Here is a 52,304-nt window from a genome sequence, read left to right as displayed (position 1 = left end):
GCGTGCTGGAGTTCCTGGGCCGCGCGGACCAGCAGGTGAAGGTGCGCGGCTTCCGCGTCGAACTGGCGGAGGTGGAGGCCGCGCTGCGCTCGGGTCCGGGCGTGCGCGAGGCGGTGGCCGTGGTGCGCGAGGACGCGCCCGGAGACAAGCGCCTGGTGGGCTACGTCGTCGCGCCCGAGGGCGACCTGTCCGTCCTGCGCGCGCACCTGCAGCGGCGGCTGCCCGAGTACATGGTGCCCTCCGCGCTCGTCCCGCTGGAGGCGCTGCCGCTCACCGCCAACGCCAAGGTGGACCGCAAGGCCCTGCCCGCGCCGGGAGACGCCCCCGCGTCGCACGCCTTCGTCGCCCCGCGCACGCCCACCGAGGCGCGCATGGCCGCGCTGCTCGCGGAGGTGCTGGGCGTGCCCCGGCTGGGCGCGACGGACGACTTCTTCGAGCAGGGCGGACACTCGCTGCTGGCCACCCGCGCGCTCGCGCGGATCCGCGCGGCGTTCGGCGTCGCGCTGCCCGTGCGCGTGCTCTTCGAGGCCTCCACGGTGGAGCGGCTTTCGCGGCAGGTGGACGCGGCGACGGGCGCCGGGACGGGCCCGGCGCTGGACCCCATCGAGCGGGTCCGCCGCGACGTGCCGCTGCCCCTGTCGTTCGCCCAGGAGCGGCTGTGGTTCATCGACCAGCTCCAGCCCAACACCGCCGCCTACAACATCCCCGCCGTGCTGCGGATGGACGGCGCGCTGGACGTGGAGGCGCTGCGCCAGGCCTTCGAGGCGCTGGTGCGCCGCCATGAGTCGCTGCGCACCACCTTCCACGACGCGGCGGAAGGCGTGCGGCAGGTCATCCACCCGGCCGCGCCCATGGACCTGCCCCTCGTGGACCTCTCGGCCCTGGACGCCGGGGAGGCCCAGGCCCGGGCCCTGGCCCTGGCGCGGCAGGAGGCGCTGCGCCCCTTCGACCTCACCCGCGGACCGCTCTTGCGCGTGGGGCTGCTGCGGCTGTCGGACACGCGGCACCTGCTGCTGATGACGATGCACCACATCGTCTCCGACGGCGGCTCCATGGTCGTCCTCGTGCGCGAGCTGGCGGCGTCGTACCGCGCCCTGCGCACCGGCCAGCCGCCGCCGCTCCCCGAGCCCGTGTTGCAGTACGCCGACTACGCGCACTGGCAGCGCCAGGGGCCCCAGGCCCGGGCCTGGGAGGCGCAGTGGGAGTACTGGCGCCAGCAGCTTGCGGGCGCGCCGGCCGCGCTGGAGCTGCCCACCGACTTCCCCCGCCCCGCCGCCCCGTCCACCCTGGGCGCGTCGCACCCGGTGCGCCTGTCGCGCGACCTCAGCGCGGAGCTGGAGGCCCTGTGCCTGCGCGAGGGCGCCACCCCGTTCATGGCCCTGATGGCGGCCTTCCAGTGGGTGCTGGGCCGGCACGCGGGCCAGGACGACGTCGTCGTCGGCACGCCCGTGTCGGGACGCGAGCGCACGGAGTGGGAGGAGCTCATCGGGCTGTTCGTCAACACGCTGGCCGTGCGCACGCGCCTGCGCGGCGAGGACAGCTTCCGCGCGCTGCTGGCGCAGGTGCGCGAGACGACGCTGGGGGCGCTGGCCCACCCGTCCGTCCCCTTCGAGCAACTGGTGGAGCGGCTGGGGCTGGCGCGCGACTTCAGCCGGCCGCCGCTCGTGCAGGTGATGTTCGCGCTCCAGGAGGCGGCCTCCGGCGCGCTGGAGGCCCCCGGGCTGACGCTCGCGCCCGTGGAGCAGGAGAGCCAGACGGCGAAGCTGGACCTGGTGCTGGCGCTCACGCGCACGGACGCGGGCTTCCAGGGCACGCTCGAGTACAGCACCGACCTGTTCACCCCGGAGACGGCCGCGCGGATGGTGGCGCACCTGGAGGTCCTGCTGGCGGCGGCCGTCCTGCGCCCGGAGGCGCGCCTGGACGACCTGCCCTGGCTGACGCCCGGCGAGCAGCGGCAGCTCACCCGGGGGTGGAACGACACCGACGCGCCCTTCCCGCGCGAGCGCTGCCTGCATGAGCTGTTCATCGCCCAGGCCCAGGCGACGCCGGACGCCATCGCCGCGGAGCTGGGCGCCGAGCGCATCACCTACCGCGAGCTGCACCTGCGCTCCAACCGCCTCGCGTGGCGGCTGCGCGCCCTGGGCGTGCGCCCCGAGCAGACGGTGGCGCTGTGCCTGGACCGCGACTTCGAGCTGCTGGTCGCCATGCTCGGCATCCTCAAGGCGGGCGGCGCCTACGTCCCCATCGACGCGGAGTACCCGGCGGACCGCGCGGCGTTCATCCTGCGCAACTCGGGCGCCGCGCTGCTCGTCACCCAGCGCTCGCTGGCCGGGGCCCTGGAGGCGACGGGCGCGCGCCTGCTGTGCCTGGACGACGCGGCGGAGGACGGGGGCCGCGAGGACACGCCCCCGTCCGGCGTGAGCCCGGAGCACCTGGCGTACATCATCCACACGTCCGGCTCCACGGGCCGGCCCAAGGGCGTGGCCGTGCGGCACGGGCCCGCGGTCAACCTGCTGCACTGGGTGAACACCACGTTCGGGGTGGGCCCCACGGAGCGGCTGCTCTTCGTCACGTCGCCCTGCTTCGACCTGTCCGTCTACGACGTCTTCGGCGTGCTCGCGGTGGGAGGCACGCTGGTCATCGCCACGAAGGCGGACCTCCGCGAGCCGGAGCGGCTGGCGGCGCTGCTGCGCGAGCAGCGCATCACCTTCTGGGACAGCGCCCCCGCCGCGCTCCAGCAGCTCGTGGCGCACTTCGGCGCGGGCGGCCCGCACCTGCGGCGCGTCTTCCTGTCTGGCGACTGGATCCCCCTCCCCCTGCCGGACGCGGTGCGCACCGCCTTCCCGCACGCGGAGGTCATCAGCCTGGGCGGCGCCACCGAGGCGACCATCTGGTCCAACTTCTTCCGCGTGGGCGCGCGGGATCCGTCGTGGACGTCCATCCCCTACGGCCGGCCCATCTCCAACGCGCGCTACTACGTGCTCGACGCGCGCCTGCGGCCCCTGCCGGTGGGCGTGGCGGGGGACCTGTTCATCGGCGGCGAGTGCCTGGCGGACGGCTACGCGCACGCGCCCATGCTCACCGCGGACCGCTTCCTGCCGGACCCCTTCCACCCCCGGCCGGGCCTGCGCATGTACCGCACCGGCGACCGGGCCCGCTTCTTCCCGGACGGCAACCTCGAGTTCCTGGGCCGCGCCGACTTCCAGGTGAAGGTGCGCGGCTTCCGCGTGGAGCTGGGCGAGATTGAAACCGTCCTCGCCAGCCACCCCGCGGTGCGCGAGGTGGTGGTGGACGCCCGGGGCCCGGCGCGCGGGGACCGCAAGCTGGTGGCGTACCTGGTGACGCACGCCGGGCAGACGCTCCCGGGCGTGTCCGAGCTGCGCCGGCTCGCCGCGCTCAAGCTGCCGGAGTACATGGTGCCGTCGGCCTTCGTGTCGCTGGAGGCCATCCCCCTGACGTCCAATGGCAAGGTGGACCGCAAGGCCCTGCCGGAGCCGGACGGCGTCCGGCCCGCGCTGGAGCGGGAGTTCGTCGAGCCGCGCACGCCGCTGGAGGAGACCATCACCGCGCTGTGGGCGCGGGTGCTGGGGCTCAAGCGGGTGGGCGTGAACGACCACTTCTTCGAGCTGGGCGGGCACTCGCTGCTGGCCACCCAGGTGGTGTCGCGGCTGCGCGAGTCGCTGGGGGCGGAGCTGTCCCTGCGCGAGTTCTTCGCCTCGCCCACCCCGGCGGAGCTGGCGGCGCGGCTCGAGCAGCGTCAGACGCTGGGAGGGCCCTCCCGGCCGGCGCTCGTCGCCCGGCCGAGGGACGCGCGGCGCTTCCCCCTGTCGTTCGCCCAGCAGCGGCTGTGGTTCCTGGACCAGTTGGAGCCGGACGCCGCGGTGCAGAACATCGCCACGGCGGTGTGGCTGGAGGGGACGCTGGACGTGGGCCTGCTGGAGCAGAGCCTCCAGGCCCTGGTGCGGCGCCACGAGGCGCTGCGCACCACCTTCCGCGCCAGCGAGGAGGGCCCCGTGCAGGTGCTGGCGGAGGACGCCCCGTGGGTGCTCGCGCGCGTGGACCTGGGCGCCGCGGCCGTGGAGGGCCGCGAGGCCGAGGCGCTCCGCCTCGCCGGTGAGGAGCAGCGCAAGCCGTTCAACCTGGCGCGCGGCCCGCTGATGCGCGCGACGCTGATCGCCGTGGCGCCCGAGCGGCACCTGCTGCTCCTGACGATGCACCACATCGTCTCCGACGGCTGGTCGCTGGGCGTGGTGGTGCGCGAGTTCGCCGCGACCTTCGACGCGCTGGCGCGGGGCGTGGCCCCCGCCCTGCCCCCGCTGCCCGTGCAGTACGTGGACTGGGCGCTGTGGCAGCGCGACTGGCTCCAGGGCGAGGCCCTGGAGGCGCAGCTCGGCTACTGGCGCGAGCGGCTCGCGGGGGCACCGGGCCGGCTGGAGCTGCCCACGGACCGCCCGCTGCCGGCGCGGCAGACGTTCGGCGCCGCGAGCGTGCCGGTGCGGCTGCCGGCCGGGGTCTCCTCGGCGCTCAAGGCGCTCGCCATCGCCGAGGGCGCCACGCCCTTCATGGTGCTGATGGCGGCCTGGCAGACGCTGCTGCACCGGTACTCCGGGCAGGACGACGTGCTGGTGGGGACGCCGGTGGCGGGCCGCCATCCGGTGGAGACCGAGGCGCTGGTGGGCTGCTTCGTCAACACGCTGGTGCTGCGGGCCCGGATGACCGGGACCCTGCGCTTCCGCGAGCTGCTGGCCCAGGTGAAGGAGACCACGCTGGGGGCGTTCGCGCACCAGGACCTGCCCTTCGAGCGGGTGGTGACGGCGCTCCAGCCCGAGCGCGGCCTGAGCCACCCGCCGCTGGCCCAGGTGACGTTCACCCTGCACAACACGCCGATGCCGTCGCTGTCCGTGCCGGGGCTCGTGCTGCGCTCCGTGCAGCCCCAGCCGCACGGCTCGCCCTTCTTCCTGTCGCTGCACCTGGAGGAGCAGGCGGACGGCTTCGCGGGCACGCTCGTCTACAACACGGACCTGTACGACGCGGCCACGCTGACCCGGATGGCGGCCCACCTGGCCACGCTCGCCGGGGGCATCGCGCGCGACGCGGACCACCCCGTGGGGACGCTGCCGCTCATGGACGAGGCGGAGCGCGCGCGCCTGCTGTCCGCGTGGAGCGGCGTCCGGGTGGACTACCCGCGCGAGGCCTCCATCCACGCGAGATTCCGCGAGCAGGCCGCGCGCACGCCCGGCGCGGTGGCGCTCGTGCAGGACACCCGGACGCTCACGTACCGGGAGCTGGAGGAGCGCTCGAACCAGCTCGCGCACCACCTGCTCGCGCTGGGCGTCAAGCCCGGCGCGTCGGTGGGCGTGTGCCTGGAGCGCTCGTTCGAATTGGTGGTGGCGCTCCTGGGCGTGCTCAAGGCCGGCGCGGCCTACGTCCCGCTGGACGCGGGCGTGCCCACGCCGCGACTGCTGGCGGTGCTGGGCCAGGCGCGCGTCGCGGTGCTGCTGACGCAAGCGTCGCTGGCGGACGACCTGCCGGAGACGGGCGCGCTGCTGGTGGTGCTGGAGGAGGAGGCGCGGCGGCTGGAGCGCCAGCCTGTTTCCGCGCCCCCGCCCACGCCGGGCGGCGACGCGCTCGCCTACGTGATGTTCACGTCGGGCAGCACGGGACGTCCCAAGGGCGTGTGCGTGCCCCACCGGGGCGTGGTGCGGCTGGTGGAGTCCCAGGACTTCGCGCGCTTCGGCCCGGAGCGCGTGTGGCTCCAGGCCGCGCCGGTGGCGTTCGACGCCTCGACGCTGGAGCTGTGGGGCGCGCTGCTGCACGGGGCGCGGCTGGTGCTCGCCCCGGCGCGGGCCCTGTCGCTGGAGGAGCTGTCCGCGCTGCTTCGCGAGCACGCGGTGGACTCGCTGTGGCTGACCGCGGCGCTGTTCGACCTGATGGCGCAGCACCCGTCCGGTGCGCTCGCGGGCGTGGACCAGGTGCTGGCGGGCGGTGACGTGCTGCCCGCGCGCCGGGTGGAGGAGCACCTGTCGCGGGTGTCCCGCCAGGCGGTGCTCATCAACGGCTACGGCCCCACGGAGAACACCACCTTCTCGCTCACGCACGCGCTGCGGCCCGGGGACCGGGTGGGCGCGGCGGTGCCGGTGGGCCGGCCGCTGCGCAACTCCACCGCGTATGTCCTGGACGCCGCGGGACGCCCGGCGCCGGTGGGCGTGCCCGGCGAGCTGTACGTGGGCGGTGACGGACTCGCCTGGGGCTACCTGGATCAGCCGGGGCTGACGGCGGAGCGCTTCGTGCCGGATCCGTTCAGCCCCACGCCGGGAGGACGCCTCTACCGCACGGGAGACCGGGCGAAGTGGAGCGCGGACGGGACGGTGGCGTTCCTGGGCCGCACCGACTTCCAGGTGAAGGTGCGTGGCTTCCGCATCGAGCCGGGCGAGGTGGAAGCGGCCGTGCTGGACGCGCCCGGCGTGGCCGAGGCGGTCGTGGTGGCCCGCGAGGACGTGCCCGGCGACAAGCGGCTGGTGGCCTACGTCACGGGCGAGGGCGTGGACGCGGAGGCGGTCCGCTCTCGCGTCCAGGAGCGGCTGCCGGACTACATGGTGCCGTCCGCGGTGGTGGTGCTGGAGGCCCTGCCGCTGTCGTCCAACGGCAAGGTGGACCGCCAGGCGCTGCCGGCGCCAGAAGCCTCCGCGCCCCGCGCGCAGGCCACCTTCCGCGCGCCGACCGACGCCACGGAGCAGGCCCTGTGCGCCCTCTTCGCGGACGTGCTGCACGTGGAGCAGGTGGGCCTGGACGACGACTTCTTCGAACTGGGCGGGCACTCGCTGCTGGCCACCCAGGTGGTGTCGCGGCTGCGCGCGCGGCTGGGCGTGGAGCTCCCCCTGGCGGAGCTGTTCGACGCCCCCACCCCGGGCCTGCTCGCCGGGCGCCTGGAGCGCCTGCCGCGCGCGGCCGCGCCCGCGCTGGAGCCCGTGAAGCGCGACGCGCCCCTGCCCCTGTCGTTCGCCCAGCAGCGGCTGTGGTTCCTCGACCAGCTCCAGCCGGGAGGCTCGACCTACAACGTGCCCGGCGCGGTGCACCTGGAGGGCGAGCTCGACCGCGAGGCCCTGCACGGCGCGCTGCGGGCGCTGGCCGGACGCCATGAGGCGCTGCGCACCACCTTCCCCCGCCAGGGGGACGCGCCGGTGCAGCACGTCCACCCGGAGCTGCTCGGGGCGCTGGAGTTCGTGGACCTGGAGGCCCTGGCGCCCGAGGCCCGCGACGCGGAGGCCCGCCGCCGGATGGAGGCGGAGGCCCGCCGTCCGTTCGACCTGGCGGAGGGGCCGCTCTTGCGCGCGACGCTGCTCGCGCTGGCGCCCCGGCGGCACGTGCTGCTGCTGACGCTGCACCACATCATCACCGACGGCTGGTCGCTGGCCCTCCTCGTGCGGGACCTGGGCGAGCTGTACGGCGCCCTGCGCGAGGGCCGGGAGCCCGCGCTGCCGCCGCTGCCGGTGCAGTACGCGGACTTCGCCGTGTGGCAGCGCCGCTGGCTCCAGGGCGAGCCGCTGCGGCGGGAGCTGGACTTCTGGCGCGGCGAGCTGGCGGACGCGCCCGCGGCCCTGGAGCTGCCGACGGACCGTCCGCGTCCGCCGGTGCAGACCTTCCACGGGGCCTCGGTCCGGGTGACGCTGTCGCGAGACGTGGGCCGGGCGGTGAGCCGGCTGGCCCAGGCGCACCAGGCCACCGACTTCATGGTGCTGATGGCGGCGTGGCAGGTGCTGCTGGCGCGGCACTCCGGGCAGGACGACGTGAGCGTCGGCTCGCCCATCGCGGGCCGCACCCGCGCGGAGACCGAAGGCCTGGTGGGCTTCTTCGTCAACACGCTGGTGCTGCGCGCGCGCATCGACCCGCGGGCGTCCTTCCAGGAGCTGCTGACGCGGGTGCGCGGCACGACGCTCGCGGCCTACGCCCACCAGGACGTGCCCTTCGAGCGTCTGGTGGAGGAGCTGCGTCCGCAGCGGGACCTCAGCCGCTCCCCGCTGTTCCAGGTGATGTTCGCGCTGCAGAACGCGCCCGCCGCCGTGCTCACCCTGCCCGGCCTGACGCTCCGCCTGGAGTCCGTGGAGGACGACAGCGCGAAGTTCGACCTGGGCCTCGGCCTGGAGCCGCGCGAGGACGGCTTCGCGGGCACGCTCGTCTACAACACCGACCTCTTCGACGCGGCGACGGCGGAGCGCCTGGCCCGTCACTTCGAGGCGCTGGTGGCGGCGGTGGCGGCGGACGCCACGCGGCCCGTGGGCGCGCTGGAGCTGATGGACGCCGCCGAGCGCGCGAGCGTGCTGGTGGACTGGAACCGCACGGGCCCGGCGCCCGGGCGTGACGGGGCGCTGCACCACCTGGTGGAGGACCAGGTGGCGCGCACGCCGGACGCCACCGCGCTGGTGGTGGGCACCCAGCGCTTCACGTACCGGCAGCTCGATGAGCGGGCCAACCAGCTCGCGCACCACCTGCGCGGGCTGGGCGTGGGCCCGGAGGTCCCGGTGGCGGTGTGCCTGGAGCGCTCGTTCGAATTGGTGGTGGCGCTCCTGGGCGTGCTCAAGGCCGGCGGGGCCTACGTGCCGCAGGATCCCCACTACCCGGTGGAGCGGCTGACCGCGATGCAGCAGGACTCGCGCGCGCCGGTGCGGGTGAGCCGGCGCGAGTGGGTGGAGCGGCTGGGGAGCGCTCCGGCCGGCGTGCGGGACGTGCTGCTGGACGGCTTCGGGGCCATCGGCTCCGCGCCCCGGCACCCGCCGGAGCGGCGGGGCGCGACGGCCACGCTGGCGTACGTGCTCTACACGTCCGGCAGCACCGGCCGGCCCAAGGGCGTGGCGATGACCCACGGCAGCGCGGTGGCCTTCGTGCGCTGGGCGCTGGACACGTTCAGCCGGGAGGAGCTGGCCGGCGTGCTGGCGGCGACCTCGGTGTCCTTCGACCTGTCCGTCTTCGAGCTGTTCGTCCCGCTCGCGGGCGGCGGCTGCGTGTACCTGGCGGACAACGCGCTGGCCCTGGCCACGCTGCCGGCGGCGCACGAGGTGACGCTCGTCAACACGGTGCCCTCCGCGATGACGGAGCTGCTGCGCCTGCGAGCGCTGCCCGCGGGGGTCCGCACGGTGAACCTGGCCGGAGAGCCGCTGCCGGCGGCGCTGGTCCGGGCGCTCTACGCCACCGGGACGGTGCGCGACGTCAACAACCTGTACGGCCCCACGGAGGACACGACGTATTCGACCTGGGCGCGGGTGCCGGAGACCCTGCTCCAGACGCCCTCCATCGGCCGTCCGCTGGCGGGCACCCAGGCCTATGTGCTGGACGCCCTCGGCGCCCCCGCGCCCGTGGGCGTCCCGGGAGAGCTGTACCTGGGCGGCGTCGGCCTGGCGCGCGGCTACCTGGGCCGGCCGGACCTGACGGCGGAGCGCTTCGTGCCGGATCCGTTCTCCTCGGAGCCCGGGGCCCGCATGTACCGCACGGGAGACCGGGTGCGCTGGAAGGCCGGCGCGACGCTGGACTACCAGGGCCGCATCGACTTCCAGGTGAAGCTGCGCGGCTTCCGCATCGAGCTGGGCGAGGTGGAGGAGGCCCTCCGCGCCCGGCCAGGGGTGCGCGAGGCCGTGGCCGTCGTGCGCGAGGACGTGCCCGGAGACCGGAGGCTCGTCGCGTACGTGTCGCTGGACACCGCCACGGCCGCGGACGAGTCCGCGCTGCGGGAAGGCCTGCGACAGCGGCTGCCGGGGTTCATGATGCCCGCGGCCATCGTCCTGCTCCCCGCCCTGCCGCTCACACCCAACGGCAAGGTGGACCGCAAGGCGCTGCCCGCGCCGGAGGGGCACCGGACCCGCGACGACGTCGTGGCACCCGCCACCCCCACCGAGGAGCGGCTGGCGGCCCTCGTCTCCGAGGTCCTGCGCGTTCCCGGCGTGGGAGCGCTGGAGGACTTCTTCGCGCTGGGAGGGCACTCGCTGCTGGCCACCCAGGTGGTCAGCCGCATCCGCGCCGCCTTCGGCGTGGAGCTGCCCCTGCGCTCGCTCTTCGAGTCCCCCACCGTCCGCGCCCTCGCCTCCCGCATCGACTCCGCCTCCGTCGCCTCCAGCCTGCCCCCGCTTCTGCCCGCCCCCCGCGACGCGGCCCTGCCCCTCTCCTTCGCCCAGCAGCGGCTGTGGTTCCTCGACCAGCTTCAGCCCGGCTCCCCCGCCTACAACATCCCCGTCGCCCTCCAGGCCCACGGCCCCCTGGACTCCGACGCCCTGCGCCGCGCCTTCGAGTCCCTCGTGCACCGCCACGAGTCCCTGCGCACCACCTTCCTCCCCCTCGACGGCGCCCCCGTCCAGCGCATCCACCCCCCAGCGCCCTTCTCGCTGGGCTTCAGCGACCTGTCCGCCCTCGCCTCCCCCGACGCCGAGGCGCGCGCCCTCGCCTCACGCGAGGCCCTGCGCCCCTTCGATTTGGCCCACGGGCCGCTCCTGCGCGCGCACCTGCTGCGGCTGGGCGCCTCGCGCCACGTGCTGCTGCTGACGCTGCACCACATCATCTCCGACGGCTGGTCCACCGGCGTGCTGGTGCGCGAAATGGCCGCCCTCTACCAGGCCCACCTCGCCGGCACTCCCGTCTCCCTGCCGCCGCTGCCCATCCAGCCCGCCGACCACGCCCTCTGGCAGCGCTCCTGGCTGCGTGACGCCCTGCTGGAGCAGCAGGTCGCCTGGTGGCGCCGCCACCTCGACGGCGCACCCGCGCACCTCGAGCTGCCCCACGACGCGCCTCGCACCCGGGCGTCGTCTCCGATGGGCGGCCGGGTCCCCGTGCGCCTGTCCCGCGAGCTGAGCCAGGGCATCGACACGCTGGCGCGACAGACGGGGGCCACGCCGTTCATGGTCCTGCTGAGCGCGTACCAGCTCCTGCTCTCCCGCTACACGGGACAGGACGACCTGCTGGTGGGCACGCCCATCGCGGGGCGGCGCTTCTCCGAGCTGGAGGGCCTCATCGGCTTCTTCGTCAACACGCTCGTGATGCGCGCCCGGCCGGGCGCCGTGTCGTCGTTCCGCGCCCTGGTGGCCCAGGTGCGCGAGAGCACGCTGAGCGCGTTCGAGCACCAGGACGTCCCCTTCGAGAAGCTCGTCGAGGAGCTCCAGCCCGAGCGCGGCCTGGATCGCACGCCGCTGTTCCAGGCCTTCTTCGCGCTCCAGAACACGCCGGTGCCGTCCCTCGGCCTGCCCGGCTTGACGCTCCAGCCGCTCGCGGACGCCGCCGAGGCGCCCACCCGCTTCGAGCTCTCCCTCCACATGGAGGAGACGCCAGAGGGCTTCCACGGCGTGCTCCAGTACGGCGCCTCGCGCCTCGCCGCGTCCACGGCCGTCCGGCTCGCGCGGCACCTCGAGGTGCTGGCGCAAGCGGTCGTCTCCGGGCCGGATCAGCCGCTCGCCGGGATCTCGATGCTGACCGCCGCCGAGCGCCAGCAGGTGCTCCGCGACTGGAACGACACCGGCCGGGAGGCGCCGCGCGAAGACACGCTCCCGCGCCTCTTCGAGCAGCAGGTGGGGCGCACGCCCGACGCGCCCGCGGTGCGCTTCGGCGACGACGTGCTGTCCTTCGCCCAGCTCGATGTCCGGTCCAACCAGCTCGCCCACGCGCTGCGAGCCCGGGGCGTGGGGCCCGACGTCCGCGTCGCGCTCTGCTTCGAGCGCTCGGTGGACATGGTGGTCGCGCTGATGGGGGTGCTCAAGGCAGGCGGCGCCTACGTGCCGTTGGATCCGGCCTGGCCGGAGCGGCGCCGGGCCTTCGCCATCCAGGACAGCGCGGCGCGCGTCGTCCTCACCCAGGGCCCACTCGCGGCCTCGCTGAAGTCCGCGGACGTCGAGACGCTCTGCCTCGACGTGGCCCGCGCGAGCCTCGACCAGGAGCCGGTCCAGGCCCCCGAGCCGCGGAACGCGCCCGAGCACCTGGCCTACGTCATCTACACGTCGGGCTCCACGGGCACGCCCAAGGGCGTCATGGTGCAGCACCGCTCGGTGCTCAACCTGCACGCGGCCCTGAAGCGGACGGTCTACGCGGGACGTCCGTCCGGACTGAGCGTCAGCGTCAACGCGCCGCTCGCCTTCGACGGCTCCGTCAAGCAGCTCATCCAGGTGCTGGACGGACACTGTCTCTGCATCGTGCCGGACGCCCTCCGGCAGGACGCCGAGGCGATGGTGGCGTGGGTGCGCCAGCAGGCGGTGGACGTGCTGGACTGCACGCCGTCGCTGCTGCGGCTCATGCTGCGAGCGGGGCTGCTGGAAGGAGCGCGCGCGCCGGCCGTGCTGGTCCCCGGAGGCGAGGCGCTGGACGAGGCCACCTGGGAGACGCTGGCCGCGGCGCCAGGGACGCGCACCTTCAACGTCTACGGCCCCACCGAGTGCACCGTGGATGCCACCGCCTTCGCCGTGCGTCCGGGCACCCGGCCCACGCTGGGAGGCCCCCTGCTCAACGTGCGCACCTACGTGCTGGACGCGGGCCTGCGTCCGCTGCCGGTGGGGGTCGCGGGTGAGCTGTTCATCGCCGGCGCGGGCCTCGCACGGGGCTACCTGGGCCAGCCCGCCCTCACCGCCGAGCGCTTCGTGCCGGACCCCTTCGCGGCCACGCCCGGCGAGCGCCTCTACCGCACCGGAGACAAGTCGCGCTGGAGCGAGGACGGCACGCTGGAGTACCTGGGCCGCATCGATTTCCAGGTGAAGCTGCGCGGCTTCCGCATCGAGCTGGGCGAAATCGAAGCCCAGCTGCGCCAGCACCCCGGCCTCGCCCAGGCGCTCGTCCTGGTGCGCGAGGACGTGCCCGGCAACGCGAGGCTCGTCGCCTACGTGGTGCCGCGAGCCGCCACCGCCCCCCAGGCCGAGGCGCTGCGCGACTTCCTGCACCCGCGGCTGCCCGAGTACATGGTGCCCGCCGCCTTCGTGGCCCTGCCCGAGCTGCCCCTGACGCCCAACGGCAAGGTGGACCGCAAGGCGCTGCCCGCGCCCCAGGCCGGAGCGCAGGCCCACGAGCCGCCCCGCCCGGGCGCGGAGACGAAGCTGGCCGCCCTCTGGGCCGACGTGCTCCAGGTGCCCCGGGTGGGAGCGCTGGAGGACTTCTTCGCGCTGGGAGGGCACTCGCTGCTGGCCACCCAGGTGGTCAGCCGCATCCGCGCCGCCTTCGGCGTGGAGCTGCCCCTGCGCTCGCTCTTCGAGTCCCCCACCGTCCGCGCCCTCGCCTCCCGCATCGACTCCGCCTCCGTCGCCTCCAGCCTGCCCCCGCTTCTGCCCGCCCCCCGCGACGCGGCCCTGCCCCTCTCCTTCGCCCAGCAGCGGCTGTGGTTCCTCGACCAGCTTCAGCCCGGCTCCCCCGCCTACAACATCCCCGTCGCCCTCCAGGCCCACGGCCCCCTGGACTCCGACGCCCTGCGCCGCGCCTTCGAGTCCCTCGTGCACCGCCACGAGTCCCTGCGCACCACCTTCCTCCCCCTCGACGGCGCCCCCGTCCAGCGCATCCACCCCCCAGCGCCCTTCTCGCTGGGCTTCAGCGACCTGTCCGCCCTCGCCTCCCCCGACGCCGAGGCGCGCGCCCTCGCCTCACGCGAGGCCCTGCGCCCCTTCGATTTGGCCCACGGGCCGCTCCTGCGCGCGCACCTGCTGCGGCTGGGCGCCTCACGCCACGTGCTGCTGCTGACGCTGCACCACATCATCTCCGACGGCTGGTCCACCGGCGTGCTGGTGCGCGAAATGGCCGCCCTCTACCAGGCCCACCTCGCCGGCACTCCCGTCTCCCTGCCGCCGCTGCCCATCCAGCCCGCCGACCACGCCCTCTGGCAGCGCTCCTGGCTTCGCGACGCCCTGCTGGAGCAGCAGGTCGCCTGGTGGCGCCGCCACCTCGACGGCGCCCCCGCGCACCTCGAGCTGCCCGAGGACCTGCCAAGGCCTCCCACGCCCTCCACGCGCGGCGCGGTGGTGCACTTCCCGCTCTCGCCTTCGCTGGGCCAGACGCTGGAGACCTTCACGAAGCAGGAGGGCGCCACGCTCTTCATGGGCCTGCTCGCGGCGACCTCCGCGCTCCTGTCCCGTGAGAGCGGACAGGAGGACCTCGTGGTGGGCACGCCCATCGCGGGGCGGCGCTTCTCCGAGCTGGAGGGCCTCATCGGCTTCTTCGTCAACACGCTCGCCCTGCGCACCCGGGTGGAGGAAGGCGACTCGTTCCGGCGGCTGCTGGCACGCGTGCGGGAGACCACCCTCCAGGCCCAGGCGCACCAGGACGTCCCCTTCGAGAAGCTCGTCGAGGAGCTTCACCCGCGCCGCGACCTGAGCCGCACGCCGCTGTTCCAGGCGATGCTCGTCTTCCAGAACGCACCGCCCGCGGCGCCCGCGTCGAGCGAGCTCTCCTTCGAGCCGCTTCCGCCCGAAGCGGTCACCGCGAAGTTCGACGTCACCTTCGCCTTCGAGTCCACGCCGCGAGGCCTGAGCGGCTCCATCACCTACAGCACCGACCTCTTCCAGGAGGCCACCGTCCGCCGCTTCGCGACGCACTTCCAGCGGCTGCTGGAGGGCGCGATGCACCAGCCGGACGCGCCGCTGCACACCCTGCCGCTGCTGAGCGACGGGGAGCGGCAGCGGCTGCTGCGCGACGGCGCCGACGGCGAGCCCCTCGCGCGCGAGCCCGCCCTGCACCAGCGCATCGAGGCCCAGGCGCGCCGGACGCCGGACGCCGTGGCGCTCATCGTCGGCGCCCGGAGGTGGAGCTACGCCTGGCTCGACGCCCGCGCCAACCAGCTCGCCCACGCGCTGCGGGCCCGGGGCGTGGGCCCCGAGACGCGGGTCGCGGTGCTGCTGCCGCGCACCGAGGACCTGGTGGTGACGCTGCTGGCCGTCCTCAAGGCGGGCGGCGCGTACGTGCCGTTGGATCCGGCCTACCCGAGGCAGCGGCTGGACGGCATGCTCGCGGACTGTGGCGCGGCGTGGCTCGTGTCCCAGCCGTCGCTGCTGGACACGCTGGGCCTGGACGCCACGCGGACGCCGCCCGTGCTCCACCTGGACGCCGCCGGGGATGAGCTCAAGGCGCTCGCCACCACGTCGCCGGGCCTCGCGCAGGACCCCGACTCGCTCGCCTACGTCATCTACACGTCGGGCTCCACGGGCACGCCCAAGGGCGTCGCGCTCAGCCACGCGAGCGCGGCCGCCTTCCTGGACTGGGCCTGTCGCGCCTTCAGCCCCGCGCAGCTCGCGGGCACGCTGGCCGCCACGTCGGTCTGCTTCGACCTGTCCATCTTCGAGCTCTTCGCCCCGTTGTGTTGCGGCGGCGCGGTGCTGCTGGCGGACACGGTGCTGTCGCTGCCCACGCTGCCCGCGGCCTCCGAGGTGACGCTCGTCAACACGGTGCCCTCCGCCCTGGCGGAGCTGCTGCGCGCCAGCGCGTTGCCGGCCTCCGTGCGCACCGTCAACCTCGCCGGGGAGCCGCTGCCCGGAAGCCTCGCGAGGGCCCTGCACGCCACCGGCACCGTCGAGCGGGTCTTCAACCTCTACGGCCCCACGGAGGACACCACCTACTCCACCGTCCTCGAAGTGCTCGACACGCCCGAGGAGCCGACCCTCGGCCGCCCCCTGCCCGGGACGAGGGCCTACATCCTCGACGCGCGGGGCCAGTTGCAGCCCCAGGGCGTCCCCGGCGAGCTGTTCCTCGCGGGGGCGGGGCTGGCGCGCGGCTACCTGGGGCGCCCGGCCCTGACGGCGGAGCGCTTCGTGCCGGATCCGTTCAGCACGCGCCCCGGCGCCCGCATGTACCGCACGGGAGACCGCGTCCGCCTGCGTCCGGACGGCACGCTGGAGTACCTGGGCCGCATCGACTTCCAGGTGAAGCTGCGCGGCTTCCGCATCGAGCTGGGAGAGGTCGAGGCCGCGCTCCAGCGTCACCCCGACGTGGAGCAGGCGCTGGCGATGGTGCGCGAGGACGTGCCGGGCCACCGGATGCTCGTGGCCTACCTCGTGGCGAAGCCGGGCGCGAAGCCCGAGCCGTCGGGCCTGCGCGCCTTCCTGCGCGGCCTGCTGCCCGAATACATGGTCCCCCAGGCGCTCCAGGTCCTGGAGTCCTTCCCGCTGACGCCCAACGGCAAGCGGGACCGCAAGGCCCTGCCCCCGCTGGAACACGCGGCGCGCCCGGCCCGCTTCGTGGCCCCGCGCGACGCGCTGGAGCTGGAGCTCGCCCGCGCCTGGGAGGACGTGCTGCACGTGCGGCCGCTCGGCGTGACGGACGACTTCTTCGAGCTGGGCGGCCACTCGCTGCTGGCCGTGCGCCTCATGGCGCGGCTGCGCGAACAGCTGCGACGCGAGCTGCCCCTGGCCACGCTGTTCCAGGCGCCCACGGTGGAGAAGCTGGCCCACGTGCTGCGCCAGGAGCCGAGGCCCTTCTCGCCCCTGGTCCCCATCCAGGAGTCGGGGACGCGCCGGCCCTTCTTCTGCGTCCACCCGGTGGGAGGCAACGTGCTCGCCTACGCGGAGCTGGCCCGGAGGCTCGGGCCGGATCAGCCCTTCTACGGCCTGCAGGCACGCGGACTGGACGGCACCCAGCCGCCGCTGGAGAGCATCGAGGCGATGGCGGCGTACTACCTGGACGCCCTCCAGACCGTCCAGCCGCGGGGGCCCTACCGGCTGGGAGGCTGGTCCATGGGAGGCCTTGTCGCCTACGAGATGGCGCGTCAGCTCCAGGCCCGGGGTGAGACGGTCGAGGTGCTGGCCCTCATCGACCCGAGTCCGGCCCGGGCGGCGGCGCAAGCCCCGGAGGCGGAGGACCCGGGACAGCTCGCCCTGCACTTCGCCGTGGACTACGCGGGGCTCCTGAACCTGGAGGACTGGGCGCCCGACCCCGAGCAGGTGGGCACCGACGCGGACGCGACGCTGAAGGCGCTGCTGGCCCGGGGCAAGGCGTCCGGGCTGCTGGCACCCGAGACCAGCACGGAGCAGGTGCGGACGCTCTTCGACGTCTTCACGCACAACCTGCGAGCGCTGCGCCGCTACGAGCCCGGCCCCTTCACGGGCCCCCTCGTCATCCTGCGAGCGATGGAGCGTCCGTCCACCGACCCCGTGGACCGGAACTGGAAGGCCTATGTGCCGCAGGCCCGGGTACAGGAGGTGGAGGGCAACCACCACAGCCTGCTGCGCGCACCCGATGTCCAGCAGGTGGCCCAGCACCTGGGTTCACTGCTGGCGCCCTGACCGCCGCGTTGTATGGGATCAAGGACGGCGACAGCGGATTGAGCCGTGCCGCGTCTGGATTGCACAAGACGCGGCAGCTGGCCCGGCAGTCTCTACTTCGCGGCCTGCTTGAGGGCGTCTTCCACGTAGCGGATGCCCTTGGCGGTGATGGCCTTGCCCTTCTTGCTGTCCTGGGCGTAGCCGGCGTGCAGGCGCAGGGCCTTGGCGGCGTTCGGGGCGGCGTACGTCACGCCCAGCCCGCTCCAGAAGCGCGACGTCGTTCCGGACGTCACCTCCACGTCCAGCGCCTTCGCCAGGTAGAGCGGGATCAGCGAGCGCAGCAACTGGTCCTTCTCCTTGCCGGCGGAGACCAGGTCCTTCTGGCGCGCGTGGCCTCGCAGCGCGGCTTCCAGCACCGACACCGCGTCCTCGCTCGCGGCGCCGGACGCGGCCGACTTCTTCGCGGCGGGGGCCTTCTTCGCCGCGCTCTTCTTCTTCGCGGGCGCCGCCTTCTTCGCGGCCGGGGCCTTCTTGGCGGCCGCGCTCTTCTTGCCCGCGGCCTTCTTCGCCTTCGGCGCCGTCTTGCGGCGGGCCGCCTGCGCCAGCTCCATGCGGCCCTCGAAGGGGATCTCCACCACCGTCGCGTCCACCTGGCGCTCCGGCATCGCGTTGCGCAGGGACTCGATCACCTCATGCACCGACGCGCGCGGGGGCTCCGAGTGCACCGGGCGGGAGACACGGGTCGCGGCGGGCTCGCTCACGGGCGGCTTCCCCTGCGCGTAGTACCGCACCCAATCGCTTGCCTCCTCCACCACTTCCGTCAGGCCCACGCGATCGAGCAGCGACCCCAACCACCGAAGACTGTTGCGCACTGAGAACCCTCCCGTTCTGATCCACGCTACTACACTCCGGACGGACGCAACCTATATCGCCAGCAATACGGGTTGTTCCATGCCCCCCCGGGTCTTGCCGCCACCCTATCAGCGGATCCCGGGAACAGACGTGCAGATGTAGCGAGTTGTTCCTCCGCTTCACTGCCGCACGGACACCACGCTGCGAGTCTTCACGTTCGTCACCTTCCCCGAGCGCTCCAGCATCCCCTCTCCCACGAGGAACAGCGCGCCGTGGATCTCCTGCCTGCACCGCGCATACACCTCCGAGGGCACCACCAGGTTCGCGATCCCCGTCTCGTCCTCCAGCGAGATGAAGCAGATCCCCTTCGCCGTGGGCGGCATCTGCCGGCAGATCATCATCCCTCCCACCTTCACCCGCCGCCCCGCCGACACCCGCTTCAGCCCCTCCGCCGTCACCGCCCCCATCCGCTTCAGCGTGGGCCGCAACAGCTCCAGCGGGTGCTTCTCCAGCGACAGCCCCACCGTGTCGTAGTCCGCCACCACGCGCTCCTGGACGCCCATGGGCGGCAGTTCCACCGACGTGCCGTCCATGGGCATGCCGAAGAACAGGTCGTCCGCGTCCAGCGGCCCCAGCGCCTGGATCTCCCACAGCGCCTGCCTCCGCGCCCCGCACAGCGACGCCAGCGCCCCTGACAGCGCCAGCCGCGTCAGCTCATGCCGGGGGATGCGCGCCCGCCGCGCCAGGTCTCCCACGCTCGTGTAGTCCCCCCGCCTCGCGGCCTCCACCGCCCGGCCCGCGGACTCGCCCAGCCCCCGCACCATCCGCAGGCCCAGCCGGATGGCCCCGTCCTCCAACGTGCAGTCCCAGCTCGAGCGGCGCACGTCCACCGGCCGCACCTCCACGCCGTGCCGCTGCACGTCCGCCACCAGCGTGTGCGGCGCGTAGAAGCCCATGGGCTGTGAGTTGAGCAGCGCCGCGGTGAAGGCCGCCGGGTAGTGGCACTTCAGCCAGCTGGACGCATAGGCAATCAACGCGAAGCTCGCGGAGTGGCTCTCCGGGAAGCCGTAGTGCGCGAACCCCCGGAAGTGGTCGAACCACTCCTCCGCCTGCTGCCGCGAGTAGCCGCGCGCCTCGCAGCCCTCCACGAAGCGGCCCCGGTACGGGAGGATGCGCGCCTCCGCCTGCTTGTGGCTCAGCGCCCGCCGCAGGCCGTCCGCCTCCCCCGCGCTGAAGCCCGCCGCCACCATCGCGAGCCGCATCGCCTGCTCCTGGAAGAGCGGCACGCCCAGCGTCTTCTGGAGGATGCCGCGCACGTCCTCGCTGGGGTACGTCACCGGCTCCTGGCCGTGCCGCCGGCGCAGGTAGGGGTGCACCATGTTGCCCACGATGGGGCCCGGCCGGATGAGGGCGATCTGCACCACCAGGTCGTAGAACTCGCGGGGCCGCAGCCGGGGCAGCATGTTCATCTGCGCGCGGCTCTCAATCTGGAACACGCCCACCGTGTCCGCCTCGCACAGCATGTCGTAGACCTTCGGGTCCTCCGGCGGCACCGTGGCCAATGACAGCTCGCGGCCGGAGTGCTTGTGGATCAACGCGAAGCACCGCGACAGCGCCGTCAACATGCCCAGCGCCAGCAGGTCCACCTTCAGCAGCCCCACCGCGTTGATGTCGTCCTTCTCCCACTGGATGACCGTGCGCCCGGGCATCGACGCGTTCTCCACCGGCACCAGGTCCACCAGCGGCTCGCGCGTCATCACGAAGCCGCCCACGTGGATGGACAGGTGCCGGGGCACGCCCTCCAGCTCCCTGGCCACCGACAGCGTCCGCAGCACGCGCCCGTCCGTCGGGGACAGCCCCGCCTCCAGGAGCACGTCCGGCGTCACCTGGAAGCCGTGCGCCGAGGCGACGCGCGACAGCCGGTCCACCTGATCCAACGACAGCCCCAGCGCCTTGCCCGCCTCGCGCAGCGCGAGCCGCCCCCGGTAGCAAATCACTTCGCACACCATGCCCGCGTGGCGCCGGCCGTGCTTCTCGTAGACGTACTGGAGGACCTCCTCGCGCCGCTCGTGCTCGAAGTCCACGTCGATGTCCGGCGGCTCCTTGCGCTCCATGCTGAGGAAGCGCTCGAACAAGAGCCCCATGCGCACCGGATCAATGGCGGTGATGCCCAGCGCGTAGCAGACCGCCGAGTTCGCCGCGCTGCCCCGCCCCTGGCACAGGATGCCGCGCCCCCGCGCGAACATCACGATGTCCCAGAGCGACAGGAAGTACCCCGCGAAGTCCAGCGCCGCGATGAGCCGCAGCTCGTGGTCGATCTGCTTCGTCACCGCCGGCGGCACGCCTCCCGGATAGCGCGTGCGCAGCCCCGCCTCCGTGAGCACCCGCAGGTGTTGATCCGCCGTGCGCCCCTCCGGCAGGTCCTCCTCCGGGAAGCGGTAGTGCAGCGCCTCCAGGGTGGCATCGCAGCGCGACGCCAGCTCCACCGTGCGCGCGAGCGCCTCCGGACGGTCCGCGAACAGCCGCGCCATGTCCGCGGGGGACTTCAGCGTCCGCTCCGCGTTGGGGAACAGCCGCGTGCCCGCCTGATCCACCGTCACCCCGTGGCGGATGGACGTGAGCACGTCCTGCAAAGGCTGCCGGTCGCGGTGGTGCGTGTGCACGTCGTTGTGCACCACCAGCGGCACGCCCAGCGCGCGGGCCAGGGCCTCCGCTCGCGCCTCCCGGACCGCGTCTCCCGCCGACAGCGAGCGGCTCAGGCCCACGTGGAAGCCCCCCGGGAACGCCTCCGCCAGCGGCGCCACCGCCTCCAGCGACGCGGGGCCCGGCAACAGCGCGAGCAGCCCCGACGCGTGCTCGGCCACCTTGCGCCAGGGCAGGCCCGCCTCGCCCTTGGGGTGCGTCATCCGGCCGTGGGACACCAGCCGGCACAGGTTCGCGTAGCCCTCCGCGTTCCGCGCGTACACGACCACCGGGGGGCCGTCCTCCAGGGTCAGCTCCGCGCCCAGGAGCAGCTTCACGCCGTGCTCCTTCGCCGCGAGGTGCGCCTTCACGACACCGTAGAGCCCGTCCCGGTCCGTCAGCGCCAGCGCGGACAGCCCCAGCCGCGCCGCGGTGGCCACCAGCTCCTCCGGGTGGGAGGCGCCGTGCAGGAAGGAGAAGTGGGACCGGCACACCAGCTCGGCGTAGCTCACGCCTGATCAGGATACTGAGCGGACGTTCAGGCGCTAGATTGGATCGACGTTCAGCAGGAGGGCGACTTCATGGGTTGGGCCAGACGGCGGGCTGAAGACAGACGTCCGTCACCATCCAGGTTTGATTTGTCATTCGAGCGCTGCGCTGCGTCAGTATATCCCGCTCTATCGGATATTTATGTTCCTCCTGGTTGTGAGCTGTTTTTAAGCCATTCACGACCCAAACGGCGATTGGCTTTCGTATGATTTCCTGCTGGACGCCGCTCAACCCATACAGACAGGAGTTCCACCATGAAGCTCTCCAAGACCCTTCTCGCCGGTGCCGTTGGTCTCTTCCTCCCGCTGGCCGCGGTGGCCGCGCCCAACCCCTGTGACTTCGCGTGCCGGCCTACCGGCTCCTGCGACTGGCTCTGCACCGACGGCGGCGTCAGGACCACCTGCGGTGAGTACGGCGTCTGCACGGGCGCGCTCCCCGCCGCGCCCTCCGAGCCGCAGGCGTCCGCGCAGCAGCCCGCGCAGACCGACGATGCGTCGGAGGCCGTCTGCCGCGCCCCCGTCGAGCAGGCCCAGGGCTGAGCCATCGCGGTCCCTCATTCCTGGAGCGGTGTCTTCACCGACTCCAGGAATGAGGTTTTGATCTGTCATTGGGTTCCGGGAGAACATGCGCTCGGCGGTCCCTGTGTCCGGACCGCCTTTGAGCCGCAGTGGTGCCACTCCCACCCGAGATACGCCATGAACCTGCTCCGCCGCTCCCTGCTCCTGGTCCCCGCCCTCCTCCTCGCGCCGCTGTCCGCCAGCGCCGGGGCTCCCGCCTTCCCCTACTGTGACGCGAAGTGCACGTTCGGGACGACGTGCAACACCCCGTGCTGGGACTTCGACCGGACCATCATCACCTGCGGAGAGGCCGGCCTCTGCGACGGCATGGTGGCGCCGCCGTCCCAGCCGCAGTCCTCCGTGCAGCCCGAGTCCACCCAGGTCGAGACCGATGACGCGGAGCTCGTCTGCCACGCCCCCGTCGAGCAGGCCCAGGGCTGATCACCCATCGCGGTCACTCATTCCCAGCAGTGCCACTTCAACCCGAGGTCCATCATGAACCTGCTCCGCCGCTCCCTGCTCCTGGCCCCCGCCCTCCTCCTCGCGCCGATGACCGCCAGCGCGCGTCCGCCGGACTGCACCAACGCCTGGTGTGAAACGCAGCAGTGCGCCACCCTCTGTCTGGAGGCCGGCCACATCATCACCTGCGGTGACTACGGCGTCTGCGTGGGCGCCTCGCCGGTCGCTCCGTCCGAGCCGCAGGCCTCCGTGCAGTCCTCGCAGGCCGAGGAGGACGCTTCCGAGGCCGTCTGCCGCGAGCCCGAGGCCCGGGGCTAGCCCACCGCCAGCACCTCTTCCTGGAGCGAGGTGCGCTCCACCTCCTCCAGGAAGTCTCCCAGCGCGACGTTCACCGCCTGGGGTTGTTCCAGGATGCACATGTGCCCGCCGCAGGGCAGCCGTTTGAGCCGCGCGCCCCGGATGCGCTGGTGCAGCCGCTCCGCCACCTCCGGCACCGTCACCGCGTCCTCGTCCCCCACCAGCACCAGCGTGGGCGTCACGATGCGGTGCAGCTCTCCCTCCACGCTGCGGCGGTGGATGACCCCCTGCATCGCGCGCCACACCGCGCGCGGGTTCGCCACCAACTGCTGGCGCAACAACGCCCGCTCCGCGGTCCGGTCCGGATCCCGCATGAACGTGCGCCCGAAGTAGAGCGACATGATCCGGTCCACCACCGGCCGCAAGCCCAGCCAGTGCGTGAGCGCCGTCAAGAGCCGGTAGCGCGCCAGCGTCAGCGGCAGCTCCGCCGCGGCGGACGAATCCAGGAGCGACAGCGAGCGCAGGAGCTCCGGGTGCCGCGCGGCGACCCTCAGGCCCACGAAGCCCCCCATGGACTGGCCCACGAAGTGGACCGGCGCCAGGCCCAGCGCCTGGATGACCGCCACCGCGTCCTCGTACACCGTGCGCAGGCCGATGACCGAGTCACCAGGCGGGGCCTCGCTCAGCCCCTGGCCCCGGTGGTCGTACACAATGCAACGGTAGTGGCCCCGCAGGGCCTCCACCTGCCTGTGGAACAGGCGGGAGTCCCAGAGCAGCCCGTGGCTGAAGAGGACCGGCTCTCCACTCCCCCCGGTGTCCTCGTAGTACAGTCGAGCCCCACGGATGGACAGGTATGGCATCGGCTTTTCCCCTGGCTCTGGCCCTCTTAAGGCCTTGCCCGGAACCCTCCCTCCTTCCGGATTGATTCCTGAGGCCGGCCGACCGGTTTGACAGGCGGCTGAAGCGGCTGCCAAACAAGGACCCCATGGACCCCACCGCCTGGCAGCTCTGGCTGATTGCCGCGATCGTCCTGGGGGCGATGGAGATCAAGCTCTCCGGCTTCGTGACGCTCTGGTTCGCCGTGGGCGCGCTGATGGCGTCCCTGATGGCCGGGGCCGGCCTGGGCATCAACAGCCAGCTCCTCGTCTTCACCCTGGTGTCCGCCGCCCTGTTCGGCGCGTCCCGCACCCTCTTCAAGAACGTTTTCATGCGGGACGCCGTGCACTTGAAGACGGGCGCGGAGGCGATGCTGGGCCAGGAGGCCGTGGTGATGGAGGCGCTGGTGGACGGGCACGGGGGCACCGTGCGCATCAACGGCGAGCTGTGGATGGCGCGCTCCCTGTCCGGGCCCCTGCCCGAGGGCGAGCGCGTCACCGTGGAGCAGATCGAAGGCCTCAAGTTGTGGGTGCGACGCCCGTCGGCGTCCCACGAAGTCGCGCTGCGACCGGCGCGGCAGAAGAAGGAGAACGTAGGATGGGACTGACCATTGTTCTGCTGTTCCTGGCCGCCGCCGTCGTGTTCGCGATGGTCACCGGGGTGCGCATCGTCCCCCAGGCCAAGGTGATGGTCGTGGAGCGCCTGGGGAAGTTCCACCGCGTGGCCTCCAGCGGCCTCAACATCCTCATCCCCTTCATGGACAGCCCGCGCGCCATGGAGATGCGCGCCGGCAACCGCTTCACGCGCAACACGCTGGTGGACCTGCGCGAGCAGGTCATGGGCTTCGAGACCGTCCAGGTCATCACCCATGACAACGTCAACATGGAGGTCGGCTCGGTCATCTACTACCAGATCGTCGACCCCAGCCGCGCGCTCTACCAGGTGGAGAACCTGGCGCTCGCCATCGAGCAGCTCACCATGACGAACCTGCGCAACGTCATGGGCGGCCTCACGCTGGATCAGACGCTCACCAGCCGCGAGACGGTCAACACCAAGCTGCGCATGGTGCTGGACGAGGCCACGGAGAAGTGGGGCGTGAAGGTGACGCGCGTGGAGCTGCGCGAGATCGAACCGCCCCAGGCCATCAAGTCCGCCATGGCCAAGCAGATGACCGCCGAGCGCGAGCGCCGCGCGGAGGTCACCAAGGCCGAGGGCGACAAGGCCGCCGCCATCCTCCAGGCGGAAGGCGAGAAGATCTCCCGCATCCTGCGCGCGGAGGCCGAGCGCGACGCGGAGATCGCCCGCGCGGAGGGCCACAAGCGCGCCGTCATGCTGGAGGCCGAGGGCAAGGCCGAGGCCACCCGCCTCACCTTCGAGGCCATCCACACCGGCCGCGCCACGCCGGAGGTGCTCGCGCTGCGCTACCTGGAGACCCTCCAGGAGCTGGGCAAGGGCGACAACAAGATGTTCGTCCCCTACGAGGCCACCACCGCGCTGGGCTCCATCGCCATGCTGAAGGAGGTCTTCGCCAACGAGGCCCCGGCCGCCGCCGCGCCGGAAGCGCCCCGGCTCCCCGCCCGCGCGCCGTCCGCCGCCGCGATGAGCGCCCAGGCCCTGGCCCGCAACGCCGCCGCGAACGCCACCCTCCCGGCCACCCGCCGGGTGCAGCCGCCGCCGTCGGACGAGTAGCCGGCGCCCCTTCGGGGGAATCGTTGTCAGGGCACCGGCGTTGTCCCGTCGGTGCCCGTGTCACGGCCGCCCACCGGGCCTTGCTTCCGCCCGGGCCGCGCCGCATGCTCCACCTGAAGCACCGGCAGTCCACGCGGGGAGATGTCAGAGGTCTTCCCCTGAACGAGGTTCGCTGACCCTTGAAGCTGTACGCCTGAAACCCCGGTCCCTGGCTGTACCCCGCCGCCGCGCGTCCTGATGGGCGTGTGCGCTGGCTTCCGGTTTCAGGAGTCGCTTCAACATGCCCTCGTCCTCCTCTTCCGTGCGCGCGCACGACGTCTGCTTTTCGTTCACCGATGCCATCCCCGTCCTCACCGACGTGGAGTTCCACCTCGCCCCGGGCTGGACGGGCCTCGTCGGCCCCAACGGCGCCGGCAAGTCCACCCTGCTGCGCCTCTTGTCCGGCGAGCTGACGCCCACGTCCGGGCAGCTCCAGTTCGAGCCGGACTCGCCCCTGGTGTGCCTGTGTCCGCAGGGCGTGGAGGTGCTCACGCCCGACATCACCGCGTTCGCGGACGCCTGGGACGCGCTGGCGCGCAGGCTCCAGGGACAACTGGGCCTGGACGTCACCGCGCTGGAGCGCTGGCCCACGCTGTCTCCAGGGGAGCGCAAGCGCTGGCAGGTGGGCGCGGCGCTCGCCCGCGAGCCGGACGTGCTGCTGCTGGATGAACCCACCAACCACCTGGACGCGGAGGCGCGCTCGTGGCTGGTGGCCGCGCTGCGCCGCTTCCGGGGCGTGGGCGTCGTCGTGTCCCACGACCGTGAGCTGCTGGAGACGCTCACCCACGCCACGCTGCGCGTGCACGGCGGCGAGGCGCACCTGTACCCGGGCGCCTACTCCGCCGCGAAGGGCCACTGGGAGGCGGAGCGCGAGTCCGAGGTCGCCGCCCACCAGCAGTCCAAGGCGGAGCGCGACCGCGCCGCGCAGCTCCTGGACAGGGCCCGGCGCGAGCACCAGGGCGCCACCCTGTCGCGCAGCACCAGCCGGCGGATGCGCAACAAGTACGACAGCGACGCGCGCGGCCTGGGCCCATCCACGCTGGCCAGTTGGGCCGAGTCCCGGCTGGGCCACCAGGTCACCGTGAAGCGCCGCGAGCTGGAGCGCGCCGAGGCACAGGTGGGCACCTTCACCGTGGACAAGACGGTGGGCCGCTCCGTGTTCGTGGACTACGTGCGCTCCCCCAACCCGTTCCTCTTCACGTTCGACACGCCGGGCCTGAAGGCCGGCGACGTGGAGGTGCTGGGCCCCACGCGCCTGGACGTGGGCCGCGAGGCGCGCATCCGCATCGAGGGCCCCAACGGCGCCGGCAAGACGACGCTCCTGAAGGCCCTGCTGGAGCAGTCACGCGTGCCCCGCGACAAGCTCCTGTACCTGCCGCAGGACCTGGGCGAGGAGGAGACGCGCGCCATGCTGACCGCGGTGCGCGAGCTGCCTCCGGAGGAGCGCGGCCGGGTGATGTCCCTGGTGGCCGCGCTGGGCGTGGATCCACACCGGCTGCTCGCGTCCGGACAGCCGTCGCCGGGCGAGGCGCGCAAGCTGGCCATCGCGCGCGGCCTGGGCCAGCACGCCTGGGCCCTGGTGCTGGACGAGCCCACCAACCACCTGGACCTGCCGTCCATCGAGCGGCTGGAGGCGGCGCTCAGCGAATACCCCGGCGCGCTGCTGCTCGTCACCCACGACGCGCCCTTCGCCCGCGCGTGCACCACCACGCGGTGGCTCGTGGCGAACGGACGCGTGGAGGTGGAGTGAGCCACCGGGCCGCCGGGGCGGACTGAAGACAGAGTCTGCTGGGAGGCGGCTGATACATGTTTTCAAGGCCAGGGCTGCACTCCTAGAAGACAGGTGCGGGCCCGGTGGCTGTCACACCGGGCCTGTATCGTCTCCTACGCATCCCACCCCAGGAGTCCGTATGTCTCGGCGTACGCCGCCATGGCGGCATTCGTGTCTCTTCATCACGGGCGCGCTCGCGCTCACCGGTTGCACGGACGGTTCCGTGCAGGAGGAAGCGCCCGCGCTCCAGCAGCAGGCCAGCGCGCTCGTGCCCGGGCCGGACCTGCGCATCACGGAGCTGCGGGCCCCGGACAGCGCGACGCCCGGTCAGCCCATCACCGTCACCGCGAAGGTCTGCAACGTCGGTGACCAGAACATCTACGGCAACTCGCTGCTCCAGGTGTACCTGTCCACCACCCCCACGCAGCAGGTGCCCTCGGGCGCGGTGCCGCCCCCCACCGCCCAGCTCACCCAGGGCCAGACGGACGTGAGCGCGGTGTACGCGGGCCAGTGCGTCACCCGCTCGCTGACCTTCCCCGTCAGCCCGCCGGCGGGCTTCCCGGGCAACGCCGCCTACTACCTGGGCGCCATCGTGGACACGCAGAAGACGGTGTCGGAGTCGGACGAGACCAACAACGGCTTCGTCCGCGGCCTGATGGGCGTGGGCTACCAGCCGGACCTGGTCGTCACCCGGGTGGACGCGCCGGCCAGCCTGACGCCGGGTCAGCCCTTCACCGCGTCCGCGACGGTCTGCAACGTGGGCACGGAGACCACCTCCGGGAGCGCCGTGGAGGTGTACCTGTCCACGGTGAACGGATTGACGATGCCGGCGTCCTCCGGCCCGCCGCCCACCACGCAGTCCGTGGTCGCGGCGGTGCCCCTGGGCACCCTGGCCGCGGGCCAGTGCCGCGCGATTCCGTTCTCCGGCTCCGCCTATCCGCCGCCCGCCGCGATGCCCAACCAGCCGCTGTACCTGGGCGCCATCGCGGATGCGTGGAAGAACACGGCGGAGCTGCGCGAGGACAACAACGCGTTCGTGCAGGGCCTGGTGGGCGTGGGCAACGCCCCGGACCTGACCGTCCGCTCCGTGACGGGCCCCGCGAGCGTGCGCCAGGGCGACCCCTTCACCGCGACCGTGACCGTCTGCAACACGGGCACCGCGTCCGCGAACCCGGCGGACATCAACGTGGTCCTCTCGTCGGTGCCATCGCTGGCGGCCCCGGCCCCGGCGCCCCGGCCCACCACGGAGGCGCCGGTGGCGACCTTCAGCGCACCGCCGCTGGCCGTGGGCCAGTGCGCCACCCGCACGGCGCAGGGCTTCGCCAACCGCCCGCCCTCGAGCCCCTATGACGCGCCCCTGTACCTGGGCGCCATCGTGGACCTGCCTCGCACCGTGCAGGAGCTGCGCGAGGACAACAACACCCGCGCGGACACGCTGATGGGCGTGGGCGTGCGGCCCGACCTCACCGTCGTCTCGGTGAGCGTCCCCGCCAACGCGCAGCCCGGCCAGCCCGTCACGGCGACCGCGAAGGTGTGCAACGTGGGCACGGTCCGGTCCCCCGACGTGCCCCTGGAGGTCTACGTCACGAATGAGCCGTCGCTGAGCGTCGTGGCCGGCCCTCCGCCCATGTCCCGCCTGCCGCTGGGTTCCCTCGGCGTGCCGGCGCTGGAGCCGCGGGAGTGCGTGACGCGCCTGGTGAGTGGCTACGCCAACGTCCCGGCCGGCACGGTCATGCCGAACCCGGAGCTGTACGTGGGCGCCATCGTGGACCCGATGGCGTCGCTCCAGGAGCTGCGCGAGGACAACAACGTGTCGCCCCTGGCCCGCATCGGCCTGGGATACGGCCCGGACCTCGTCGTGCGCACGCTGACGGCCCCCGCGAGCATCCAGCCCGGCGGCTCGCTGTGGACGGACGTGAACATCTGCAACGACGGCACCCAGTCCGCGCCGCCCTCCACGGTGGGCCTCTTCCTGTCCACCACGCCCACGGCGGTGCCGCCCACCCAGGGCCCCCCGCCGCCGTCCCAGATGCAGGTGGGCACGGTGGAGGTGGGGTCGCTGCCCGCGGGTGCGTGCGTGCTGTACCCGAAGACGGTGTATGCCGCCGTCCCGCCCGAGGCCAGGCCGGCGCAGCCGCTGTACCTGGTGGCCCTGGCGGACGTGAACCAGCAGCAGGTGGAGCTGCGCGAGGACAACAACCTGCGCGTCGCCGAGGGCCCCGTCAGCGTGGGCAATGGCCCGGACCTGGTGGTGAAGGACGTCAGCGGCCCGTCGAGCGCCACCCCCGGCAGCCCCATCACCCTGAACGTGACGGTCTGCAACGTGGGGACCGCCTCGGCCGGGCCCTCGCAGGTGATGGGCGTCCTGACGCCGGAAGAGACGCTGTCCTCGCAGTTCCCGCCCGTCGCGCCCTCCGAGGCCCCGGTCGGGATGGTGAGCCTGCCGCCGCTCCCCACGGGCCAGTGCATGACGGTGCCCGTGAGCGGCTCCACGTACCCGCCGCCCTACGCGGACCCCGCCAGCCCCCTCTTCCTGGGGGCCCGCGTGGACGCCTCCAACCAGGTGGTGGAGCTGCGCGAGGACAACAACACCCGCGTGACGTCGAAGCTCGTCACGGGCAGCGGCCCGGACCTGGTCATCCGCTCCGTGACGGCGCCCGCGGCCCTGCCGCAGAACGCCTCCTTCACCGCGCAGGTGCAGGTCTGCAACGAGGGCAACGTGGCGATGTACGGCTCCGTGCCGCTGGACCTGTTCATCTCCACGGAGACGTCCCTCTTCACCCCCGCGCAGGGCCAGTTCCCGTACACGCAGGTCCAGGTCCCGGTGCGCGGCGCCATGGTGCCCGCGCTGTCCGTGGGCCAGTGCGTCACGCTGTCGCTCGAGGGGGCCGTGATCCGTCCTTCCGCGGCCACGACCGGACAGCCCCTCTACGTGGGGGCCCTCGTCGACGCGCCGAACTCGCTGATGGAGCTGCGTGAGGACAACAACGCGCTGACGCGGGCCAGCCCCATCAGCCAGGCGCAGTAGGCCTCCCGCCAGGGAATTCCCAATTCCTTGGTATGGAATTGCCGGCCGGGGGTGCACCCACACCCCGGCCGGCGTTTGTCTTTCAGGGGCAGGGCTTCGTCGCGAGTGGTTTGAATTTCACCGGCTTCGCGCCGTTGAGGGATTCCTCTGGAGGTCCCCGCGACGTTGAACCGGGCCCGGCGGCCAGCGCGCGTGGGGATGCTGAATCCCACAATCCCATCAGGAGAATCACATGCCACGGCTCACGCCGTCATGGAGACACGCGTGTCTGCTCATCGCGGGCACGCTCGTCGTTACCGGCTGCGGAAGTGAAGGCGCGTCGTCCGACGCGGCCGTCATCCGGAGTCAGGGGCACGCGCTGGAGCAGGGCGCGGATCTGATCATCACCGAGCTGCGCGCACCCGACGCCGCCCGCCCCGGGGAGCCGTTCTCCGTCACCGCGACGGTCTGCAACACGGGCTCGGAGCGCGCGTATCCCCAGCAGGGGCCCAACCTCCTGCAGGTGTACCTGTCCACCACCGCCACGCAGCAGGTGCCCGCGCCCGGCGCGCCTCCCCTGCCGCAGCAGAGGACCGTGGGCGAAATCGATGTGGGGCTGGTGGAGGCCCAGCAGTGCGTCACGCGGACGCTCACCGCGTACCCGGAGCCGCCTCCCGGGGCCCTGGTTCCCGGCGCCTTCCACCTGGGCGCCAGCATCGACACCCGGCAGTCGGTGGCGGAGCTGAACGAGGCGAACAACGGCTTCGTCCGCGGCCTGATGGGCGTGGGCCAGGCGCCCGACCTCGTGGTCACCGGGGTGAAGACGCCGCCCGGCGTGCGGCAGGACGCGTCCTTCATCGCGGACGTGCGCGTCTGCAACACGGGGACGGCCTCGTCGCCTCCGACGCAGGCGGCGGTCGTCATCTCCTCGCAGGCCACCCTGGACGCGCCAGCGCCCGGGACGCCGCCCTCCACGCAGGCGCGGGTGGGCGAGGCCCAGGTGCCGGCGCTCGATGCGGGCCGCTGCGTCCTGGTCCGCACGCAGGCCACCGCCCAGCTGCCCTCCGTGTCCCTCCCGCCCGGACAGCCGCTGTACGTGGGCGCCATCGTGGACCCCGCCCCGTCCATCGCGGAGCTGCGCGAGGACAACAACACGCACGTCGCGGGATGGCTGGGCGTGGGTGACGGCCCCGACCTCGTCGTCACCGACGTGACGGGCCCCGCCACCTTCCCGCAGGGCCCCTCGGTGCCCGTGTCCGTGACGGTGTGCAACGTGGGCTCGGCCCGGGCGCCGGAGGTGCGCGCGGACGTGCTCCTGTCCACCCGGTCCTCGCTGACGCCGCTGCCTCAGTCACCGGACCTGGCGACCGAGGTCCCCCTCGCCCACTTCGACGCGACAGCGCTCGAGGCCGGACGGTGCGTCACGCTGTCCGCGCAGGGCCATGCGTACGCGCCCTCCTCCTGGCAGCCGAACACGCCGCTTCACCTGGGCGCGCGCGTGGAGCAGCCGCGCTTCGTCCCGGAGCTGCGGACGGACAACAACACCTTCGTGAAGGGACAGGTGGGCCTGGGCAATGGCGCCGACCTGGTGGTCCGGTCGCTGAAGGCGCCGGCCAACGTCGCGCCGGGGGTGCGCTTCTCCGCGGAGGCGACGGTCTGCAACGTGGGCACCGCGTCCCAGAGCGGCACCGCCCGCATGCAGCTGACCCTCGCCACGGAGCGCGCGGTGGTGTTCCCGGCGCAGCCCGCGCCGTCCAACTCGCGCACCCAGCTCACCGTGGCGGACGTGGACGTGCCGTTCCTCTCCGCCGGCCAGTGCAAGGCGGTGACGGTGGACGCCTTCGCCAATCAACCCCAGGAGGCGCAGCCGCGCCAGCCGCTGTACCTGGGCGCGATCATCGACTCGAACCGGAACGTCGCGGAGCTGCGTGAGGACAACAACACCTTCACGCAGGGCCTGATGGGCCTGGGCTTCGACGCGGACCTCGTCGTCACCGACGTGAAGGCGCCCGCGAACCTGCGCGACGGCCACGCCTTCACCGCGAGCTACACCGTCTGCAACATGGGCCTCAGCCCCGCGTCCTCGCACGCGGTGGCGCTGTACCTCTCCGTGGACGCGGCGCCGCCCACGCTGAACCCCGCGCAGCCCGACAGCGCCCTTCCCGGGTACGCGCTCCAGGGCCGGGCCATCACGAACACGACGCTGACGCCGGGCCAGTGCTCCACGCGGAGCGCGACGTTCAACGCCCTGCGCCCGATGGAGCTGGGGCCCCTGCCCCTGTCCTCCACGCTGAACCTGAGCGCGGTGGTGGACTACCCTTCGGACCTGCGCGTGGACAACAACGGCCTCGCCGTGGGCGCCGTGGGCCTGGGCAACGGGCCGGACCTCGTCATCACCGAGCTCCAGGCGCCCGCCAGCGTGCGGTCCGGAGCGTCGTTCACCAGCGACGTGCGCGTCTGCAACGTGGGCACGCAGCCGACCGGCGCGTCCTCGCAGGTGGCCGTCTACCTGGGCATGGGCAACACCCTGCCGGCGCCCACCGCGCAGGGCGGCGCGCCGTCGTCCGATGGCACGCTGTCGCTCGTGGGAACCGTGAGCGTGCCGGCGCTGGCCGAGGGGGCCTGCCTCACGCAGGGCCTCACCGCGACGGCGGTCCCGCCGACGCAGGCCACGGCGCAGCAGCCGCTGTTCCTGGGCGCCATCGTCGACTCGATGGTGACCCTGCCGGAGCTGCGTGAGGACAACAACACGTTCGTCGCGGGCCTGATGGGTGTGGGCCGGGCCCCGGACCTGGTGGTCACCTCGCTGACCTTCCCGGACACCGTCGCGCCCATCGTGCCGTTCACCGCCACCGCGCGCCTCTGCAACGCGGGCACCGAAGCCTCGTACATGCTCCCGGTGGTGTTCGTCGTGTCCCCGGAGGCGGACTGGACGCTGCCACCGCAGGGCTCGCCGGGGGCCCCGTTCCCCGCGCAGAACCAGTACCTGGCGGGCCAGTTGGACGCGCCGCCGCTGCAGGCCGGCCAGTGCCAGGACCTGCCGGTGACGTTGCGCGCGGACCGCCCCTGGAGCGTGGCCCCGGACGCGTTGCTGTACCTGAGCGCCGTCGTGGATCCGAACCAGGGTCAGCTGGACCTGCGCCGGGACAACAACGTCTCCCCGGGACGCCGGCTGGGCATTGGCACCGGGCCGGACCTGATCATCACGTCGGTGACGGGGCCCGCGAGCGCGCAGCCCGGTCCGCTGGAGCTGGGCGTCACCGTCTGCAACCTGGGCAGCCAGTCCGTGACGAGCGGGCCTCTGGTGAACGCGTACCTGCTGACGCAGCCCACGCTGTCGCCGCCGCCCCCGAACATGCCCATCCCGCCAGAGAACCTGCTGGGAGAGGTGGCCCTTCCGTCCCTGGCGGCGCATGACTGCGTCACGTTGACGGTGAACGCGTTCATCTCCGGCGCGGGCGTCGGACCCGCGGGCACCCAGACGTTCTACCTGGGCGCTGGCGTGGACCGGCACCAGCAGCTGACGGAGGTGCGCGAGGACAACAACACGCTCGTCGGTCCGCGCATCGGCGTGGGTCAGGCCCCGGACCTCGTCATCACCGCCGTGGGCGGGCCGGCCCAGGTGCAGCCGTGGGCGCAGCTGCAGGTGCCCGTCACCCTCTGCAACCAGGGCACGGTGCCCGCGCTGTCCCATGGAGTGGAGCTGCTGCTCTCCACGCAGGCCACGCTGCCGGAGTCCGCCATCCAGGGGGACCCCGTCTCGTCGCCCACCCTGTCGCGGCTGGCCACGCTGCAGGTCCCGAACCTGGACGTGGCGGAGTGCACCACGGTGGAAGGCACCGTCACCGCCACCCCGCCGCCGGGGGCGCAGCCGGGAGCGCCCCTCTACCTGGGGGCGGTCGCGCTGCTGAACGCCCCGGAGCTGCGCAAGGACAACAACGCCTTCCTGCGTTTGTAGGCAGCACGCCGTCGCCGCAACGACTTGCATCCGGAGTCCGCCGGCCGGGCTGCCCGCGCAGCCCGGCCGGCGATTGCCTTTTCCCGGCCCCTGATTCCGGCACGATTGCGCAGGTCTGCCTTTCGTCTCCGGAAGGCCTTGCTTAAAGCTTCTCCCTGCGCCGGACGGCCCCGCCGGCGCCTCGTAGACCACCCATACCCCCAAGGAGAACACATGCCACGGCTATCGCCGTCATGGACACACGCGTGTCTGCTCATCGCAGGCACGCTCGTCAGCACCGGCTGCGGAAGCGAGGGCGCGTCGTCGAACGCGAACCCCGTCCGCGGCCAAGGTCATTCACTGGACCACGGCTCGGACCTGGTCATCACCGAGCTGCGCGCTCCCGACAGCGTTCGCGATGGAGACCCCTTCACCGTCACCGTGAAGGTCTGCAACCAGGGCTCCGCGGCCGCCTATCCCCAGGGCGGCGGAACGATCGTGCAGGTGTACCTGTCCACGACCTCCACCCAGCAGGTGCCCGGCCCCAACCCTCCGCCCCCGACCCAGAGCATCGTGGGCGAGGTGGACGTGGGCCCGCTGGAGCCACTCCAGTGCATCACGCGCCCCGTGAACGCCTACGCACTGCCTCCTCCGGGGCAGCCCGGCACCGCCTTCTATCTGGGCGCCAGCATCGACACCTGGCAGTCGGTGACGGAGCTGGATGAGACCAACAACGGCTTCGTCCTCGGCCTGATGGGCGTGGGCCGCGGCCCGGACCTCGTGGTTTCCGAAGTGCGGACGCCCGCGAGCGTCCGGCCCGGCGCGGGCTTCCTCGCCGACGTGCGCGTCTGCAACGTGGGCACGATGCCCTCGTCCTCCACCGAGGCGAAGATCTACCTTTCCACGCTGGACACCCTGAGCCTTCCCACGCCGGGTTCGCCGGCGGCGACCCAGGTGCCGGTGGGGACCGTCCCCGTGCCGGTGCTGGAGGCGAGCGGGTGCCTCACGGTCCGGACGCAGGTCTTCGCCGAGCCTCCCCCCGCGGCCACCCAGCCCGAGCAGCCGCTGTACGTGGGCGCCATCGTCGACCCGGATCAGCAGCGCCCCGAGCTGCGCGAGGACAACAACACACGCGTCGCGGGCCGACTGGGTGTGGGCCTCGGCCCGGACCTCGTGGTCACCGACCTGACGGGGCCCACGAACGTCTCTCCGGGGAGGCCGTTCTCCGGCTCCGTGAAGGTGTGCAACGTGGGCACGGACCAGGCCATGGATGTGCGCGCGGAGGTGCTGCTGTCCACGGAGGCCGTGCTGTCCTCCTCGCAGGCGCCCGGCGCCCAGACGGAGTCCTTCGTCGCCCAGGTACAGGCGCCGGGGCTGGATGCCGGACGGTGCGTCACGCTGCCGGTGTCCGGCATCTCGTACCCGCCCCCGGCCTTCCAGCCGGGTGCGCCGCTGTACCTGGGCGCGCGTGTGGACGGGATGCAGTCCGTCCCGGAGCTGCGTGAGGACAACAACACCTTCACGAAGGGCACCGTGGGCGAGGGCCATGGCCCCGACCTGGTGGTGCGTTCGGTGAAGGGCCCCGGCAACCTTCCGGATTCCCCTTCGTTCTTCCTGGAGGCGCAGGTTTGCAACGTGGGCACGCAGAGCCTGTCTGGCTCCGCCTACCTGGAGTTCTACCTCGCCACGGAAGCCGCGGTGACGCTCCCGCCGTCGTCCGGGCCCTATCCCATGCAGACCCAGGTTCCGCTGGGCGGGGAGAACGTGTCCTATCTCCCCGCCGGCCAGTGCCAGACGGTGGCGGTGAACGCCTATCGCATCCTGCCCTCGGGGGCACAGCCGGGGCAGCCCCTGTACCTGGGCGCGGCCATCGACCCGTTCCGCATGGTCCCGGAGCTGAACGAGGACAACAACACGTTCATCCAGGGGCTGGTGGGCACGGGCCCGGAAGCGGACCTGGTGATCACGGACGTGCGCGCGCCCGCGAACCTCGTCGAAGGCCAGTCCTTCACCGCGACCTATAAGGTCTGCAACCGCGGCAACACGCTCGCGCACGACTACGGGGTCTCGCTGTTCCTCTCCACGGAGACGGAGCCTCCCGTGTCGCGGCCGCCGCCGGCGCCGCCCGTGTTCGCGGACCTCCAGCGGGCCTATGCCTTCCTGGGGCGCGCCCAGCCCTACGCGACGCTCGCGGCCGGGCAGTGCACGACCGAGCGCTCCACGTTCACCGCCATGCGCCCCATTGACGCGATGCCCTCGCCGTTCGAGCGGCCCCTGCACCTGAGCGCGGTCGTGGACGCGCAGGGACCCGAGCCGCGCACGGACAACAACGGCTTCGCCGCGGGCATCGTCGGCCTGGGCATCGGGCCGGACCTCGTCATCACCGAGCTGCAGGGGCCCGCCAGCGTGCGGCCCTGGGGCTCCTTCACCAGCACCGTGAAGGTCTGCAACGTGGGCACGGGGACGATGAACAGCGGCGCGTACGTGGATGTCTACGTGAGCGTGGACGACACCCTGCCGGCGCCGGACCCGCTGGCGCCTCCGGGCCCATTGCCGATGGGCAGCCATCGGATCGTGGGGAGCGCGCTCGTGCCGGCGCTGAGCGCGGGCGCCTGCGCCACGCGGCAGATCGTCGGGTCGGCGGAGTTGCCGCCCTACGCGATTCCGTTCCGTCCGCTGTACCTGGGGGCCGTCGTCTCCCAGGGCCCGGCGCCGCAGGAGCTGCGCAGGGACAACAACACGCGCGTGGCGGGCCCCTTGAGCGTGGGCAACGGGCCGGACCTGGTGGTCACCTCGGTGGAGGCCCCCGGCACCGTCGCGCCGTATGAGCCGTTCGCCGCCACCGTGCGCGTCTGCAACGTGGGCACCGACTCCGTGAACTCCACCGAGGTGGCGCTCGTCGTGTCCTCGGAAGAGACCTGGGCCCTGCCTCCGCAGGGCTCGCCGGCGCCGTTCCCCGGCCCCGACCAGTTCCTGGCGGGGTTCGTGAACGTCGCGCCGCTCCAGGCCGGGCAGTGCGTGAGCTCCATGGGGATGATGTCCGCGGGCCAACCCCCGGGGGGCGCCTCACCGGGGCAGCCCGTGTTCCTGAGCGCCGTCGTGGATCCGTTCCAGAACCAGCCGGAGCTGCGCGAGGACAACAACGTCTTCGTGAAGGGCCGGCTGGGCGTGGGGTGGGATGCCGACCTGGTCATCACCGCGCTGACGCCGCCCGCCAGCATCCAGCCGGGCCAGTCCTTCACCACCACCCTCACCGTCTGCAACCAGGGCTCCCAGCCCTCGTCCAATCAGGCGCTGGTGACACTGCACCTGTTGACCGTCCCCGAGCTGTCCCTGCCGGCGCCGGGCGCGCCCCCGCCGCCCCAGGATGAGTTCCTGGGCGAGTTCTTCATCCCCCAGCTGGCCGCGCACACCTGCAGCACCACGCCGGTGACAGGCCACTTCTACGGAGCCTGGTGGCAGGAGCGCACGTATTACGTGGGGGCCACCCTGGACCGGAACGGGAGCACCCCGGAGGTGCGCAAGGACAACAACACCTTCATCGGGCCGCGCGTCGGCGTGGGGTCCGCGCCGGACCTCGTCATCACCGCCGTGGGCGGGCCGGAGAACATCGCGCCCCATGACCAGGCGCCGGTCTCCGTCACGGTCTGCAACCAGGGCACGCAGCCCTCCTTCGCGCAGAGAGTGGAGCTCTTCTTCACCACGGAGCCCACACCTCCGGAGCCGCCCCTCCCCGGGATGCCCATGGATCCGGCCTCCGGCGTGTCCCTGGTGGGAACGGTGGACATTCCCCCCCTGCCCGAGAACGCGTGCATCACGCGGGAAGACACCCTCCACGCCAGTCCACCGGCGTCAGGGCCGGAAGTGCCTCTCTTCCTGGCAGCCATCGTGCGCGCCCCCTCTCCCTTCGACGAGCTGCGCACGGACAACAACGCCTTCATGCGGGGCCGCATCGGCGTGGGGTACGCGCCGGACCTGGTCGTCACGGAGGTCACCGCTCCGTTCGCCGTGCGCGGGGGGGAGATGTTCCTCACCACCGTGACGGTCTGCAACCAGGGCACGCAGTCCTCGTGGGGGAACAGCCAGGTGGAGGTCCTCCTCTCCACCCAGCCCACCCTGGCGTTCCCGGACGAGATGCCGTCCTCCGCCACCCAGGTGAGCCTGGGCCAGTTGGACGTGGACAATCTGGATGCGGGGCAGTGCACGACGCGCCAGCTCTTCGCCTCCGCGTACACGCTGCCCGGCTACCAGTCCTCCGGGCTGTTCTACCTGGGCGCGCTGGTGGACTCGCAGCGGTTCGTGACGGAGCTGCGCGAGGACAACAACGCCTTCGTCGAGGGCTTCCTCGCGGTGCTGCCGTAGCCACACCTCGCAGCACGTAGGACGCGCGGGCGTCGGCCGGGGCCATCACGCGCTCCGGGCGGCGCCCGCCGCCGTTTCCTGCACGGCTCAGCGGGCGTCGGTGCGGATCCACTCGCGGTACCACGCCACCAGCCGGGCCACGCCCGCGTCCACGGACACGCGCGGCCGGAAGCCCGTCTCCGCCTCCAGGCGTGACGTGTCCGCCCACGTGGAGGCCATCTCCGCGGGCTGCGCGGGCACGGACGTCACGCGGGCCTTCGCGCCCCAGTGCTGCTCCAGCAGGTCCACGAAGTCGCCCAATGCCACGGGCTCGCCGTGCCCCACGTTGAGCAGCCGGTGCGGCGGACTTCCGGACGGCGGCCGGTCCAGCACGCGCAGCACTGCCTCCGCCACGTCGTCCACGAAGGTGAAGTCGCGCCGCATGCGCCCGTCGCCGTGCAGCCGCAAGGGTTCGCCCTTCGCCAGCGCGCGCAGGAACAGGAGCGGCGCCATGTCCGGACGTCCCCAGGGTCCGTACACCGTGAAGAAGCGCAGGCCGCTGGCGGGCAGCCGGTGCAGGTGGCTGTACGCGTGCGCCATCAGCTCGTTGGCGCGCTTGGTGGCGCCGTAGAGGTTGAGCGGCTGATCCACGGGCGCGTCCTCGCGGAACGGCACCGGCGTGGCCGCGCCGTACACGGAGCTGGAGGACGCGTAGACCAGGTGCGCGACCTTCGCCTCGCGGCAGGCCTCCAGCACGCGCACGAAGCCCGTCACGTTGGTGTCCGCGTACGCCGGGGCCTCCGCGTCCGGGGCCCGCACGCCCACGCGCGCGGCCAGGTGCACCACGCCCTCCGGACGCGCGGCCGTGAACGCCTCGCCCAGCCGGGCCGCGTCGGTGATGTCCCCTTGCAGGAAGCGGAAGCCGCGCGCGCCGGACAGCCGCTGGAGGCGGGAGCGCCGCAGCGCCACGTCCCCGGGGACCGCGTCCAGCGCGTCCAGGCCCACCACCGTGTCACCCCGGGCGAGGAGCCGCTCGCAGACATGGGCGCCGATGAAGCCCGCCGCGCCCGTCACCAGGACCCGCATGCCCCCCTCTTCCCGCGCGAAAGGAAGGCGGCCGTCACGGCACCACCTTCACCGCGTCGATGACGGCCCGGCGAAGGAACGAGTTCCAGTCCGTCGCGGACTGGTAGGCGCTCACCACGGGCTGCGAGCGGAACGTGTCCGTCCAGATGACCTGTCCGTTGGGGTCCACCATGCCCAGCCGCAGCACCACGTCCACCCGGCCCAGCACCGTCGCGCCGGACACGTCCAGCCAGTCCAGGATGACCACCACCGCGGCCTCGGCCTTGTTCTGCTGGACGAAGGACGACACCTCGTCCGTGAGCGGCACCGGGGCCGCGGACTGGCGCGTGGCCACGACCTCGAAGCCCCGCGAGAGCAGCTCCGCTTCCGTCTGGCGGGCCAGCACCGTGCGCGGGTTGCTCTCACCGATGATGTCCTGGCGGAACGTGCCCGTGGGCAGCACGTCCACGCGCGAGCCCGACACCACCACCACCTTGCGGATGGCTCCCTCCGGACGCACCTGCCGTGCGGCGCAGGCCGGAAGGACGAGGGACACGAGGAGGAGCGGGAGGAGTCGTGCGGGGCGCATGCCGTCACGCTAGGCCACAAGCGGCGGGGCCTCCACCCCGACCGCACGCGCCCGCCCGTCAATCGAACAACCCCTGCAGGTAGAAGCCCCCGTCCCGCCCGTCCCGGTACACCCAGGCGGGCCCCAGCCCCTCGAAGTGCACGCGGTAGTAGTCCCGCTGGTACGGGGTGTCCGTCCACCACTCACCACCCAGCCGCTCCGGCCCCGCCATGGCCGTCACCCGGTGCCGCCGGCCCCCCAGGCGCGCCGCGAGCATCTCCCCGGACGGCGCCACCTCCGCGTCCAGCCGGGCCGGCTGGGCCAGCAGCCGCGACGGCCGCTCCCGGGCCGCCCCCGTCTCACGCCAGACGGTGATGGGGGCCGCGGGCTCCTCCGGCACCAGGGCGGACGGTGCGGGAGAGCCTGGGGAGGACAGCAGGCCGCGCCGCGTCTCCGGAGGGTGGAAGGCCCGGGCCGAGTGCGCGGACTCCGGACGGTGCACGGCCTCCAGCGACGCGGCGAACAGCGCCTCCTCGCCCAGCGTCGTCGCCAGCCGCGACAGCACGGCCTCCAGGGCCGCGTCCCCCTCCGGCGCATCCCCCAGCGCGAGCTGCTGGCCCTGGTCCTCGTCGTGCGCGTCCACCCGCACGGCGACCTCCGCCACCGGCCGCTCCAGCCGCAGCTCCCCCAGCCGGTGCCGCGCCAGGTCCAGCAGCAGCTTCGCGCGCGCCGTGGGCCGCGCCAGCAACAGCGGCACCTGGGCCTCGCCGGTGGGATCCAGGCGCAGCACGAAGGTGAGCCGCACCGCCGCGCGCTGGCGTCCGGAGAGCCGCGCGCCCAGCCGGTCCAACAGCGTCTTGAGCGCGAACTGCACGGGCTCGAAGGTGTCCGCGGGCGCGTCCAGCACCACCCGGTCCTCCAGCGCCTCCTCCAGCGGCTCCGGCGTGAAGGGCGTGTCGTCCACGCCCCGGCACCGCGCGTGGATCCGGGCCGCGCCCGCGCCTCCGCGCGCCGTCACCGCTCCGGCCGGCAGCGCCGCCACCTCCCCCAGCGTGGACAGCCCCAGCACGGAGAAGGCCCGCGCCGCGGCGTCCTCCAGCGCGCCCAGCGGCAGGGGCGCCAGCGCGCGGGCCCCCTGCCCCTCCGGCACCACCTCCACCCGCCGGGAGCCATGCCGCGCCAGCACCCGCGAGGTGAACGCCTCCGACGCCATCGTCACGTGCGCGCGGTAGCCCTGCTCGGCGCAGACCTCCAGCACGCGCGCGCCCAGCTCCGCTTCGCCCCCCACCAGGTGCGCGGCGCTCGCGTCGAACCACAGCCCCTCCGGCGCGTCGCGCTGGAAGCCCGGGCACAGGCCGAGCAGCGACTCGCCCAGCGCGGCCAGCGCCTGGGCCTCGTCCTTCGGCCGGTACGGGAAGTGCCGCAGCCCGGGCTCCAGCGCCGTGGCCGCCGTCAGCGTCATCCCCGGCCGCACGCCGGCCTTCAGCGCGCGCGTGGAGGCGAAGGCCACCCGGCGCTGGCCGCGCACCTCCTCCACCAGCACCAGCGGCTGGCCCGCGAGCGCGGGCGATTCAATGACCTTGCGCTGCACCGGGAAGCGCATGACGTGCAGGTAGCCCCTCCGCATGGCCTGCCTTCCTCAGCGACCTTCCGGCGACAGCGCATCACCCATGGAGGGCATGGGCGCGTCACGGCCGGGCCGCTGGCCCAGGATGCCCAGGCCGTTGCGCACGCGGTCGCTCGCGTCGCGGTAGAAGCCCGGCCCCGCGTCCCCTGCCTGATCCACGTCGGTGTCCAGCAGCGGCGCCCCGGCGTCCAACCCCACCTCCGGGTAGAGCTCCCGCCAGGGGCGCACGACGCGCGTCCCCACGCCACCGCCCCGGCTGCGCTCCAGCTCCACGGACCAGCCCTGGACGCCCCGGGCCTCCAGCCGCAGCCGCGCGAGCCCGTCCGCGGGCGCCTCCGGCGACGTCAAGAGCAGCACCAGCGTCCCGCCCCGCGACGCCGCGTCCACCAGCTTGCGCGCCTCCGTCAGCGCCAGCCGCTCCGGACGCCCCGCGGCGCCCACGCCATGCGAGAGGTCCAGCACCACCGCCGTGAAGGCGCCGCTGCGCGCGAGCTGCACGGCGGACCACACCCGCTGCGCGAAGGCCCGGGGCCGCACGACGAGCAGCCGCTTCAGGTCCACGCCCAGCGCCGCCGCGGCAGGAGGATAGAGCTCCTTCGGACCGTCCACCCACGCGCACAGGCGCAGCTCCCGGTGCGCGGACGCCACCGCGCGCAGCGCCAGGCTGGTGCGCCCCGACGCGGCCTCGCCGCACAGCTCCACGGAGGTGCCCAGCGGCAGGCCTCCCTGCGGCAGCAGCGCGTCCACCGCGTCCACGCCCGTGCGCAGCACCGACAGCGCGCGCCGGGGCGCCGCCTGCAACTGGCGGATCCGTTCGCGCAGCTCCTCCACCACCCCCAACCCCGCCGTCCGCTCCACCGCCGCGCTCATGCCGCCTCCAGGTCCGCGCCCCCTCCACCGGTGCGCGCATGAGGCCAGTATCCGAAGCCGTCTGACACCCCAGCAGGCGGCATTCCGAGCGCGTGAGACCTGTCGCGTCGGGTGCTCCACTCGATGGGAGGGGTCGGATCCGCGCGCGTCACTTCACGTGGCACCGGACATGACAGGTCACGCTCCGCGCCAAAGAAGAAGGGCCCCGCGTCCTTCGCGGAGCCCTTCGGGGTACGGCGCGCGGATCAGCTCCGGGCTACCCGGCGCACAGCACCTTCACCTCCACCTTCGTGTCGCCCACGCGCCGCAGGCACGGGCCCAGGAAGAAGAGGCGCGCGGAGCGATTCTCTCCGGAGGGCTCGTAGCGGAAGTCGCCGTTGGCCGCGGTGCACGTCTGCACGGAGCCGTCCGCCCGCGTGACGTACACCACCGCGAGGCGCGGATCCGGCAGGTTCACCACGTCCACGCTCTGCGCCACCGTGGCCAGCGCCGCGATGTCGAGCAGCGTCTGCTGGTAGCTCGGCTTGCAGATGGAATCCAGGTTCGCCCGGGTCGCGTCGAACGCCTTCGCCATGTCGCTCTGCCGGTAGCCGGGCCCGTAGGACGTCGGGCAGTCGACGTTGCGCACGTAGGTCGTGCTCCCCACCAGCTCCGTCGTCAGCTCCGCGCGCTTGTCCGACAGCGCCACCGGCCCGATGGTCGCCCACAGCACCTCGCGCGACGCGCCCGTGCCGTCATGCAGCCCCTGGAAGGCCTGGTAGTACTCCGCCACCGGGGTCAGCTTGTCCCCCTGCACGGTGCAGGAGTCCACGGACGTGTCCAGCCCCAGCGTCACCGGCGGCGGACGCTGCGTGGAGCTGCAGTCCTCCTCGTCGGACACCACCACCACCAGCAGGCGGGCGCCGTCCCGGAGGAAGCCCGCGTTGCCACCCTCCGACGTGGGCCGGGTGGCCAGGGGCGAGGCGACCGCCAGCCGCACCGCTTCGAACGGGGTCTCCTGCCCGCTGCCCGCCGTGCCCTGGTTCACCAGGCGCTGGAACTTGTCCAGGAGCAGCGGATCCGTGCCCTCGATGAAGCGCTCGTCGGTGGGCTTGCCGGCGTCGTCCTTCACCGGCTGGAGCCGGCCCTCCTGATCCGGGAAGGAGCGGATGGTGTCCGCACCGTTCGCCAGCAACAGCCGCTGGTACACGGAGGTCGTGATGACCCCCACGCGGAAGTCCTGGGCCACGCCGCTGCCCTCCTTCAGCGCGGCGAGGAACGCGGGCAGCTCCGTCGCGATGCCCTGCTGCTCCTCCTCCATGGATCCGGAGTTGTCGATGACGAAGAGGATGTCCGTCTTCTGGGGCGCCAGCACCGGCGGGGTGGCCTCGCAGGCGTCGGGCACCGTCGAGCCCGCGTCGTCCACGGGAGAGTGGCATCCGAGCGCCAGGAGCGCGGACAGCGACAGCAGGTGGGCGCAGGTGTGGAGCTTCACATCGGCCTCCAGTGCGGGGGCGCGCGCTCGCGCACCGCATCAAGCGTGAGAGGGGGCGAGCATGCCCCACCCCTTCGCCGGACGCGAGACTTCTGGGCCGTTAATAGAGGAGCGTCGTACAGCCGACGAGGCACGGAAATAACGCACATCGCGTTTGCCATGTCCCGTTTGGTTGTTACGTTGGTTCATCCGCCGCAGAAAACAACCGGATGGTTCACCGGCCCGGCCGCTTGCTGACCGGGTTCAAGCAAGGAAGAGGCCGAACTCCCATGTCTGACGAGAAGAAGAAGGGCACCGCGGCCAGCGCCATGCCCACCGCGATGGCCCCTCCGGGGCTCATCAACAAGGAAGACATCCCGCAGGTGCTGCCCATCCTGCCGCTGCGCAACAGTGTGTTCTTCCCCGGCGGTGTGCTGCCCCTGGCCGTCGGCCGCCAGAAGACCATCGCGCTGATCAAGGACGCCGTCCGTGACGACCAGGTCATCGGCGTCGTGACGCAGCGCCGCGCCGAGGAAGAGGATCCGGGCGCGTCCGACCTGTACACGATGGGCACCGTCGCCCGCATCGTGAAACTCCTGAAGATGGGCGAGGACAACTACTCGCTCGTGGTCCAGGGCCTCGCGCGCTTCCGCGTGATGGAGCTGGTGCAGGAGGCCCCGTACCTCAAGGCCCGCGTCGACGCGGTGGAGGACAAGACCTCCTCCGAGAACGTCGAAGTGGAGGCCCTGGGCATCAACCTGAAGAAGCTGGCGCGCGAGGTCATCGAGCTGATGCCCGAGCTGCCGGCCGCCGCCACGGAGCTGGTGGAGAGCATCACGCATCCGGGCCACCTGGCGGACCTCATCGCCGCCAACGTGGACGTGCCCATCGAGGAGAAGCAGGCCGTGCTGGAGACGGTCGACCTCAAGGCGCGCATGAAGCTCGTCCTGGAGCTGCTCAACCGCAAGCGCGAGATCCTCAAGCTCTCCAACAAGATCGACTCCGCCGTGAAGGGCGAGATGTCGAAGACCCAGCGCGAGTACTACCTGCGCCAGCAGCTCAAGGCGATCAAGGAAGAGCTCGGCGAGATGGGCGAGGAAGAGGAAGAGCTCGACGAGCTCCAGGAGCGCCTGAAGAAGGCAGCCCTGCCCCCCGAGGTGGAGAAGGTCGCCCAGAAGGAGCTCAACCGCCTCAAGACGATCCCGGCGGCCTCCAGCGAGTACACCGTCGCGCGCACCTACCTGGACTGGATCGCGGACCTGCCGTGGTCGAAGGTGTCCGAGGACAACCTCGACATCGAGAACGCGCGCCAGCAGCTGGACAAGGATCACTTCGGCATCAAGAAGGTGAAGAAGCGCATCCTGGAGTACCTGGCCGTCCGCAAGCTCAAGAACGACATGCGCGGGCCCATCCTGTGCCTCGTCGGTCCCCCGGGCGTCGGCAAGACGTCGCTGGGCCAGAGCGTGGCCAAGGCCACCGGCCGCAAGTTCGTGCGCCTCAGCTTGGGCGGCGTGCGTGACGAGGCGGAAATCCGTGGCCACCGCCGCACGTACGTGGGCGCGCTGCCGGGCCGCTTCATCCAGAGCATGAAGAAGGCCGGGACGAAGAACCCGGTCATGATGCTGGACGAAATCGACAAGCTGGGCGCGGACTTCCGCGGCGACCCGAGCGCGGCGCTGCTGGAGGTGCTGGACCCGGAGCAGAACAGCACGTTCAGCGACCACTACCTGGACGTGGCGTTCGACCTGTCGAAGGTCATGTTCGTCGCCACGGCGAACCAGCTCGACCCCATCCCCGGTCCCTTGCGCGACCGCATGGAGATCATCGAGCTGACGGGCTACACGTTCGAGGAGAAGCAGGCCATCGCCCGCATCCACCTCGTGCCGAAGCAGCTCAAGGAGCACGGCCTCAACGGGGACCACATCGAGGTGCAGGACGAGGCGCTGCTCATCCTGACCACGTCGTACACCCGCGAGGCGGGCGTGCGTAACCTGGAGCGCCGCATCGCGGACATCTGCCGCGCGGTGGCGGTGGAAGTGGCCGGCGGCAAGCTGGAGAAGCAGGTCATCGGCGCGGAGCGCGTGAAGGAGATCCTCGGGCCCGAGACGTTCTACTCGGAGGTCGCGGAGCGCACGGAGGTTCCCGGTGTCGCGACGGGCCTCGCGTGGACCGCGGCGGGTGGCGACCTGCTCTTCATCGAAGCGACCAAGATGGCGGGCAAGGGCGGCATGACGCTCACCGGCCAGCTGGGCGACGTGATGAAGGAGTCCGCCACGGCGGCGCTGAGCTACCTGCGCAGCAAGGCGGAGTCGCTCGGCATCAACCCGAACTTCCTCGAGAAGACGGACATCCACCTGCACTTCCCCGCGGGCTCCATCCCCAAGGATGGTCCTTCGGCCGGCGTCACCATCCTGACCGCGCTCACCAGCCTGCTGACGGGCATCCGGGTGCGGCACGACACGGCGATGACGGGCGAGGCCACGCTGCGCGGCCTGGTGCTGCCGGTGGGCGGCATCAAGGAGAAGGTCCTGGCGGCGCACCGCGCGGGCATCAAGCGCGTCATCCTGCCGGAGCGTTGCCGCAAGGACCTCATCGACGTGCCGGATCAGGCGAAGAACGAGCTGGAGTTCATCTTCGCCACGCACATGGACGACGTGCTCAAGGCGGCGATGGAGACCTCTCCCTTCAAGGAGGGCGTGGTTCCGGCCACCACCACGACGGACACGCCTCCGGCGGAAGTCCGGGCGTAACGAAGTCCAGCGCTTGAAGTGACGCGGGCAGGTTCCTTCACGGGAACCTGCCCGTCGTCTTTGCGGGCCCCCTGCCCTGCTTCAATGCGGGTGCAGCACCAGCGGCAGCGTGGCGGGCCCGCGCACCACCAGCGTGCGGTGCCACGTCATGGGCTCCGGGCCGGCCTGCAGGTGGCCCACGGCGTCCAGCAGCGCCTCCAGGGCCAGGCGTCCCTCCATGCGCGCCAGCTGCGCGCCCAGGCAGAAGTGGATGCCGTGGCCGAAGGGCAGGTTCTGCGGGCCGGGGCGGGACAGGTTGAAGCGGTCGCCGTCCGGGAAGTGCGCCTCGTCGTGCGCGGCGGAGCCCAGCAGCACCAGCACCGGCGCGCCCTTGGGCAGGCTCACCCCGCCCAGCTCCACCTCTTCCGTGGTGAGGCGCGGCGCGGCCTGGGCGGGCGGCTCGTAGCGCAGGACCTCCTCGATGAAGCCCGGGATGCGCGAGCGGTCCGCGCGCAGCTGCGTCCAGATCTCCGGGTGGTCGCGCAGCACGACGAGCGACGCACCCAGCAGGTGCACCACCGTCTCGATGCCGCCCACCAGGAGGAGCGCCATGAACGCGATGAGCTCGTCCTTGGACAGGGCCTCGCCGTCCACGCGGGCCTGTTGCAGCTCGCTGACCAGGTCCGTGCCGGGCGCGCGGGCGCGGGCCTCCAGCACCTCGCCGAAGTACTGGCGCAGCTCCGCCACCGCGTCGCGGGCCCGCTGCTTGCGGTCCTCCTCGTCCGGCTTGACCGTGGTGACGCCGCCGGTAATCAGGTCCGCCCACTGCTTCAGCCGCGTGGCGCGGGAGGGGTCCAGGCCCAGCAGGTCGCTGATGACGGCGGCCGGGATGCGCAGCGCGTACGGCGGCATCAGGTCCACCGGCACGCCCCGGGGCAGCTCCGCCACCGCCTGCCGGCAGAGGTCGCGCACGCGGGGCTCCAACTGGGCCATGGCCGCCGCGCCGAAGGCCTTCTGCACCAGCACCCGCAGGCGGGCGTGCTGGGGCGGGTCCATGGTGAGCATGGACTCGGAGAAGGGGTTGCCGCCCAGCCAGGGCGGATTGGTGGCCACGCGGAAGCCCTGCGAGGAGAAGCGCCGCGGGTCCTTGAGGACGCGCAGCACGTCTTCATGGCGCGACACGGCCCACATGCCACCGGGCTCCACCTGACACACGGGGGCCTCGCGGCGCATGCGGGCGTAGGTGGGATAGGGGTTGGCCTTCACTTCCGGAGACAGGAGGTTGAAGCGCTCGCTCATGACGGGCAATACGCAAGCAGCGAACGGAATTGGCACTCACGCCAAGGAGCGGACCATGAAGTACGCCAACCTGGGTCACACGGGCCTGCGGGTCTCCCGCATCTGCCTGGGCTGCATGAGCTACGGCACCCCGAAGTGGCGCCCGTGGGTGCTGGACGAGGAGGCCTCGCAGCCCTTCTTCCGCCGCGCGGTGGAGCTGGGCGTGACGTTCTTCGACACGGCGAACATGTACTCGGACGGCGTCAGCGAGGAAGTGACAGGCCGCGCGCTGCGCAAGTACGCGAAGCTGGACGAAGTGGTGCTGGCGACGAAGGTCTACTTCCCCACCGGCAGCGGCCAGAACGAGCGGGGCCTGTCACGCAAGGCCATCACGCAGGCCTGCGAGGCGAGCCTCAAGCGGCTGGGCGTGGACACCATCGACCTCTATCAAATCCACCGGATGGACCCGAACACGCCCATCGAGGAGACGCTGTCCGCGTTGGATCAGCTCGTGCGCCAGGGCAAGGTGCGCTACCTGGGCGCATCTTCCGCGTACGCGTGGCAGTTCATGCGCGCGCTGAGCGTGTCCGAGCGCAACAGCTGGGCGCGCTTCGTATCCATGCAGAACCACTACAATCTGGTCTACCGCGAGGAGGAGCGGGAGATGCTGCCCCTCTGCGAGGCGGAAGGCGTGGGCGTCATCCCCTGGTCGCCGCTCGCGCGCGGGCTGCTCGCGGGGTCGCGCAAGTCGCTGGACGACAAGGAGGCCACGACGCGCGCGGGCTCCGACACGCTGTCGCCCATGCTCTACAACCAGCCCGGGGACTGGGACGTGGTGGAGGCGGTGAAGCAGGTGGCGGAGGCGCGCAAGGCCCCGCCCGCGCAGGTGTCCCTGGCGTGGCTGTTGTCCAAGCCCGTGGTCACCGCGCCCATCATCGGCGCGACGAAGCCCGAGCACCTGGAGGACGCGGTGAAGGCCGTGAACCTCAAGCTCACGCCCGAGGAGATCAAGGCGCTGGAGGCCCCCTACAAGCCGCACGCGGTGCGCGGCCTGTAGTCCGTGCCACCTCCGGTGGACGCGCTTTCAACGCTCGTTCACGAGCACGTCCACCTTCTTCTCCAGCGGCTTCACGTCCTCGAAGAACGAGTCCATGGAGTGCGCCGGGGCCACGCGCAGCACCGGCGGCAGCAGCGAGCGGGAGAACTCCAGCGTCTCGCTGAAGGGCTCGTTGCCCAGCAGCTCCGACACGTTGGTGAGCGCCAGCACGCCCACCGACGCGATGACGAGCCCGCGCACCAGCCGCCGGCCCTGCCAGCGCGTCACGTAGCGCAGGTGCCAGTAGATCCCCCACCCCACCAGCCCCAGCACGACCAGCGTGCGCACGAAGCCCAGCCACGCGCCCAGCGAGAAGCTGAAGCTGAACAGCGCGAACAGGGGCGGCGCCACCGCGAAGCCCAGCAGCATCAGCGCGCCAATGGTGGCGTGCACGCGGAAGTGGAAGCTGCGGCGCGCGATGCGGCTGGCCAGGGACCAGCCTCCAGCCCACAGCAGCGTCAGCCCCAGCGGCAGCACGCTGGACAGCAGCAGGTCGCCCCAGTCCGTCTTCGTGAACTGGGTCACCCGCTCCGAGATGAAGGACATGGCCACCAGCGCCTGCAGCGCCAGCGCGAAGGCGCGGGGCCGCTCGAAGATGCGCTCGCGCGGGGCGGCGGGCGCTTCGTTGACGACGGTGTCCTCCACCACGAAGTTGCGCGGCCGGAAGCGCAGCACCGTGTCGCCCACGGACACGCGCGTGTCCGGCGTGACGACCAGCTCCTTCAGCGCGGCCCAGGGCTCCACGCTGAACGTGCCGTTGACGCTGCCCACGTCGTGCAGCACCACCGCGCCGTCCTCGCGCCGCTCCAGGCGCAGGTGCTCCGCGGAGACCTTCGGGTCGTCCAGGATGATGTCGTTGGCGTAGCCGCGCCCCACCGTCACCGGCAGCCTGTCCAGCCGGTGGCGTGACTGGACGGCGTCCCCTTCCAGCACCTCCAGGAAGATCACTTCGTCCACGACAGGCCCTCCAGGTAGCGGCGCGCCAGCTTGCGGGCGTTCTCCGCGGAGAAGCCGCCCAGCGTGAGGCTGGTGTCCACGCCGTGCGTGGGCGCGTTGAGCGTGGCCGCGCGCAGCACCAGGTCGTAGAGGCCCGGGAAGCGGCGGTAGGCCCGCAGGCAGAGCGCCGCGCGCACCGTGAGCCCGTTCACGTCCACGAACTCCGACTTGCAGCGGAAGTTGGTGACGTCCTCGCGCGTGGCGGCCACCGCGTCCGGGTCCTGGGAGAAGAGCGTGCTGTAGAGCGCGGAGAAGCGCATGGCGCCCAGCTTCTGGCTCTCCACGTGCTGGTGCAGGTAGGCCACCACGCCCGTGCGGTGGCTGGAGGACAGGAAGATGTCCTCCTCGGAGGAGCACTGGTAGCTCGTCACCGTGTAGGGCGTCTCCGGGTCGTGCGGCGTGTCGCCCCAGCACTTGAGGAACGGGCTCCAGCGGCCGGGGACGCGGTACTCGCCCAGCGCCTGCTTGGGCAGGTCCGTGGCCATCAGCCGGTCCGTGATGCGCTGCTGGTTGGCCATCAGCTGATCCTTCACGGACGTCAGCAGCGCGGCCGGATCCGGCGGTGCCTCCTGCGCCAGCGCCCGGTCCAGCAGCGCCCGCGCGCGCGCCACCGGCACGAGGAAGCCCACCTGGTTGCCCATGGTGGCCACGTTGACGCCCACGACGCCGCCCTCGCCGCTGAGCGTGGGCCCGCCGCTCATGCCGGGGTTGATGGCGCCGGTGAAGTGCACGCGCTCATAGAGGGCGTCGCGCACCAGGCCGTTGTACGTGCCCTCCACGATGGTGGTGCCCAGGTCGCGCGGGTTGCCCATGGCGAACAGGCGCGTGCCCTGCGGCGGTTCGTGCTCCTCCAGCTTGAAGTAGTCGCTGACGGGCGCGTCCATCTGGATGACGGCCAGGTCGCTGGCCACGTCCACCGCGAGCAGCCGCACCGGCACCGTCGCGTCGCCCCGGTCCAGCTCCGCGGTGTAGTCCTCCGGGTGGAGCACCAGGTCGGAGACGACGTGGTAGTTCGTGAGGGCGTGGCCCTTCGCGCTCACGAAGAACGCGGAGCCGATGGAGGACTTCGTCCCGGAGCGGCGCTCGATGATGCGCACCTGCGAGACGCGCCCCTGGATGCGGCGGAACAGCTCGTGCGTGGCGGGGGGCAGCGAGGCCACCGGCAGGGGCGGCACCACCGCGTCCGCGACGCCAGCGTCCGGCGCCGGCAGGACGACCGGCGGCGCGCTGGCCCCCGAAGGCTCCGGAGGTGCCACGGGCCCCTGCGCGAGCACGGCGACAAGGAGGAGGGAGAACATGGGCGGCGGCACCGTATCCCACCGCGAGCCCCACCGGGGGACGCTGTCGCCCTCCCGCAACCCCCTCCTACGCGGAGGCCGGTCCCTCTCCCTGCCGGCGGCGGCGCCAGGCCGCGTACGACACCAGCAGCGCCCCGGCCAGGGTGCCCGCCAGCGCTCCCGCGAGCCGCCGGGACACGACGCCCGCCACCGGGGCCTCCATGCGGAAGGTCTCCAACGAGGCGCGCACCCGGGGGGCCATGGCGTCCCAGCGGTCGGCCGGCGCGCTGACCGTCACCACGGCATGGCGCCCCTCCGAGGCCAGCGCCGTCACCAGCACCGTGCGCACCTGCCCTGCTTCTCGCAGCGTGCCCAAGAGCTCCACCCGGGGCACCGGCCCGCCCACGCGGTCCACCCGCTCCGGCGTCAGCGCCACGCCCAGCTCGCGCTGGAAGTGCTGCATCACCGCGGTGGAGAACGCGTCGCGCTCCGAAGGGCTGGCGGAGAAGCCCCCCTCCACCACCGCGATGAGGAACGTGGCCGCGTCCGGCCCCTCCCCGTCCGCCAGCGCCGCGGACAGGGCGCGCGTGCGCACCCCGTCCGCCGACACCGCGCCCGCCTGCGAGCCGGCGTAGCGCTCCCAGCGCGCCATGCGGAACGTGTCCGGCGGCCGGAAGCTGTAGCCGTCCCGCCGCAGCTCCGTGCCCAACGCGCCGGACAGCGACAGCCACACACCGGTGAGCACGGGCAGGAGCACGGACGGAAGGATAGCGCGAAGCACGGGAAGTCCCGGGCCCCTTCGCGCCCCTGGGGCATGCGGCCCGTCGAGCGCTCCTGTTTCCGCGTGTGACATCCCGGGCGGGCAGCAGTTACTCTGCCGCGCGAGATGACCCCTGCCGTCCGGGCCGACATGGAAGCACGTGCCGACCGCGCCCTGCGCCGGGGCGAGCTCGCGGAGGCGTTCGAGCTCTTCGAGCACCTGCTCGCCGCCTTTCCGCGCGAGGAGGCGCTGGCCCTCAAGCTGGCCCACCTGCGCGAGAGCCTCCAGCCGGAGGAATTGCAGCACCTGAAGAACCGCGTGCGCGAGCCCCAGC

At 72.7% G+C, this 52,304-nt stretch carries 24 protein-coding genes and 1 pseudogene; 13 read left to right on the top strand and 12 right to left on the bottom strand.

Translation table 11 applies throughout. From position 1 onward, the window contains the following. The coding region (locus tag JYK02_RS36405) for a non-ribosomal peptide synthetase (RefSeq protein WP_207057564.1) at window positions 1-17,216 on the top strand (17,216 nt) is incomplete at its 5' end. A gap of 92 nt (window positions 17,217-17,308) precedes the next feature. Here JYK02_RS36405 and JYK02_RS36400 read toward each other — a convergent pair. Further along, complete coding sequence (locus tag JYK02_RS36400; RefSeq protein WP_347402663.1) at window positions 17,309-18,067, bottom strand: hypothetical protein; 759 nt, start codon at window positions 18,065-18,067, stop codon at window positions 17,309-17,311. A gap of 159 nt (window positions 18,068-18,226) precedes the next feature. After that, window positions 18,227-21,241: an error-prone DNA polymerase gene (locus JYK02_RS36395; RefSeq protein ID WP_207057563.1), complete on the bottom strand. Its 3,015-nt coding sequence runs from the start codon at window positions 21,239-21,241 to the stop codon at window positions 18,227-18,229. Between the two features lie 291 nt (window positions 21,242-21,532). Here JYK02_RS36395 and JYK02_RS36390 point away from each other — a divergent pair, with 291 nt between their 5' ends. The 3 genes from JYK02_RS36390 to JYK02_RS36380 all read left to right on the top strand — a co-directional run bounded on the left by JYK02_RS36390 (window position 21,533) and on the right by JYK02_RS36380 (window position 22,612). Beyond that, window positions 21,533-21,817, top strand: a complete 285-nt coding sequence (locus JYK02_RS36390) for a hypothetical protein (RefSeq protein WP_207057562.1) — start codon at window positions 21,533-21,535, stop codon at window positions 21,815-21,817. A gap of 156 nt (window positions 21,818-21,973) precedes the next feature. Further along, window positions 21,974-22,276 carry a hypothetical protein gene (locus tag JYK02_RS36385; protein ID WP_207057561.1) on the top strand — a complete coding sequence of 101 codons (303 nt, stop codon included), beginning with the start codon at window positions 21,974-21,976 and terminating at the stop codon, window positions 22,274-22,276. Window positions 22,277-22,330: 54 nt separating this feature from the next. After that, window positions 22,331-22,612: a hypothetical protein gene (locus JYK02_RS36380; protein ID WP_207057560.1), complete on the top strand. Its 282-nt coding sequence runs from the start codon at window positions 22,331-22,333 to the stop codon at window positions 22,610-22,612. Here the strand turns inward: JYK02_RS36380 and JYK02_RS36375 are convergent. Continuing rightward, window positions 22,609-23,451 (bottom strand): alpha/beta fold hydrolase, encoded by an 843-nt coding sequence (locus JYK02_RS36375; RefSeq protein WP_207057559.1) that lies wholly within the window; start codon window positions 23,449-23,451, stop codon window positions 22,609-22,611. The genes JYK02_RS36380 and JYK02_RS36375 overlap by 4 nt on opposite strands. 125 nt (window positions 23,452-23,576) lie before the next feature. Between JYK02_RS36375 and JYK02_RS36370 the strand changes: the two genes are divergently transcribed. From JYK02_RS36370 to JYK02_RS36345, 6 genes are all read left to right on the top strand, one after another. Continuing rightward, complete coding sequence (locus JYK02_RS36370) at window positions 23,577-24,074, top strand: NfeD family protein (protein ID WP_207057558.1); 498 nt, start codon at window positions 23,577-23,579, stop codon at window positions 24,072-24,074. Further along, window positions 24,065-25,156 carry an SPFH domain-containing protein gene (locus tag JYK02_RS36365; protein ID WP_207057557.1) on the top strand — a complete coding sequence of 364 codons (1,092 nt, stop codon included), beginning with the start codon at window positions 24,065-24,067 and terminating at the stop codon, window positions 25,154-25,156. Before JYK02_RS36370 ends, JYK02_RS36365 begins: the two co-directional genes overlap by 10 nt. Window positions 25,157-25,436: 280 nt before the next feature. Beyond that, window positions 25,437-26,945, top strand: a complete 1,509-nt coding sequence (locus JYK02_RS36360) for an ATP-binding cassette domain-containing protein (protein WP_207057556.1) — start codon at window positions 25,437-25,439, stop codon at window positions 26,943-26,945. 160 nt (window positions 26,946-27,105) lie between these two features. Further along, window positions 27,106-29,994 carry a CARDB domain-containing protein gene (locus JYK02_RS36355; protein WP_207057555.1) on the top strand — a complete coding sequence of 963 codons (2,889 nt, stop codon included), beginning with the start codon at window positions 27,106-27,108 and terminating at the stop codon, window positions 29,992-29,994. Between the two features lie 232 nt (window positions 29,995-30,226). After that, the gene (locus tag JYK02_RS36350) at window positions 30,227-33,931 is read left to right on the top strand and encodes a CARDB domain-containing protein (protein ID WP_207057554.1); all 3,705 of its coding nucleotides are present in this window, start codon (window positions 30,227-30,229) and stop codon (window positions 33,929-33,931) included. A gap of 213 nt (window positions 33,932-34,144) precedes the next feature. Then, window positions 34,145-38,272, top strand: coding sequence for a CARDB domain-containing protein (locus tag JYK02_RS36345; protein WP_207057553.1), 4,128 nt, complete (start codon window positions 34,145-34,147; stop codon window positions 38,270-38,272). Between the two features lie 87 nt (window positions 38,273-38,359). Here JYK02_RS36345 and JYK02_RS36340 read toward each other — a convergent pair whose 3' ends face one another. The 5 genes from JYK02_RS36340 to JYK02_RS36320 form a co-directional block, all read right to left on the bottom strand. Further along, on the bottom strand, window positions 38,360-39,337 hold the full coding sequence (locus tag JYK02_RS36340) for an NAD-dependent epimerase/dehydratase family protein (protein WP_207057552.1): 978 nt from the start codon (window positions 39,335-39,337) through the stop codon (window positions 38,360-38,362). A 34-nt stretch (window positions 39,338-39,371) separates the two neighbouring features. Further along, window positions 39,372-39,905 (bottom strand): hypothetical protein, encoded by a 534-nt coding sequence (locus JYK02_RS36335; RefSeq protein WP_207057551.1) that lies wholly within the window; start codon window positions 39,903-39,905, stop codon window positions 39,372-39,374. A gap of 58 nt (window positions 39,906-39,963) precedes the next feature. After that, window positions 39,964-41,511 (bottom strand): Y-family DNA polymerase, encoded by a 1,548-nt coding sequence (locus tag JYK02_RS36330; protein WP_207057550.1) that lies wholly within the window; start codon window positions 41,509-41,511, stop codon window positions 39,964-39,966. A gap of 12 nt (window positions 41,512-41,523) precedes the next feature. Next, entirely contained in the window at window positions 41,524-42,381 is an 858-nt protein-coding gene (locus tag JYK02_RS36325) for an ImuA family protein (protein ID WP_207057549.1), read from the bottom strand. A 256-nt stretch (window positions 42,382-42,637) separates the two neighbouring features. Continuing rightward, window positions 42,638-43,855, bottom strand: coding sequence for a VWA domain-containing protein (locus tag JYK02_RS36320; RefSeq protein ID WP_207057548.1), 1,218 nt, complete (start codon window positions 43,853-43,855; stop codon window positions 42,638-42,640). 269 nt (window positions 43,856-44,124) lie between these two features. Between JYK02_RS36320 and lon the strand changes: the two genes are divergently transcribed. Then, a complete protein-coding gene (gene lon / locus JYK02_RS36315) occupies window positions 44,125-46,584 on the top strand; it encodes an endopeptidase La (RefSeq protein ID WP_207057547.1) in 2,460 nt (819 codons plus the stop codon). An 81-nt stretch (window positions 46,585-46,665) separates the two neighbouring features. Here lon and JYK02_RS36310 read toward each other — a convergent pair whose 3' ends face one another. Next, window positions 46,666-47,862, bottom strand: coding sequence for a cytochrome P450 (locus JYK02_RS36310; protein ID WP_207057546.1), 1,197 nt, complete (start codon window positions 47,860-47,862; stop codon window positions 46,666-46,668). Window positions 47,863-47,917: 55 nt separating this feature from the next. Between JYK02_RS36310 and JYK02_RS36305 the strand changes: the two genes are divergently transcribed. Then, window positions 47,918-48,898: an aldo/keto reductase gene (locus tag JYK02_RS36305; protein WP_207057545.1), complete on the top strand. Its 981-nt coding sequence runs from the start codon at window positions 47,918-47,920 to the stop codon at window positions 48,896-48,898. A gap of 27 nt (window positions 48,899-48,925) precedes the next feature. On the opposite strand, the gene JYK02_RS36300 is transcribed toward JYK02_RS36305, so the two are convergent. The 3 genes from JYK02_RS36300 to JYK02_RS36290 form a co-directional block, all read right to left on the bottom strand. Then, the gene (locus tag JYK02_RS36300) at window positions 48,926-49,894 is read right to left on the bottom strand and encodes an FHA domain-containing protein (RefSeq protein ID WP_207057544.1); all 969 of its coding nucleotides are present in this window, start codon (window positions 49,892-49,894) and stop codon (window positions 48,926-48,928) included. Further along, window positions 49,882-51,231 carry a trypsin-like peptidase domain-containing protein gene (locus JYK02_RS36295; RefSeq protein WP_207057543.1) on the bottom strand — a complete coding sequence of 450 codons (1,350 nt, stop codon included), beginning with the start codon at window positions 51,229-51,231 and terminating at the stop codon, window positions 49,882-49,884. The genes JYK02_RS36300 and JYK02_RS36295 overlap by 13 nt, the downstream gene beginning before the upstream one ends. 67 nt (window positions 51,232-51,298) lie before the next feature. Further along, window positions 51,299-51,991 (bottom strand): hypothetical protein, encoded by a 693-nt coding sequence (locus JYK02_RS36290; protein ID WP_431603523.1) that lies wholly within the window; start codon window positions 51,989-51,991, stop codon window positions 51,299-51,301. A gap of 129 nt (window positions 51,992-52,120) precedes the next feature. On the opposite strand from JYK02_RS36290, the pseudogene JYK02_RS36285 reads away from it, so the two are divergent. After that, window positions 52,121-52,304, top strand: a pseudogene (locus JYK02_RS36285) (hypothetical protein); the annotation flags it as partial.

Source organism: Corallococcus macrosporus, from assembly GCF_017302985.1.
Taxonomy (GTDB): domain Bacteria; phylum Myxococcota; class Myxococcia; order Myxococcales; family Myxococcaceae; genus Corallococcus; species Corallococcus macrosporus_A.
Note: the sequence above shows the minus strand (reverse complement) of the source record. Positions and strands in the feature narration are given on the sequence as shown.

Excerpts from the sequence above, each read along its gene's own strand:
- JYK02_RS36390 (WP_207057562.1), top strand. The coding sequence starts at position 21,533 with ATGAAGCTCTCCAAGACCCTTCTCGCCGGTGCCGTTGGTCTCTTCCTC.
- JYK02_RS36385 (WP_207057561.1), top strand. The coding sequence starts at position 21,974 with ATGAACCTGCTCCGCCGCTCCCTGCTCCTGGTCCCCGCCCTCCTCCTC.
- JYK02_RS36380 (WP_207057560.1), top strand. The coding sequence starts at position 22,331 with ATGAACCTGCTCCGCCGCTCCCTGCTCCTGGCCCCCGCCCTCCTCCTC.
- JYK02_RS36375 (WP_207057559.1), bottom strand. The coding sequence starts at position 23,451 with ATGCCATACCTGTCCATCCGTGGGGCTCGACTGTACTACGAGGACACC.
- JYK02_RS36370 (WP_207057558.1), top strand. The coding sequence starts at position 23,577 with ATGGACCCCACCGCCTGGCAGCTCTGGCTGATTGCCGCGATCGTCCTG.
- JYK02_RS36365 (WP_207057557.1), top strand. The coding sequence starts at position 24,065 with ATGGGACTGACCATTGTTCTGCTGTTCCTGGCCGCCGCCGTCGTGTTC.
- JYK02_RS36360 (WP_207057556.1), top strand. The coding sequence starts at position 25,437 with ATGCCCTCGTCCTCCTCTTCCGTGCGCGCGCACGACGTCTGCTTTTCG.
- JYK02_RS36355 (WP_207057555.1), top strand. The coding sequence starts at position 27,106 with ATGTCTCGGCGTACGCCGCCATGGCGGCATTCGTGTCTCTTCATCACG.
- JYK02_RS36350 (WP_207057554.1), top strand. The coding sequence starts at position 30,227 with ATGCCACGGCTCACGCCGTCATGGAGACACGCGTGTCTGCTCATCGCG.
- JYK02_RS36345 (WP_207057553.1), top strand. The coding sequence starts at position 34,145 with ATGCCACGGCTATCGCCGTCATGGACACACGCGTGTCTGCTCATCGCA.
- JYK02_RS36340 (WP_207057552.1), bottom strand. The coding sequence starts at position 39,337 with ATGCGGGTCCTGGTGACGGGCGCGGCGGGCTTCATCGGCGCCCATGTC.
- JYK02_RS36335 (WP_207057551.1), bottom strand. The coding sequence starts at position 39,905 with ATGCGCCCCGCACGACTCCTCCCGCTCCTCCTCGTGTCCCTCGTCCTT.
- JYK02_RS36330 (WP_207057550.1), bottom strand. The coding sequence starts at position 41,511 with ATGCGGAGGGGCTACCTGCACGTCATGCGCTTCCCGGTGCAGCGCAAG.
- JYK02_RS36325 (WP_207057549.1), bottom strand. The coding sequence starts at position 42,381 with ATGAGCGCGGCGGTGGAGCGGACGGCGGGGTTGGGGGTGGTGGAGGAG.
- lon (WP_207057547.1), top strand. The coding sequence starts at position 44,125 with ATGTCTGACGAGAAGAAGAAGGGCACCGCGGCCAGCGCCATGCCCACC.
- JYK02_RS36310 (WP_207057546.1), bottom strand. The coding sequence starts at position 47,862 with ATGAGCGAGCGCTTCAACCTCCTGTCTCCGGAAGTGAAGGCCAACCCC.
- JYK02_RS36305 (WP_207057545.1), top strand. The coding sequence starts at position 47,918 with ATGAAGTACGCCAACCTGGGTCACACGGGCCTGCGGGTCTCCCGCATC.
- JYK02_RS36295 (WP_207057543.1), bottom strand. The coding sequence starts at position 51,231 with ATGTTCTCCCTCCTCCTTGTCGCCGTGCTCGCGCAGGGGCCCGTGGCA.